The following is a 57,671-nucleotide window of genomic DNA, read 5'->3' on the forward strand; positions in this document are numbered from 1 at the left end:
GGAAACATCAGCATCTGCTGGTTTCCGCACGGCTGGTTCTGGTTCATTCCGCTGGCCGACGGCACCACCAGCGTGGGCGCGGTCTGCTGGCCCTATTACCTGAAGACGCGCGACAAGCCGCTGAAAGACTTTTTCTACGACACCATCGCGCTTTGCCCGGTGCTGGTCGATCGGCTGAAGAATGCCACGCTGGTGGACGACGCAGTGCACGCCACCGGCAACTTCTCGTATTCGAGCACCCATGCCACGGGCGACCGCTACCTGATGCTGGGCGATGCCTTCACCTTCATCGACCCGATGTTCTCGTCCGGCGTGTACCTGGCCATGCACAGCGCATTCGACGGTGCCGAACTCGTGGCCACGGCGCTGGACAAGCCGGCCGAGTTGGCGCCCGCGCGCAAAGATTTCGAAGCCATGATGCGCAAGGGACCGCGCGAGTATTCGTGGTTCATCTATCGGGTGACCAACCCGACGATCCGCGACATGTTCATGCACCCGGGCAACCCGTTCCGCGTGAAGGAAGGGCTGATGTCGCTGCTGGCAGGCGACATCTATCGCGACACGCCGATCTGGCGGGCGCTCGGCATGTTCAAGTTTCTGTACTACTTCATCTCGATCACCCACATGCGCCGCACGTGGGAGGGATGGAAGCGGCACCGCTTCAACACCCGCGACATGGGCGCGTTGAAGGGCGAGACGATTCTCAAATCGGAGTAGTGAAGGTAGCGGGCCCCGCCAGAGCTGTGGCCTGCGCAGCCCATGCCGTGCGCGAAGCGCGCAGCGTTGCCACAGCATGCGCAACGCCAGGCGCCGGACTTGCGAGCACCTCGATGCCGAGGTCGGCCAGTCGGCGCGCCACGGGGGCCATGGAGGCCTGCGCCAGGACCACGGCGTCGGCTGCCCCAGCGGCGGTGCGAATTGCCTTGGCCAGGGTTTCGATATAGCGCACGGTGTCGCCAGCCTCGAAGTACGGCCAGGCTTCTTCCACCCACAGCACACTCGGCCTCACGCCGGCGCCGGCCTGCGCCGCAGTTGAAAGAATGAGCGCGGTCGTCGGCTCCAGGGTGCTTTCGAGCGCAGCCGCAATCAGCACGCGCGGACCGGCGCGCACGGCCCGCTCGGCCATTGCCCGGTCGATGCGCTGGGCGGTAAAGGCACCTCCCGTCGCGGTTTTTTCGGCAATGCCGCCGATGGTGGAGCAGGTGCATGCAACCACCGCGGCGCCGTCGGATGCGGCCTCGCGCATGGCGTCATGCACGCGCGCGGCGAGCTTGGGGCTATCGATGCCGTTGGCACGGGCTTCCTGCAGCAACTCTTCCCTGACCAGATGACGCACCTCCAGCTCGGGAGCAATCTCGCGGGTGAGTTGCTCGAAGGTCGGCACATGCACCTGCGCGGTGTGGAGAAACGCGATGGCGTCAGTCATCGGGAAACCCTCGTCAAGTGGCTTGGCGGGCGCGTTGCGCCTCGTAGGCTTTCAGGTGGACGTAGGCGATGCGCAGCACCGAAGGTATTGCCGAACGGCCAACGGGCGCACGGCCCAGCAAGTCTCCGACGATGTGGTCGGCCTCGACCGCCGCACCGCGCACGATGTCCTTGTACATGGATGCGGTCATCGGCGAGCCCGGTGCGGTCATGATGGCGCGGCCGCGCTCGATGGCTGCGGGGCGGGGCGCGAAGCCGTTGTGCGCGGCAATGGCACAGCATTCATCGAAGATTGCGAGCGCCACGTCCTGGCCGCCCGCGCTCGCGATGTCGCCGATAGATGCGCGCATGAGGCTGGTGAGGCCGGCGGCCGAAGCGATGAAGACCCATTTCTCCCACATGTCCTGCGAAATGGTCTCGCTTGCGGTGGCGCTGAACTTTGCGCCGTCGAACTGCGCCGCAATGGCGTCGACACGCGCCGAGCGCCCGCCGGCGCGTTCGCCGTAGCTCAGGCCGTGCATGTCGTTGAGGTGCAGCACGCGGCCTTCGTCGTCCAGCGTGGCCGAGATCATGCAAAGGCCGCCCAGCACACGTTCGTCGCCGAAGCGCTCCACCAGGCGCTCGATGTGACCCATGCCGTTGAGCAAGGGGAGAATGACCGTGTTGGGGCCCACCGCCGGTGCGAACGAATCCATGGTCGAGTCGAGATCGTAGGCCTTGCTTCCGACCACGATCACATCGAAAGGGGCCTTGATGTCTTCGGCAAGCACATGCGGCGGCGAGGGCAGTTGCAAGTTGCCGAACGGGCTTTGGACGACCAGCCCTGTTTTCGCGATTTGCGCCGCGCGCCGGGGGCGCAGCAGAAAAGTCACGTCGCGTCCCGCCTCCAGCAGTCGGCCGCCGAAATAACCGCCGAGCGCGCCGGCACCCACCATCAAGAATCTCATCGCGAATTGCTCCTGGATCGAAAGAACCCGGACGATGATGCCCGCGATCGGGCCAGGCTGCTTGCGGTGCCGAAAAGGCGGTCGGAAGGGAAGAGCTTTTCTGGAAAAGGTCTTGGGCGCTTCGCATAATGGTTTTCGCCACCTTTCACATTCCTCTTACTCAACCCAAAGGAGCTTCATTCATGAGCCAGACCCGAATTGCCGTGATCGTCGGCAGCCTTCGCAAGGATTCCTACAACCAGAAGCTCGCCCTTGCGCTGGCGCATCTCGCACCGTCGGACTTCACCTTCGAGCATTTGCGCATTGATGACTTGCCCCTGTACAACCAGGACGACGACGGCAACCAGGCACCTTCGGTGAAACGGCTCAAGACGGAGATCGCCGCGGCCGATGGCTTGTTGTTCGTGACGCCCGAGTACAACCGCTCGTTTCCCGGCCTGCTGAAGAACGCAATCGACCACGCTTCGCGTCCATATGGCCAGAGTGCCTGGGCGGGCAAGCCGGCGGCGGTGGTCGGAATTTCGGTGGGCGCCACCGGCACCGCGCTGGCGCAGCAGCACTTGCGCAACGTGCTGGCGTACCTCGACGTTCCGACGTTGGGCGCACCTGAAATATTCCTGCAGTTCAAGGATGGCCTGTTCGACGACAAGGGCCACATCGGCAATGAAGGAACGAAGAAGTTCCTGCAGGGGTGGATGGACAAGTACGTTGGCTGGATCAAGACGCACTCGGGCGCCTGACGCGCCGGCCAGCCATCGGGCAACCCGGCCTGATCGGGCAGGCGTGAAAAAGCCGCTCCTGGGAGCGGCTTTTTTCTTGGGAGCGAGCGAAGCTCAGGCGGCTTGAGCCACGTCCTTCTGGTTGGCGGCTTCTGCCGTTGCCGTGAGGATGTCTGCACGCGCGGCAGCCAGTGCGGCGGCCTTGGGTGCGTCGCCCATGGCAAGGCCTTCGGCGCGCACGTACCGCACGTCGGTAATGCCGAAGAAGCCGAAGATTGCCTTCAGGTAGCTCTCTTGATGTTCCAGGGCACGGCCGCCTTCGGAGGTCGAGTAGATGCCGCCGCGGCTCGAAGCCACGATCACGGTCTTGCCGCCGGCCAGGCCCACGGGGCCCTTGTCGGTGTACTTGAACGTGCGGCCGATCTGGGCGAGGCGGTCGATCCAGGCCTTGAGCTGGGTCGGGATCGAGAAGTTGTACAGCGGCGCGCCCACAACGATGACGTCCGAGGCGAGGAACTGGCTCACGAGCTTTTCGGAGAGCTCGTTTTCGCGCTGCTGGGCTTCGGTCGGCTGGGCCTGCACGCCCGTCTTGATGCCCAGGGCATCGGCGCTGAAGTGGGGCGGCGTGTTCACCGCGAGGTCGAGGTATTCGACCGTGGTGTCCGGATGCGCGGCTTTCCACGCGGCCACGATCTCGGCTGTGAGGAGGCGGGAGGTCGAGTTGGAACTCAGGATGCTGGAATCGACGTGGAGCAGTTTCATGGTGAATCGCTTTCGTGTGAGGGTCGACGCTCAAAAGTGGCCGACGATGTGAGAATTCTATTTTTGGTGCGAGTCTTCGATAAGTAGGCAAAATTTGCCTACATCGTTCTGTTTGCAGGACAATCGACTCATGCAAGACCTTAACGACATGGTTTTCTTCGCTGAAGTGGCGGAGCGGGGTGGCTTTGCCGCGGCAAGCCGCGCGCTCGGGGTTCCCAAGTCGCGGCTGTCGCGCCGCGTGGCCGATCTCGAGGAGCGGCTGGGCGTGCAACTCATGCAGCGCAGCACCAGGCGGCTTTCGCTCACGCCGGCGGGCGAAATCTACTTGAGGCATTCGGCAGCCATGCGCGACGCAGCACAGGCCGCGGCCGAGGCCGTGGCGCAGGTGCAGACGGAGCCAAGCGGCATGGTGCGGCTGAGCTGCCCCATTTCCATTGCACACAGCGGGTTGGGCCGGTTGCTGCCCCAGTTCATGGAGCGCTACCCGGGTGTGCGTGTCGATCTGCGGGTGATGAACAGGCCGGTCGACCTGATCGAGGAGGGCATCGACATCGCCTTGCGTGTGCGGCCGGCCATCGAGGACAGCACTACGCTGGTGGCCAAGGTGCTGGGAACGAGCCGCGCGGTGCTGGTGATGAGGCCGGACCTGCTGAAGCGCCAGGGCCCGGTGAAAACGCCCGCCGACCTTGCGCGGCTCCAGACCGCGGCCATGTCGGCCAACAGCGAAGGGCGCAGCGAATGGCGGCTCGAAGGCCCCAATGGCGAGACTTATACGCACATTCATACGCCCCGCTACGTGGCAGACGATCTCGCGACGTTGCAACTCGCCGTGCTCGAGGGCGCGGGTGCAACCCTGCTGCCCGGCTACATGTGCCGTGAAGATGTGGAGGCCGGCCGGCTCGCGAGAGTTCTGCCCGAGTGGGGGCCGCCGGCCGTCATTGCGCACATGGTTTTTCCATCCCGGCGAGCGCTGGTGCCGGCGGTGCGGCGGTTGATCGATTTCCTGGCCGAGCACTTGCACGGGAGCGAAACCGGCATGTACTAGCGTCTTGCCAATTCAGCGCCGGGCGTTCGTTATGCGAAAAACGCCATAACCAAACAAGTAGATATTCGTTTGGCATTGAAGCAGGCGTTCGCACAATCCCAGGTCCCATCCAATCCAAGGAGCGACCATGGCGACCCTGCGACTCGGCGACACAGCCCCCAATTTCACCCAGGATTCCAGCGAAGGCCCCCTCGACTTCTATCAGTGGGCCGGCGATTCGTGGGTCGTGTTCTTCTCGCACCCCGCCGATTTCACGCCTGTTTGCACCACGGAGCTCGGCAAGACCGCGGCGCTGTCGGGCGAGTTTGCCAAGCGCGGCGTAAAGCCCATTGCGCTGAGCGTCGACCCGGCCACCAAGCACAAGGAGTGGATCGGCGACATCAACGAGACGCAGAACACCACGGTGAACTTCCCGATCGTGGCCGACCACGATCGCAAGGTGGCCGACCTGTACGACCTGATTCACCCCAACGCATCGGCCACGGCCACGGTGCGCAGCGTGTTCATCATCGATCCGAAGAAGGTGATTCGCGCGACCATCACGTACCCGGCCTCCACGGGCCGCAATTTCGACGAGATCCTGCGCGTGATCGACTCGCTGCAGCTCACCGACAGCCACAAGGTGGCTACCCCCGTGAACTGGAAGGACGGCGACGACGTGGTCATCGTTCCGAGCATCCAGGACCCGGCTGAACTGGCAGAGCGCTTTCCCAAGGGCTTCAAGGCCGTCAAGCCCTACCTGCGCATCACGCCGCAGCCCAACAAGTAAGCAGGCAGGGCAGCGCCGCCATGCAGACTTCGGTGATCATCGTGCCCGGCTGGCGCGACTCCGGGCCCGGCCATTGGCAGAGCCTGTGGGAGCAGCGCATTCCGGGCGCGGCGCGGGTGGTGCAGGACGACTGGGCGTCGCCCAAGCGCGAGGCCTGGGTGGCCGCGCTGGCCAGGCTGGTGCTCGAAAGCCCCGGCCCGGTGGTGATTGCCGCGCACAGCCTGGGCTGCATTGCAACGGCGCACCTGCCGGCCGAGGCTGCCGCGCGCATCCGGGGTGCGCTCCTGGTGGCGCCGGCCGACCCCGAGCGCCGGGCCGTTCTGTCCGACTTTGCGCCCGTGCCGTATGCGGCCCTGCCGTATCGCAGCATCGTGGTGGCAAGCAGCAACGATCCGTATTGCCCGATCCGCCTGGCCGGCGCATATTCCCGCGCCTGGGGCAGTGAGTTTGTCCGCATGCAGAATGCGGGGCATATCAATATCGATTCGGGGCATGGAGACTGGCCGCTCGGCCTGGCCTTGCTCCAGTCGTTGACCGACGAGCCCGCCGCATGGCCGGCGGGCCGTGAATTTTCAGAAAACTTGGCAACCACATGACTTCCAGACTCAAGATCTTCGCCGCCGTGCTCGCGTTGGCGTCCTCCGCATTCGCAGGCAGCAGCGCCTTTGCCCAGGGCACCACGCTGCTGAACGCCTCGTACGATGTGGCGCGCGAGTTCTACAAGGACTACAACGCGGCGTTCGTGGCCCACTACAAGAAGGCCACGGGCAAGGACGTGAAGATCGACCAGTCGCATGGCGGCTCCAGTGCGCAAGCGCGCGCCGTGGCCGACGGCCTCGACGCCGACGTGGTGACCATGAACACCTCGACCGACATCGACTTTCTGGCCAACACGGGCGTGGTCGCCAAGGACTGGAACAAGCAGTTTCCCGAGAACGCATCGCCGACCACGTCGACCATGCTGTTCCTCGTGCGCAACGGCAACCCCAAGGGCATCAAGGACTGGGAAGACCTGGTCAAGCCAGGCGTGCAGGTGGTCATCGTCAACCCCAAGACCGGCGGCAACGGGCGCTATGCCTACCTTGCGGCCTGGGGCTACGTGAAGAAGAAGGGCGGCACCGATGCCCAGGCGGCCGAGTTCGTCGGCAAGCTGTTCAAGAACGTGCCGGTGCTGGCGCGCGGCGGCCGCGACGCGACAACGGCCTTCCTGCAGCGCAACATCGGCGATGCGCTCATCACCTTCGAATCCGAAGTGGTGTCGATCGACCGCGAGTTCGGCACGGGCAAGGTCGACTCGGTCTACCCGTCGATCAGCATCGTGGCCGAGAACCCGGTGGCGCTGGTCGAACGCACGACCAAGAAGAAGGGCACCGGCGAGCTCGCCAAGGCTTATCTCGACTGGCTCTATTCCGAAGAAGCGCAGGAAATTGCGGCCAAGCATGCGCTGCGCCCGCGCTCGCAGGCGGTGCTGAAGAAGCACGCCGCCACGTTCAAGCCGCTGCAGCTGTTCACGGTGCAGGAGCTTTTTGGCAGCCTTGGCGATGCACAGAAGGTGCACTTCAACGACGGCGGCCAGTTCGACAAGCTGTACACACCCGGCGCAAAGTAAATGAGCGGCGCTGTTTCTTCGGCGCTCCCGTCCGCGGGAGCGCCGCTTTCGCATGTGAACCGGGCAGGGGGCTCCAGGCGGGTGCTGCCGGGCTTTCACATCACGCTCGGCTTCTCGATCTTCTATCTATGCCTGATCGTCCTGATCCCGCTGTCGGCGCTGGTCTTCAAGACCTTCACGCTCAGCTGGGAGCAGTTCTGGGTGGCGGTGACCGCACCGCGGGTGATGGCCTCCTACCGGCTCACGTTCGGCGCATCGCTGCTCGCGGCGATGGTAAATGCGGTGTTCGGCCTGCTGGTGGCCTGGGTGCTGGTGCGCTACAAGTTTCCGGGCAAGCGAATCGTCGATGCGTTGGTTGACCTGCCTTTTGCCTTGCCCACGGCAGTGGCCGGCATTTCGCTCACCGCGCTGCTTGCGGGCAATGGCTGGATCGGGCAGTTGCTCGAACCGCATGGCATCAAGCTGGCTTTCACGCCGGCGGGCATTGTCATCGCGCTGATCTTCATCGGCCTGCCGTTCGTGGTGCGCACCGTGCAGCCGGTGCTCGAAGACGCCGAAAAAGAGCTTGAAGAAGCCGCTACGTCGCTCGGCGCCACGCGCCTGCAGACCTTCACCAAGGTAATCTTCCCGTCGATTGCGCCCGCATTGCTCACCGGCTTTGCAATGGCTTTTGCAAGGGCTATCGGCGAATACGGCTCGGTGATTTTCATTGCCGGCAACATGCCGATGATTTCGGAAATCACGCCGCTCATCATCATCGGCAAGCTAGAGCAATACGACTTTGCCGGCGCCACCGCAGTCGCCCTCGTGATGCTGGTGATCTCGTTCATCCTGCTGCTCGTCATCAACGGCTTGCAAGCCTGGCAGCGCCGACGCGCAGGAGCATGAGATGAGCGCACCTTCCAAAGTCATTCGCCGCGCGCAGGCCGGCACCACCGAATCGCCCTGGGTACGCTGGCTGCTGATCGGCATTGCGCTCGCGTTCATGTTCCTGTTTCTGGTGCTGCCGCTGGCGGCGGTGGCAACCGAGGCCTTGCGCAAGGGCGTGGGCGCCTATGTCGAGGCGCTGAAAGAGCCCGACGCCTGGAGCGCGATTCGCCTCACGCTCATTACGGCGGCCATATCGGTGCCGCTGAACCTGGTGTTCGGCGTTGCTGCAGCATGGGCCATTGCCAAGTTCGAATTCCGCGGCAAGGCTTTTCTGACCACCCTGGTCGACCTGCCGTTTGCGGTGTCGCCGGTGGTGGCGGGCCTGATCTACGTGCTGGTGTTCGGTGCGCAGGGCTGGCTGGGCCCATGGCTTGCCGAGCATGACATCAAGATCATCTTCGCTGTACCGGGCATCGTGCTTGCAACGGTGTTCGTGACCTTTCCGTTCATTGCGCGCGAGCTCGTACCGCTGATGCAGGCGCAAGGCACCGACGAAGAGCAGGCCGCCATCGTCCTGGGCGCGACCGGTTGGCAGACCTTCTGGCGCGTGACGCTGCCCAACATCAAGTGGGGTTTGCTGTACGGGGTGATTCTTTGCAACGCGCGCGCCATGGGCGAGTTTGGCGCGGTGTCGGTGGTGTCCGGCCATATTCGGGGGCAGACCAACACGATGCCGCTGCATGTGGAAGTGCTCTACAACGAGTACCAGTCAGTGGCCGCGTTTGCCGTGGCGTCGCTGCTGGCCATCCTTGCGCTGGTTACGCTGGTGATCAAGACGGTCATCGAATGGCGCCACGAGCGCGAGATGAAAGCCATTGCCGAACTGCCGCCGGAACGTCCGCCCGAGCCCACGGTGGCCTGAGAGAGAAAGAACAAGATCATGAGCATCGAAATCCGCAACATCAGCAAGCAGTTCGGCGACTTCCGCGCATTGAACAACGTCAACCTCGACGTCGAATCGGGCGAGCTTGTCGCGCTGCTCGGCCCCTCGGGCTGCGGCAAGACCACGCTGCTGCGCATCATCGCGGGGCTGGAAACGGCCGATACCGGCAGCATTCTCTTTTCGGGCGAAGACACCACCGACGTGCATGTGCGCGAGCGGCAGGTGGGCTTTGTGTTTCAGCACTACGCGCTGTTTCGCCACATGACCGTGTTCGAGAACGTCGCTTTCGGCCTGCGCGTGAAGCCGCGCAAGGAGCGCCCGAGCGACGCGCAGATCAAGCAGAAGGTAACCGACCTGCTCAAGCTGGTGCAGCTCGACTGGCTGGCCGATCGCTACCCGTCGCAGCTCTCGGGTGGCCAGCGACAGCGCATTGCGCTCGCCCGTGCGCTCGCTGTCGAACCCAAGGTGCTGCTGCTCGACGAACCCTTCGGCGCGCTCGACGCCAAGGTGCGCAAAGAGCTGCGCCGCTGGTTGCGCCGCCTGCACGACGAGCTGCATGTCACGTCGATCTTTGTCACGCACGACCAGGAAGAAGCGCTCGAAGTGGCCGACCGCGTGGTGGTCATCAACAAGGGCCGCATCGAGCAGGTCGGTTCGCCGCAAGAAGTGTGGGACCAGCCCGCGAGCCCGTTTGTCTACGGTTTTCTGGGCGATGTGAACCTGTTTCATGGCCGGGCCGACAACGGCGCGGTACAGCTGGACGGCATGCGCCTGGACTCGCCCGAACACAGCGGTGCGCGCGACGCCAAGGCAATGGCCTATGTGCGCCCGCATGACCTCACCGTCGAGCGCTATACCGCCGGTGCGACCGGCATCGTGGCCACACTGTCGCGCGCCATCGTGGTCGGCCCGATCGCGCGTCTGGAACTTGAGCCCACCGAAACGAATCCAGATAATCCGGGCTCCGGAACCATCATCGAAGCGCAAATCCCTGCGCAACAGTTCCGTGAACTGGGCTTGAACGAGGGCGACACAGTGGTTGCCACGCCTCGCAAGGCCCGGGTGTTCGTAGAAGAAGATTGGGTTTCCCCTTGATCGATTGGTACTTCGGCGCGCCGCGCCGTGCGTATGGGCTGATTTGCCTGGCCTGTGTTCTCATGCTGGCCTTCGGGCTTTATCTTCAGCACGTGGTGGGCCTGGAGCCGTGCCCGATGTGCATCGTGCAGCGGTATGCACTGGTGCTGGTGGCGGTCTTCACCGGGCTGGCAGGCATGTTCCGCAGCCGCGGCCTGCAGGTAACCGGCGGCGTCCTGGCGCTGGTGTCGGCTGTCGGCGGTGCCTACACGGCCGCCGCACAGAGCTGGCTGCAGTGGTATCCGCCCGAGGTTGTCTCGTGCGGGCGCGACCTGTACGGAATGATCGAGACCTTTCCGCTCAAGCGCGCGTTGCCGATGATCTTTCGCGGTGGCGGCGATTGCTCGAAGGTCGACTGGACGCTGTTTGGCCTGACGCTGGCGAACTGGGCGTTCGTCGCCTTCTTCGTTCTCGCGGTTTTGCTGCTGGTGCTGATCTTCCGCAAGCGCCCGGCGGCGCGCTGAACGCGCTGAACCCGCCAGTTTAGAGCGGCAGGGTGTCGAAGGCCGCGTAGGCGGTTGCCAGCCAGGACTTCACGCGCTGGCGCTCCAGCAAGCCCAGTGCGTGTGGCCCTTCGCGGTCGTTCACGGCCTTCCAGAAACTGGTGTTCTGCGCATCGATCTTGCGCATGCTCGCCTCGTGCAGGCGAGGCAGCGTGATCACGCGGGCACCGTTTGCCGTGGCCTTGGAGAGGGACTGCGACGCGAGCAGCATGCCAAAGTCGCTGCCGCGGCCGTAGTTCTGAACCACGATGTAGTTGGGGCGGTTGCCGAAGGTGTCGATCAGCGTGCCGAGCAGGTCGGTGGAGTCTTTGCCGTCGTCCAGCACATGCCAGAAGTTGACCGCCACGCCCAGTTCGACAAACACGTCGAAGAGATCCGACTCCTTGATCCAGCGCGAAAGCGGTGCCAGTGTTTGCGCGGCAAGATCGACGATGACGCTTTGCTGCGGATTGGTTTCGAAGCCGTTCACCACGGTGTCCAGGCCTTCGAAGCTGTCGACCACGATGGGCGAAGCAAAGCCTTCATAGAAACGCGTGAACGAACTGTGGGAGCGGTCGGTGTCGAAGCCCGTGAAAGGCCGGCTGTGGTCGATGAAGTACTGCGCCAGCACGCGCGCCGTAACCGACTTGCCGACACCGCCTTTTTCGCCGCCGATGAAATTGATGGAGCTCATGAGTTGCTGCTGCCTCGAATGGGTTGAGGGGTGAAGGTCCGGATCATTCTAGGGGCCGCTTTTCTTTTGTTATTTGCCGCGCTTGGCCATGCCTTGCAGCAAGGGGTGTGCCTGCAAGCGCTGCTGCAGCCGTTTTTTCCACGGCGCGGGCAGCGTCGATGCATCGATCATCGCGGGCCACTGGCCGCGCGCGAGCCGCGCCGTATCTGCAATGACGCGCCGGACCAGCGGTTCATGCAGCCCGGTAGAGAAGCAGAAGGCGCGCACATTGGCGGGCGTGAACAGGGCTGTGCGTTTGGGAGCAGCGCCTCCGCCCGGTGCGGGCAGAAGCGGAAGAGCATGTCCGTCGACGCCCTGGAGCGCGGCATACGCCACGATGTCGTACGCCGGCGCAAGCCGTGGCGCAATGCCGTCCGGATAGATCACGCCGAAGTTCTTCAGGTGTGCGTCGGGGTTGCCGAGCAGGTCGTTCACCGCCAGGCGTCGCACGAGTTCGAGCACGGCTTCTTCGCCCAGCGACGGAAAGGCGCGCATGGCAAGCGCCATGTCGAGGTAGCTGGCGCTGTACTTGTGCATCGGGTCGACCGCGAGCACTTGCGCAAAATCTTCGAAATGAATGCGGCGGGCGCCTTCGCGGTCGAAGCGTGTGACGGCAAGAAAATCCGGCTCGTCGGGCAGCGCATAGCTGTGCTCGGCGGCAATGGCAGAAAGCGGTGCGAGTTCGGCATGGCACACCTCTACACCCGCTGCGCCCGCCAGCTGAAGCGAAAGCATTTCCAGCTGGGGCATGTGCGGGCGGCCGGCCATGGGCAGCTTGGCGATCACGCGCGTGCTTGCGCCAGCGCGCGTTCGCGCCACGTAGCGGCCGCCCTGGCGGCGCAGGCCAAGCTTTGGCTGCACGCCCGACACCGAGATGCCCTGCGGCATGGGCAGTTCGACCACGGACATCTCGAGCGCGTCCTGGTCTTGCGTAATGAGCCGTTGCAACGTGCCGCGGTCCACCGAAACTGGACGTGCGCTCACCGCGCCAGGAAGGTCGCCGCCGCATGCAGCCAGAAGCTCGAAATGATCGTTGTCGCGGCAGCCGCGCAATTGCGCGATATGGCTGCGCAGAACGCCTTCAGGCAAGAGGTTCTGGAAAAACCGCGGAAGCTGGCCGCCCTGTGCATTGAAGAGCGGGTTCTTCACGTCGCTCCACAGGGCCGACTGCGTGGCCGGGTCGCTCGCCACCATCGAGAGCGACAGCACTTCGGCCGGCGGCGCGGCAACCAGTTCGGGCTCGGCCACAAAGCGGCACAGGTCGGCGTACTGGAAGAGCTTGCCGAAGCGGCGCGATCCCAGCGAGATTTCCAGGATCTTGACGTTCATGGCGAGCGGCGCCGCTTGTCGATATAGGGCGGCGGAGAGGGTGCTTGCGCTATGGCATGGCCCACGCGCGTGGCGACGGGGCGATAGCCGGCATCTGTGGGCGCGCTTTCCCCAAAACCCTTGGGCGCAAGCTGCAGTTCGAGGCCGATGGCGTCGACCAGTGCCAGCAGTGACGACAGCTGCGGATTGCCCTTGAGGCTCAGCGCGTTGCGCACCGAGCGCTCTGTGAGGCCGGAGCGTTGTGCGATTTCCGTATTAGAAAGGCCGGCGGCGTCACGCCGAGCCATGAGAGCGTTGATGAGTTCCTGCTTGATCACGGAAAGATATTACCGCAAACCGCAATTTGGGAAATATGTTTCCGGGAGGCAACCCTTGTCTTACCGGGGAATCAGGGTGAAAAAGGGCATGACGACACCCATGATCCAGTTTTGCCCGAAGTCGAGCGCGGCGCGGCGGTATTTTTCGTCGGCCTGGGCGGCCAGCAGGTCGAGCCGGGCCACCACCTTCGACAGCTCACGGTCGGCCACGAGGTTGCGGCCTCGCTCGCTGATTTCGGTGGCCAGCAGCAGGGGCTGCCCGTCCGGGCCGGTCTTGGAGGAGATCAGCCACAGCGATATTTCGAAATTGCGGGCGGCGCGGTAGCTGTTTTCGGCATTGACGCCATCCAGCATGGTCTGGTCCCAAGTGTCGCCATTGGCCTGCTTGAGCATTGAAGCCCAGCCGACCACCAGTGCCGCAACGCGGTCGCCCTGGTAACCCTGCGCACTGGTGTCGAAGGCCAGCCGGATGGCATCGATGCCGGTGGCGCCGCGCAGCTCGGGCAAGGCGGGGCCCGTCAACACCGCGTCCCAGGCGCGTTGGGCGGCGGCTTCGATGCTTGCCGCCGATTTGCGCCATTCGCGGGGATTGCGACGGTACAGCGTGGTTTGCACGCGCCGGATCGACTGAAGGTTGTCCCGCAGCGAAAGGTTGGCAATGCGGTTGGCGCTGGATTGCAACCATTCCTGGTTGGCATAAGGCTCGGCGCGCTCGGTGGAACGGGTGGCGGCGCAACCGCCAAGGCCCACCAGCGCAGCCGCGCCGGCAAGCAGGTAGCCACGGCGGGCAGTGAAGGGTGAAACCAGGGAATCGCTCATGCCCTGACGTTATCATTCACAGCTGGGGCGGCGGCCTGCTTCAAGCGGCGGGCCCGTGCAATTTTCCTTACAAATCAATACCTTGGCGCTATGCCAAGGCAGGCCGACAAGTCGTGCGTCTTAATTCCATCAAGCTTTCGGGCTTCAAGTCGTTCGCCGAACCCACCAACTTCCTGTTGCCAGGCCAACTGGTCGGCGTTGTCGGGCCCAATGGTTGCGGCAAGTCGAACATCATGGATGCGGTGCGCTGGGTGCTGGGCGAGTCGCGCGCGTCGGAACTGCGCGGCGAATCGATGCAGGACGTGATCTTCAACGGCACGACCACCCGCAAGCAGGCCAGCCGTTCGAGCGTGGAACTGGTGTTCGACAACGCCGACCACCGCGCCGGCGGCCAATGGAACCAGTTCGGCGAAATTGCCGTGCGGCGTGTGCTCACGCGCGATGGCACCAGCAGCTACTACATCAACAACCAGCCCGTGCGCCGGCGCGACGTGCAGGACGTGTTCCTGGGCACCGGCCTCGGCCCGCGCGCCTACGCCATCATCGGGCAGGGCACGATCAGCCGGATCATCGAATCCAAGCCCGAGGAACTGCGCCTGTTCCTGGAAGAAGCCGCAGGCGTTTCCAAGTACAAGGAGCGCCGCCGCGAAACCGAGAACCGCCTGGGCGACACGCGTGAGAACCTCACGCGCGTCGAAGACATTCTTCGCGAACTGAACGCGAACCTCGAAAAGCTCGAGAAGCAGGCCGAGGTGGCCGCGCGCTACAACACGCTGCAGGGCGAAGCCACGAAGAAGCAGCACCAGCTGTGGTTCCTGAAGCGCAGCGAAAGCGATGCCGACCAGGCCAAGATCAAGGCCGACTCCGAAAAAGCAATCAACGACCTGGAGTCGCGAACTGCCGATCTGCGCCGCATCGAATCCGAACTCGAAACCGTGCGCCAGGCGCATTACGCAGCGGGCGACCAGGTCAACCAGGCCCAGGGCAAGCTCTACGAAGCCAGCGCGGAAGTGGGCCGCCTTGAAGGCGAGATCCGCTTTGTGGTCGAGGGCCGCCAGCGCGTGGAGCAGCGGCTTGTTCAACTGCGCGAGCAAATGGGCCAATGGGGCCGCCGCCGCGAAGAGGCCGAAGCCGAGATCGAAACGCTGGCGGGCCAGGGTGTCGATGCCGAAGAGCAAGCCGTCATGCTGGCCGCGCAGCTCGAAGAGCACGACGCTCGCATGCCCGAGCTGGAAGAAGCGCAGCAGCGCGCCCAGGACGAGGCCAATTCGCAGCGCGCCGCAGTGGTGCAGATCCAGCAGCAGATCCAGGTGCTGGCCGCCGACCAGCGCAACATCGAAGACCAGAGCCGGCAGCTGACGCAGCGCGGCGAACGCCTGCGCGCCGACCAGAACGCCCTGGCCGCGCCCGACGAAGCCCGCCTGCAATCCATGCAGGAAGAGCACGCTGCCGCTCAGGAAGCCGCAAGCGAAGCCGAAGCCCGCCTGCATGAACTGCAGGAATCGGTGCCGCAGCTCGACGACGACCGCCGGGTGAAGCAGCAGGCCGTCAATACCGAGAGCGCCCGGCATGCCGAACTCTCGGCGCGGCTCGAAGCGCTACGCGCGCTGCAGGAAAAGGTCAAGACCGACGGCAAGCTCGCGCCCTGGCTCGCCAAGCACGGGCTCGAAGGCATGCAAGGCCTGTGGAGCCGCATCCATATTGAGCAGGGCTGGGAAAACGCGCTCGAAGCGGCGCTGCGCGAGCGCCTGGGCGCACTCGAAGTCAGCCGGCTCGACATGGTTCGCGCGTTCGGCAACGATGCGCCGCCCGCCAAGCTGGCGTTCTACAGCCCGCCCGATGCAGGCGTGCCGCAAGGTACGGCTGCGTTGCCCCGGTTGTCGAGCCTGTTGCGCCTGAACGATGCCGGCCTGCAAGCCCTGCTGACCGATTGGCTCCACGGCTGCTACACGGCCCAGAGTTTCGAAGAGGCCCTTGCACAGCGCGGCACGCTGCAGCCAGGCGAAGTCATCTACGTGCAGACCGGCCATGCCGTGTTCTCGCACAGCGTGAACTTCTATGCCCCGGATTCCGAGCAGGCCGGCCTGCTGGCACGCCAGCAGGAAATGGAAAACCTCGAACGCCAGCTGCGTGCGCAAACGCTCATCAGCGAAGAAGCACGCACCGCGCTGGTCCGCGCCGAAGCCGCCTACGCCGATGCCGCACAGCGCCTTGTAACGGCGCGCCGTGAAGCAGCCGAAACGCAATCGCGCGCACACGAACTGCAGGTTGAAACGCTGCGCATGACGCAGCTTGCCGAGCAGACGCGCGCGCGCAGCGAGCAACTGGCAGCCGACCTCGCCGAAGTCGATGCGCAACTTGAAGAACTGCAAGAAAAGCGCATGGCCGCCGAGGGCCGCTTCGAAGAACTCGACATGCAGCTGGCCGACAGCCAGGAGCGCCATGCGCAACTCGACGAGCGCGTGATCGAAGCCGGCCGCGCATTGGCCGCAAGCCGCGAACAGCACCGCAGCCTGGAGCGCCAGGCGCAAGAAGCCACTTTCTCGCAGCGCACGCTCGAAGCCCGCCGCGGCGAGCTGAGCCGGGCCATCGAAACCGCATCGCAGCAGGTGGTTGCACTTACCGACGAAGACGAGCGCGCCAGGACCGAACTTGGCCGCTTGTCCGATGCGGCAGCCCAAGCCGGCCTGCAGGACGCGCTGGCGCTCAAGCTCGAGCGCGAAGCCGCTCTGGGCGCAGCACGCAGCCAATACGACGACCTTACGCTGAAGCTGCGCGCCAGCGACGAACGCCGGCTGCAGCTGGAGCGGGAACTCGATCCGCTGCGCCAGCGCATTACCGAATTCCAGCTCAAGGAACAGGCCGCGCGCCTGGGTGTCGAGCAATACCAGCAACTGCTCGACGATGCGGGTGCCGACCTCGAAGCCGTTGCCCAGTCGATCGAAACCGACAAGGTGCGCCTCACAGGCCTGCAAAGTGAAATCGATCGCCTGAACCGCGAAGTGGTTGCACTAGGTGCGGTCAACCTGGCGGCGCTGGACGAGCTTGCCATTGCCAGCGAGCGCAAGATCTTCCTCGATGCGCAGTCGGCCGACCTGAACGAAGCCATCGGCACGCTCGAAGACGCGATTCGCAAGATCGACGGAGAAACCCGCGAGCTTCTTGGCGGCACCTTCAAGATCGTCAACGAGCACTTCAGCCGAATGTTCCCCGAGCTCTTCGGCGGCGGAAACGCCAGGCTGATGATGACGGGCGACGAAATCCTGGACTCGGGCGTGCAGGTAATGGCGCAGCCGCCGGGCAAGAAGAACCAGACCATCCACTTGCTCTCGGGCGGCGAAAAAGCGCTCACGGCTATCGCCCTGGTTTTTGCCATCTTCCAGCTCAACCCGGCGCCTTTCTGTCTGCTCGACGAGGTGGACGCGCCGCTGGACGACGCGAACACCGAACGCTATGCCAAACTCGTGACCGCCATGAGCCGCGAAACCCAGTTCCTCTTCATCAGCCACAACAAGATCGCCATGGAAATGGCCGAGCAGCTGATCGGCGTGACCATGCAGGAGCAGGGCGTGTCGCGCATCGTTGCGGTCGACATGGAGTCGGCGGTCTCGATGGTCGAAGCTGCTTAAGCCGAGCAGCGCACATGAGCAATCTCACTCTCGCCCTGGCCATCCTCGGCGGCCTCGTTCTCGCGGCCGTCGTGGCCTACAACACCGTCACCTCGCGCCGCAACGCGCCCCGCCAGCCCGACGCAGCCAGCGAAGATTTTTCTGATGCGGAACGCTCGCCGCGGCCCGCGGCCGACGGGGTGGAGCCGACGCTTCACACCGATCCGCACCAGATGCCGCCAGGACAGGAGCGGCACGAGCCCTTGTTCGATCCCGATCTGCCTGCGCCCGGTGCCAACCCGCTGCCTGCCGCTGAGCGGCGCGGCGGGCTCGATCCGCTCATCGACGTGATCGCACCTGTGTCGCTGGACGGACTTGCCTCGGGCGATGCGGCCATCGCGGCAATGCCGTCCACGCGCCGCGCCGGCAGCAAGCCCGTTGCCATCGAGGGGCTGAACGAGCACACCGGCCAATGGGAGCCGCCCGTGGCGGGCCAGCGCTACAGCGCGTTCCAGGTTGGCGTGCAGCTGGCCAATCGCACCGGTGCACTCAACGAAATCGAATACTCCGAGTTCGTGGTGAAGGCGCAGGCCTTTGCCGATGCGGTCAATGGCGCGCTCGAATTTCCCGAGATGCTCGACGAAGTGGCGCGCGCACGCGAGCTCGATCAGTTTGCCAGCGCGCACGACGCGCAACTGGGCTTTGTGCTGCGCGCGCTGCACGCGGCCTGGAGCCCCGGCTATGTGCAGCAGAACGCAGCCCGTTTGGGTTTTGTGGCGGGCATCATTCCCGGCCGCATGGTGCTGCCGACCAGTGAAGTCGGGCTGCCGCCGATCCTCGGACTTTCGTTCGACACCCAGGCCGCGCTGGCCGATGACCCGGCGCAGTCGGCCATCCGCGAGCTCAGCCTCAGCCTGGACGTGCCGCAAGTCGACCGCGCCGAGCAGCCGTTCCGCCGCATGCGCGAAGCCGCCGCCACGCTGGCACGCGAAATGGACGGCGTGGTAACCGACAGCGACGGACAGCTGCTGCGCGAGGAAACCATGGACGTGATCGGTGCCGACCTCGAGCAGCTCTACGACACGCTCGAATCGCGCGACCTGGCCGCCGGTTCGCCTTTGGCGCGACGCCTCTTCAGCTGATCCGACCTCTTCGGGAGACATTCATGACAACGCGCGACGAAGCGGCACGCGAAGCCGCCGCACTGAGCGAACAGCTCCACAAGCACGCCCACCTCTATTACGTGCTCGACGCGCCCGAGCTGCCCGATGCCGAATACGACAAGCTCTTCCAGCGGCTGCAGGCCATCGAGGCTGAGTTCCCTGATCTGAGAACGCCCGATTCCCCCACGCAGCGCGTCGGCGGCAAGGTGCTCGAAGGCTTCGTGAAGGTGCGCCACAAGGTGCCGATGCTTTCTATCCGCACCGAAACCGACATCTCTCCGGGCGGTGCGAGTGCCTTCGATGCGCGCGTGCGCAAGGAGCTCGGCCTGGCCGAAGACGGGCCGCAGGTCGAGTACGTGTGCGAGCTCAAGTTCGACGGCCTTGCCATGAACCTTCGCTACGAGAACGGCGTGCTCGTACAGGCGGCAACGCGCGGCGACGGCGAGGTAGGCGAGGAAGTAACGCAGAACATCCGCACGGTGCGCGATATTCCGCTGCGGCTCAACGGCAAGGCACCGCCCGTGGTGGAGGTGCGCGGCGAGGTCTACATGAAGCGCGCCGACTTCGATGCGCTCAATGAGCGCCAGCGGGAGAAGATTGCGGCCGGGCAAAAGAACGAGAAGGTGTTCGTCAACCCGCGCAATGCGGCAGCCGGTGCGGTGCGCCAGCTCGACCCGGCCATTGCTGCGGCGCGCCCGCTGAGCTTTTTTGCGTATGGCCTCGGCGAGGTTACGCCGGCCAGCGAAGGCGGCCCGGATTGTCCGACCCAATTCGATTGGCTGCAGCAGTTCCACGCCTGGGGATTCCCCGTGGCCAAACAGACTGCGCGTGCCAAGGGTGCCATCGAGCTCATTGCGTTCCACGAGAACATCGGACGCCAGCGCGATGCCTTGCCCTACGACATCGACGGTGTGGTCTACAAGGTCGACAACCTGGAACTGCAACGGCAGCTAGGCTTCGTTTCGCGCGAGCCGCGCTGGGCCGTGGCGCACAAGTATCCCGCGCAAGAACAAATCACCGAGGTGCTCGGCATCGAGGTGCAGGTGGGCCGCACCGGCAAGCTCACGCCGGTGGCCAAGCTCGCGCCGGTGTTCGTCGGCGGCGTGACCGTGACCAACGCTACGCTCCACAACGAGGACGAGGCGCGCCGTAAAGACGTGCGGGTGGGCGACCAGGTCATCGTGCGCCGCGCCGGCGACGTGATTCCCGAAGTGGTCGGTGTGGTGCCCGAGAGCCTGGCCAAGCCGGAAGGCGAGCGCGGCCCGCTGTTCACCATGCCGCGCCAGTGTCCCGTGTGCGGATCGGAAGCGTTGCGCGAAGAAGGCGAGGTCGACTACCGCTGTACGGGCGGCCTGTTCTGCGCAGCCCAGCGCAAGGAAGCCATCCTGCACTTTGCCGCACGCCGCGCGGTCGATATCGACGGGCTTGGCGACAAGCTGGTCGAGCAATTGGTCGATGCCAACCTCATCCGCACCTTGCCCGACCTGTACAGGCTCGGCTTCATCACCTTGGCGGGCCTGGACCGAATGGCCGAAAAGTCGGCCAGGAACCTCGTCGATGCGCTGGAGGCATCAAAGAAAACCACGCTGCCGCGCTTCCTGTTCGGGCTGGGTATCCGGCACGTGGGCGAGAGCACGGCAAAAGACCTGGCCAAGCATTTCGGCAAGCTGGACGCGATCATGGACGCGACCGAAGAGCAACTGCTCGAGGTCAACGACGTGGGGCCTGTGGTGGCGCAAAGCCTGCGCACATTCTTCGACCAGGCGCATAACCGCGAGGTGGTGGAGCAGTTGCGCGCCTGCGGCCTGACCTGGGAAGAGGGCGAACCCGCCGCTCGCGCGCCCAAGCCGTTGGCGGGACTGACCTTCGTGATAACCGGTACCCTTCCTACGCTCAGCAGGGACGAAGCAAAGGACAAACTGGAGGGGGCCGGTGCCAAGGTGGCCGGCTCCGTCAGCAAGAAGACCAACTACCTGGTTGCCGGCGAAGAGGCCGGCAGCAAGCTCGACAAGGCCCGTGAGCTCGGCGTGAACGTGATCGACGAGGCGGGTATGCTGGAGATACTCGCCAACGGCGTGCCGGGTTGAAAGCTGTGGAGGCGAGGTGTGCTTACCGCTGGTTACGCGGCTTCACACCCGAGCAGTCAACAGGGGCTACAAGCTGGCGTTGAAGACAAAAGGCCGACAAGGAGTCCCTTATGCAGAAAATTCGTGTTCTCGGTACCTGTGTCGCCATCGGCGGCTTCGCACTGCTTGGCGGTTGCGTTGCCGTTCCCGGCGATCCTTACTACAACGGGGGCTACTCGCAGCCGTATTACGACAACCCGGTGGTCGTTCAGCCAGCGCCTGTCTACATAGAGGGCGGCGCTTATTACGAAGGCCGCCGTCCCTACTATGGCGGACGCCCCTATTACGGCGATCGTCCGTACTACGGCCGGCCGGGTTATCCGGCGGTGCGTCCGAGCTATCCGGTGGCACCTGCGCGTCCGGGTTGGGGCGGCGGGCGCCCGGGGCCCGGTGTACAGCCAGGCGTAGCGCCCGACCAGACGCCGCGCGGCCGTGCACGGCTTTACACCTCGCCCGACTCGAAGACCCAGACGCCTCCCTGATCCCCTGATCGCGGAGCAGGCACCTGGCCCATCGCAGCGCATGGCTGTCGCGATAATCCCGCCATGGCCATACGCGAAATCCTGAAAATGGGCGACCCCCGGCTGCTGCGCGTTGCACAGCCGGTCGCCGCTTTCGACACCGACGAGCTGCACCTGCTGGTGCGCGACATGTTCGAGACGATGCTTGCGGTTAACGGCGCCGGGCTGGCGGCACCGCAAATCGGCGTTGACCAGCAACTGGTGATCTTTGGCACCGACCTGGTCAATCCCCGCTACCCCGACGCGCCTCCGGTGCCTCGCACCGTGCTGCTGAATCCCGTCATCACGCCGATTGGCGACGAGGAAGAAGAGGGCTGGGAAGGATGCCTTTCGGTGCCGGGCCTGCGCGGCGTGGTGCCGCGCTTTTCGAACATACGCTATACCGGCTTCGACCCTTACGGCGATCCAATCGACCGGACTGCCAGCGGCTTTCATGCACGCGTGGTGCAGCACGAGGTCGATCACCTGCTTGGCAAGCTCTACCCGATGCGGGTGCGCGATTTTTCGCGCTTCGGCTACACCGATGTCCTGTTTCCAGGGCTCGATGCCAACGACGACGATTAAGAGAAAGCGGCCGGTTGATCACCGGCCGCATGCGTTCAGTTGTACCTGCCGCCAAGGCCGAAGCGGCCACCGCCGAAGAGCGCGATGGCAAGTGCCGAGAACAGGAACATGCCCTGCAGTTCCAGCGCCCAGCCGCCCTGGCCATTGAGGGCGCCCAGGTCCTTCTGGTGCACAAGCCAGATCGCCACCACCATGTTGAGGGCAACGATCAGCGCTGCCGGGCGGGTGAACAGCCCCACGATCAGCAGCACCGGTGCCAAGATTTCTCCCACGTAGACCAGGTACGCCATGGCCGCCGGCAGGCCGTGGGACACGAGCATGCCGCCGATGCCGTCGACGCCCTTGCCGACCTTCGCAATGCCGTGCAGCAGGATAAGGATGCCGAGTGCAACGCGCAGAACGAGCTTGCCGGTGTCATCGGATTTGGTCATGAGCAGATTCCTGGTGAGAGTGATTGAAGGGCCATATGTTAGTGAATGTGCCACCGGCAAGAAAAGCAGCGGCTGGCGGCCGAAACGGCATATGCATCCAACCGTCCGTTCTTTGGCAGAGTAGCGCCCGGCCCCGTACACTGCCTTTTGCTTGTTGTTGAGGAGAACACACCAATGAAGAATCGATTCCGTCCCGTGCTGGCCCTTGCCGCGTCCGTTGTTGCGCTGGCAGCCGCAGCGCCAGCTTTTGCCGGCAAGACCCTCGATGCGGTCAAGCAGCGCGGCACCGTCAAATGCGGCGTGACGAACGGCGTGGCCGGCTTTTCGGCGCCCGATACGCAGGGCAACTGGTCGGGCCTGGACGTCGACACCTGCCGCGCCATTGCCGCGGCGGTGCTGGGCGACGCTAAAAAGGTCGACTTTGTCCCGCTCAATTCCCAGCAGCGTTTCTCGGCCCTGCAGGCCGGCGAAATCGACATTCTTGCCCGCAACACCACCTGGACGCTGACGCGCGACGCTTCGCTGGGCTTCAACTTCACCACCATCACGTACTACGACGGCCAGGGCTTCCTGGTGCCGAAGAAGCTCAAGGTGACCAGCGCCAAGCAACTCAAGAACGCGACCATCTGCACGCAATCGGGCACCACCAACGAAAAGAACGTCTCCGACTACTTCCGTGCGCAGAACATCCCGGTCAAGACGGTGGTGTTCGAGAGCTTCGAGGCTTCGTTCAAGGCCTTCTTCTCGGGCCGGTGCCAGGCTTTCACAACCGACGCCTCGGCGCTTGCGGGCCTGCGCAACAAGGAGGCGCCCCACCCCGACGACTACATCATCCTGCCCGAGCTCATCTCCAAGGAGCCGCTCGCACCGCTGGTGCGACGTGGCGACGACGAATGGTTTGCCATTGCCAAGTGGGTGCCCAATGCGCTCATCGAGGCGGAGGAGTTCGGCGTGACGCAGGCCAATGCGGACGATCTCAAGGCCAACAGCAAGGATCCGGCGCAGCAGCGCCTGGTCGGCACAGGCGAAGACCTGGGCAAGCTGCTCGGCCTCGACAAGGAATGGTCGTTCCGCGCGATCAAGGCCGTGGGTAACTACGGCGAGATGTTCGAGCGCAACGTCGGGCCGAAATCGGTGCTCAAGCTGCCGCGCGGCTCGAACAATCTCTGGAACAAGGGCGGCCTGATCTACGCACCACCGGTTCGATGAGCCGGCAAGCCTCGCGCCGCGGCGCCTGGCTGGCGTGGGTTGTCCAGGCGCTGCTGGTGCTGGCCGTGCTGGCCGGCGCCGTTTGGGTAGTGAACCACGCGCTCGACGTGCTGCGCTCGCGCGGGGTGCGGTCGGGGTTCGACTTTCTCACTGAGCCGGCGGGCTTTTCCATCAGCGAAGGCTGGCTCGACTTCGATGCCAGCCAGCCGTTCTGGTGCGCCTTTTTGGCGGGGTTGATCAACACCGTGCGGGCGGCATTGCCTGCTGCTGTTTTCGCGGTTGTGCTCGGCACCTTGATCGGCATCGGCCGGCTCGCGCCGCACGTGTTGCTGCGCGGCATTTGCACTGCGTATGTCGAACTGCTGCGCAATGTGCCGCTGCTGGTGCAATTGCTGATGCTGGCCTTTGCCATGGCCAACCTGCTGCCCGATCCGACCGAGCCGGTGCGCCTGTTGCCCGGGGTGTGGCTCAGCAAGGGTGGCTTGAGCGTGCCCTGGCCCATGTCGGGCGAAGGCGGCTGGTGGCCAACACACTTCGAGTGGCCCGAGAAGGGCGACTTTGGGGTGAGCGGCGGCGCGGCACTGAGCCCGGAATACGTGACCATCGTCGCGGGCCTGTCGTTTTATTCGGCGGCTTTCGTGGCGGAAATCGTGCGCGCCGGCATTCTTTCGGTTTCGCAGGGACAGGTGCTGGCCGGGCAGGCGCTGGGCCTGACATCGGGGCAGCAATTGCGCATCGTGATCCTGCCGCAGGCGCTGCGTGTGATCGTGCCCTCGCTCACCAACCAACTGCTCAGCCTCACCAAGAATTCATCGCTGGCGGTGGCCGTGGGCTATCCGGAACTGGTGTCGGTGGCCAACACCACCATCGGCTCGAACGGGCGGGCGTTCGAGTGCATTGCGATCATCATGGCGGTGTACCTGCTGCTGTCGCTCCTGATCTCCTTCGGCATGAACCGCTACAACGCACGCGTTGCGCTGAGAGGCTGGCAATGAGAAACGTTGCCCAGGGCCCTGTTGCGTGGCGCAGCGAGCTCTGGGGTTCGCCGCTGCGCGCACTGGCCACGGTGCTGCTGCTCGCGCTGCTTGCGTGGGGCGGGTTCCATGCCTTGGAATGGGGCGTGCTGAACGCGGTGTTCCGGCCCGATGCCGAAGCCTGCCGCGCGGTACAGCACGGCGCCTGCTGGGGCGTGGTGGCCGAGAAGTGGCGGCCAATGCTGTTTGGCCGCTTTCCTTATGAGGAGCAATGGCGTCCCGCCATAGCCGTGGTCGTGTTGTCGGCGGTTACCGTGCTCAGCGCCTGGCCGCGCAGCTGGCGCTGGTGGCTGGTGCCGCTCTGGCTCGTTGCGCTGTTGCTCTTTGTGCTGCTGATGCGCGGCGGCGTGGCGGGCCTGGTCCATGTGCCAACCAGCCGCTGGGGCGGCTTGCCGCTCACCATCGGCCTTGCAGTGGTGGGCCTGGCGCTGGCCTTTCCGCTGGCGCTGTTGCTTGCCTTGGGGCGCCGCTCGGGCTGGCCCGTGGTTCGGACGCTGAGCGCTAGCTATATCGAGCTGGTTCGCGGGGTGCCGCTCATTTCGGTGCTCTTCATGGCCTCTTTCCTGCTGCCGCTCTTGTGGCCCGCTGGGTGGCAGCCGGATGTGCTGGTGCGCGTGCTGGCCGGACTCACGCTGTTCGTGGCGGCTTACCTGGCCGAGATCATCCGCGGAGGCCTGCAGGCCGTGCCGCGCGGGCAGACTGAAGTGGCGATGGCGCTCGGCTTCGGACGTTGGCCGGTACAGCGCGACATCGTGCTGCCGCAGGCCCTCCGGCTTGTGGTGCCCGCGCTGACCAACAGCGTGGTCGGCACGCTGAAAGACACTTCGCTGGTCACCGTGGTCGGCTTGTTCGAACTGACCGGCGCGCTGGGCCTGGCGTTGGGCGGCGACCCGACCTGGCGGCCGTTCTACCTCGAGGGCTACCTCTTCATTGCGGCGGTGTACTGGGTGCTGTGCTTCGGCCTGTCGCGCTACAGCGTGTGGCTCGAGCGGCGGTTGGCAGAGGGCACGCGCTGAGGCGGCGTGCCCGCCTTCATCAGCCTGCCGACAGCGCCTTGTCCACCAGCTGCTGCGCCTCCTCGAGGATGCGCGCGAGGTGCTCGGTACCGAGAAAGCTCTCGCCGTAGATCTTGTAGATGTTCTCGGTGCCCGAGGGCCGGGCGGCGAACCAGCCGTTTTCAGTGACCACCTTCACGCCGCCGATGGCCGCTCCATTGCCGGGCGCATGGCTCAAGACGTTCTGGATTTTCTCGCCCGCAAGTTCCGTCGACAGCACCTGCTGCGGCGACAAATTCGAAAGCTTCTTCTTCTGCTCGACGGTGGCCGCTGCATCCACGCGGTTTGACACCGGCTTGCCTAGCGCTTCTGCCAGTTCGGCAAAACGCTCGCCGGGGTCGCGGCCCGTGCGTGCGGCAATCTCCGCCGAGAGCAGGGCAGGGACCATGCCGTCCTTGTCGGTGGTCCATGCCGAGCCGTCGCGCCGCAAGAAGGTGGCGCCCGCGCTTTCTTCACCGCCGAAGCCCAGCGATGAATCCACCAGCCCTTCGACAAACCACTTGAAACCCACCGGCACCTCGTAGAGCTTGCGCCCCAGGTTTGCAGCCACGCGGTCGATCATCTGGCTGCTGACCGCCGTCTTGCCCACGGCCGCATGCGGCGCCCACTGCGGACGGTGCGTGAAGAGGTAGTCGACCATTACCGCCAGGTAGTTGTTCGGCGGCAGCAGCCCCGTACTGCGCGTGACGACGCCATGCCGGTCGTGGTCGGTGTCGCATGCAAAGGCAATGCCGAAGCGGTCCTTGAGGCCAATGAGTTGGTGCATCGCATCGGGCGACGATGGGTCCATGCGAATGCGGCCATCCCAGTCGAGCGACATGAAGCGGAAGGTCGGGTCGACCTCCTGGCTGAGCACCTCGAGCCGGTCGAGCTTGTAGCGCTCGGCAATGGCGGGCCAGTAGCGCACCCCGGCGCCGCCCAGCGGGTCGACGCCCAGATCGATAGGCACGCCGCGTATCGCGTCCATGTCGAGCACCTGCGCCAGGTCTTCCACGTAAGTGTTCAGGTAGTCGTGGCGGTGCGTGGTCGAAGCGCGCAGCGCCTGTGCGAGCGGCAGGCGCTTCACGCCCTTGAGCGCCGCAGCAAGATAGCCGTTGGCTGCAGCCTCCACGGCCGAGGTGATGTCGGTGCCCGCCGGCCCACCATTGGGCGGGTTGTACTTGAAGCCACCGCTTTCGGGCGGGTTGTGCGAAGGCGTGATGACGATTCCATCGGCCAGCCCCGTCGTGCGTCCGCGGTTGTAGACCAGGATGGCGTGCGAAACCGCGGGCGTCGGCGTGTACTCGTCGTCCTTCGACAGCATCAGCTCCACCCCGTTGGCTGCCAGCACTTCCACCGCGCTGTTGAAGGCGGGCGTGGAGAGCGCATGCGTGTCGATGCCCAAAAACAGCGGGCCGTCGATGCCTTTTTGCTTGCGGTAGTCGGCAATCGCCTGGCTCATTGCCAGCACGTGCCACTCGTTGAAAGCGTCGTCGAAGGAGGAGCCGCGGTGGCCCGATGTTCCAAAGGCCACGCGCTGTGCCGGCACCGATGGATCGGGCTGGCCCGTGTAGTAGGCCGATATGAGACGCGGGACGTTGACGAGCAGGTCCAGCGGTGCGGGCTGGCCCGCGAGAGGATGGGTCTTTTGGCTCATGTCGAGTGTTGCCGTTCGAGTTGAATCAAGTCGACAACATCATGCCGCAGGATGCGCCTGCGAACGAAACAAGCGGAAAGCTCCTCAGGAGGCCAGCGCCTCCATCAACTCGGTCTCGATGGCCAGTTGCGTCTTTTGTCCCTGCAGCTCGGGTCCGCTGATCAGGAAGGTGTCTTCCACCCGTTCGCCGAGCGTCGTGACCTTGGCAAGCTGCAGGTTGAGGTGGTGCCGTGCGAGCACGCGCGCCACCGAATACAGCAGGCCCGCACGGTCGCTGGCAGAGATGTTGAGCAGCCAGCGCTGCGCCTTGTCATCGGGCAGCAGGCTGATGCGCGGCTTGATGGGAAAGCTGCGCACACGGCGCGATACCCGACCCACGCTGGGTGCAGGCAGCGGCCCCGCTTCAGTCAGCGTTTGAGCGAGGCCCAGCTCGACCATGCTGATGAGATCGCGGTAGTGGTCGGGAAGGAAAGTAGTTACAACCTGGAAGGTGTCCAGACCGTAGCCGTTGCTGGTGGTGTGTACTTTCGCGTCAAGAATGCTGAACGACGACTGGTCGAAATAGCCGCAGATGCGCGCAAACAGGTCTGGCTGGTCGGGCGTGTACACCACCACCTGCATTCCTTCGCCCACCGGCGACAGGCGGGCCCGAACGATGGGCGGTGCCTTGGGGTCCACGGGCACGTTGGGCGGCGGCACAAAGCGCGAAAGCTGCTTGGCGTGCCAGGCAATCTCGCTGGCGTCGTGGCGCATGAAGTAGCCGACGTCCAGCGTTTCCCACAGTGCTTTGTGAGCCTCGAAACGTTGCGCATGCAGCGCAAGCTGCACCAGCGCCTCGCGCTTGCGCGACTCCACCTCAGCGTCCGGATCGGGCATGCGGCCGCCCAGCGCGCGAAGGGTGTAGCGATAAAGGTCTTCGAGCAGCTTGCCTTTCCAGGCGTTCCACACGCGCGGCGAGGTGCCGCGAATATCGGCAATGGTGAGCAGGTACAGGGCCGTGAGATAGCGCTCGTTGCCCACGCGCCTGGCAAAGGCGCCAATCACTTCGGGGTCGCTCAGGTCCTGCTTTTGCGCCACCTGGCTCATCACCAGGTGTTCGGCGACCAGAAATTCGATGAGCTTTGCGTCTTCGCGCGCAATGCCGTGCTGCTTGCAAAAGCGCTGCACGTCGCGTGCGCCGAGTGTGGAATGGTCGCCACCGCGGCCCTTGGCAATGTCGTGGAACAGCGCGGCCACGTAAAGAATCCAGGGCTTGTCCCAGCCGGCCGCAAGCTGCGAGCAGAACGGGTATTCGTGCGCATGCTCGGCAATGAAAAACCGCCGCACGTTGCGCAGCACCATCAGGATGTGCTGGTCCACCGTGTACACATGGAACAGGTCGTGCTGCATCTGCCCCACGATGCTGCGGAACACGCGCAGGTACCGCCCCAGCACCGAAGTCTGGTTCATGAGCCTGAACGCATGCGTGATGCCGTAGGGCTGCAGCAGGATGCGCATGAAGGTCTCGTGATTGGCCGGGTCGTTGCGGAACTTGCTGTCCATGACGTGGCGCGCGTTGTAGAGCGCGCGCAGCGTGCGTGCCGACAGGCCCTTTACGCCGATGGTCTTCTGGTAGAGCAGGAAGGTCTCCAGAATGGCTCGCGGCTCCCGCTCGTACAGGTCGTCGCTCGCAATCTCGATCAGCCCGGCGCGTTCGTAGAAGCGCTCGTTGATCGGCGTGTGCTGCTCGTCGCTTGGCTGCAGCCGCTCCGAAATGTTGAGCAGCAAAATCTGGTTGAGCTGCGTGACCGCCTTGGCTGCCCAGTAGTAGCGTCGCATGAGCGCTTCGCTCGACTTGCGCTGCGATTCACTCTCATAGCCAAAGCTCGCGGCCACGGCGGTCTGCAGGTCGAACACCAGCCGGTCTTCGCGTCGGTTTGCAATGACATGCAGGCGCGCGCGAATCAGCGAGAGCAACGCTTCGTTGCGTTTGATCTGCTGTGCCTCGAAGGGCGTGGCCAGGCCGTTCTTGGCCAGGTCGTCCCAGCGGCTGCCGTAGCCGGCGGCCTTGGTCATCCAGAGAATGGTCTGCAGGTCGCGCAAGCCGCCCGGCGATTCCTTGCAATTGGGTTCGAGCGCGTAGGGCGTGTTGTCGAACTTCTGGTGGCGGTGCCGCATTTCTTGCGACTTGGCGACAAAAAACGCCTGCGGATCGATGGCGCGGGTAAAGCGGCGGCGGAAGGCGACAAAGAGCTTCTTGTTGCCCGCAATCAGCCGTGCCTCAAGTAGCGACGTTTGAACGGTGACGTCTTTCTCGGCCTCGGCCAGGCACTCTTCGACTGTGCGCACGCTGGAGCCGATTTCAAGCCCCGCGTCCCAGCAATGTCCGATGAAGGCCTCGATGCGTGCCGGGTCGATCTCGCTGACATGGCCCTCGGGTGGCAGCAGCAGCAGCACGTCGACGTCGGAATACGGAAACAGCTCGCCGCGGCCAAAGCCGCCCACAGCAGCCAGGGTGAGCGAATCGCCGAAATCGGCCTCCCGCCAGAGCGCGCACAAGGTCTGGTCGGCCAATGCCGAGAGCTGGCGCAGCACCGTGTGCACGCTGCGCGTGGGCGCACGTGCAAACCGCAAGGTTTCGAAGAGTGCGAGCTTCTTTGCGCGATAGGCTTCGCGCAGCGTTGCCACGTCGATCTTGGCTGGTTCGATCACGGCTTTGTCCGGGGCCGTGCGCCGCTCGCGCGGCTCACGTTTTCGTTGAGGTGACGAAGGAGGGCAGGGGCGGGCTGCCTTCGGACAGCGTGAGCACCTCGTAGCCCGTTTCGGTGACCAGCACCGTGTGCTCCCATTGCGCCGAGAGCGAATGGTCGCGCGTGACGATGGTCCAGCCGTCGTACTGTCCGCCCTTGAAGTCTTCCTTCACCTCGCGCTTGCCGGCGTTGATCATCGGTTCGATGGTGAAGATCATGCCGGGCTTGAGTTCTTCGAGCGTGCCCGGGCGGCCGTAGTGCAGCACCTGGGGTTCTTCATGAAACCGTTGGCCCACGCCGTGGCCGCAGAACTCGCGCACGACCGAGAAACCGTGGCCTTCGGCAAATTTCTGGATTGCGTAGCCGATGTCGCCCAAATGCGCGCCCGGACGCACCTGCAGGATGCCGTGCCACATGGCTTCGAAGGTGATGCTGCACAGCCGCTTGGCTGCAATGGAAGCGTCGCCAATGATGTACATGCGGCTGTTGTCGCCGAACCAGCCGTCCTTCACCACGGTGACGTCGACGTTCATGATGTCGCCCTTTTTCAAGGGCTTGTCATTGGGAATACCGTGGCAGACCACGTGATTGACCGAGGTGCAGAGCGACTTCGGAAAGGGCACGCTGCTCGCGCCCATGTAGCCCACCGTGGCCGAGGTGGTGCCTTGCTTGACCATGTATTCGGCGGCGAGCCGGTCGATTTCGTTCGTGGTGATGCCTGGCTTGATGAACGGCGTGAGGTAGTCCAGCACCTCGGAGGCCAGGCGACAGGCGACGCGCATGGCTGCGATGCCCGCTGCGTCTTTGTAGGTAATGCTCATCCGGGAATTATCCCATTCAGCAAGCTAAAATTCCGGGTTAACGCGGATGACCCCAGTCAGCGGTCTTCCGCCTCGATTCTTTGATTCCCAACGCGGCCCCAAGGCCCCATCGACCGTGACGCAGCCCGCATCCCAAGCCCTTCCTGTCGTAACCATGTTCGAGGGCGGCAGCGCACTCAGCGATTTCCGTGCGCGGCAGCTGCTGCCGAAGCTGCAGGCGATCGAACCGCGCATCGAGGGTATTTCGGCCCGCTTCGTGCACCTGGTGGTCACAGACGCAGCCTTGAGCCCTGCCGAGCGCGATCGCTTTGCCGCGCTGCTGACCTATGGCGAGCCCTTCGAGGCGCCGGCCAAGTCGGGCACATCGGTGGTCGTTACGCCCCGACTCGGCACTGTGTCGCCGTGGGCTTCCAAGGCCACCGACATTGCCCACAACTGCGGCCTTGCGCTGCGCCGGGTGGAGCGCGTTACCCAGTACCACCTGAAGCTCAAAGCCCCGCTGATCGGCAAGGCGCCGGTGCTCGAGGGCGACCTGCTGGCCGCCGCGGCGGGCCCGCTGCACGACCGCATGACCGAATCGGTGCTTGCCACCGTCGAGCAGGCGGCGAGCCTCTTCAGCGAACTGCCGGCCCAGCCCATGGCGCTGGTCGATGTGCAAGGCGGCGGCCGCGCCGCGCTGGTGGCGGCCAATACCAGTTTTGGCCTGGCGCTCGCCGAGGACGAAATCGACTACCTGGTCGACGCCTTCACCCGGCTCGGGCGCAATCCGAGCGACGTCGAACTGATGATGTTCGCGCAGGCCAACAGCGAGCACTGCCGCCACAAGATCTTCAACGCCCAGTTCACCATCGACGGCAAGGCGCAGCCCCAAAGCCTGTTCTCGATGATTCGCCACACCGAAAAGCAGAACCCGCAGCACACGGTGGTCGCCTATGCGGACAACGCCTCGGTCATGGAGGGCTCCACAGTCGAGCGCTTCATTCCGGCGACGGACTCGCAGAGCTATCAAAAAGATAGCGCACTCAGCCATGTGTTGATGAAGGTTGAGACCCACAACCATCCGACAGCCATCTCTCCGTTCCCGGGCGCCTCCACCGGCGCAGGCGGCGAAATTCGCGATGAGGGCGCCACCGGCCGTGGCTCCAGGCCCAAGGCGGGCCTGACCGGCTTCACGGTGTCCAAGCTCTGGCCCGAAGAAGGCCACTACGGCAAGCCCGAGCACATTGCCAGCCCACTGCAGATCATGACCGAGGGCCCGTTGGGTGGTGCCGCGTTCAACAACGAATTCGGCCGGCCCAACCTGGTGGGCTACTTTCGCGAATACGAGCAAACGGTGGCGAGCGACATCGACACCGTGCAGCGCGGCTATCACAAGCCGATCATGATCGCGGGCGGCCTTGGCAGCATCGACGCCTCGCAAACCAAGAAAATCCAGTTTCCGGCCGGCTCGCTGCTCATTCAGCTTGGCGGGCCCGGCATGCGCATCGGCATGGGCGGCAGTGCTGCCAGCTCGATGGCAACCGGTGCCAATGCGGCCGAACTCGACTTCGACTCCGTGCAGCGCGGCAACCCCGAAATCGAACGCCGTGCGCAAGAGGTCATCAACCATTGCTGGCAGCAGGGCGCGGCCAACCCGATTCTCGCGATCCACGACGTGGGCGCGGGCGGCCTGAGCAACGCCTTTCCTGAGCTCACCAACGACGCCGGCCGAGGCGCGCGTTTCGACCTGCGCGCAGTGCCGCTCGAAGAGTCGGGCATGGCGCCAAAGGAAATCTGGTGCAACGAAAGCCAGGAGCGCTATGTGCTGGCCATTGCGCCGGAGTCGCTCGAACAGTTCAAGGCCTTCTGCGAGCGCGAGCGCTGCCCGTTTTCGGTGGTGGGCGTGGCAACGGAAGAGCGCCAACTGTTGGTGGCCGACGAGGGTGCCCAGGTACAGCCGGTGGACATGCCCATGGACGTGCTGCTCGGCAAGCCGCCCAAGATGCACCGCGACGTCAAGACCGTCGCCCGCAGCTTCAAGCCGGTCGACCTTACCGTCGTCGACCTGCAGAAGGCGGCCATCGACGTACTCTCGCACCCGACCGTTGCCTCCAAGCGATTCCTGATCACCATTGGCGACCGCACCGTGGGCGGCCTGAGCCACCGCGACCAGATGGTCGGCCCGTGGCAGGTGCCGGTGGCCGACTGCGCGGTGACGCTGGCCGACTACAAGGGCTTTGCGGGCGAAGCCATGAGCATGGGCGAGCGCACGCCGCTGGCCGCGCTCGATGCACCGGCATCGGGCCGCATGGCGGTGGCAGAAGCCATTACCAACCTGCTGGCCGCGCCCATCGAGCTTTCGCGCGTCAAGCTCTCGGCCAACTGGATGGCTGCTTGCGGCGAGCCGGGCGAAGACGCCGCGCTGTATGAAACAGTCAAGGCCGTGGGCCTGGAACTGTGCCCTGCGCTGGGCGTGTCCATTCCGGTCGGCAAGGATTCACTGTCCATGCGCACGCAGTGGAAAGACGATGGCGAAGCCAAGAAGGTCACGTCCCCCGTTAGCTTGATCGTGACCGCCTTCGCAACGTTGTCCGACGTGCGAGGCACCCTCACGCCGCAGCTCGACGCCGAAGAGGCCGACACCACGCTCGTGCTCGTGGACCTGGGCCAGGGCAAGCACCGCATGGCCGGCAGCATCCTGGCGCAGACGCTCGGCCAGAGCGGCGACACGGTGCCTGACCTCGACGACCCCGCGAAGCTCGTGGCGCTGGTCAATGCAGTCAACGCGTTGCGCGTCGACGGCAAGATCCTGGCCATGCACGACCGCAGCGACGGCGGCCTGTTTGCCACCGCATGCGAAATGGCCTTTGCCGGGCATGTGGGCGTGGCGCTCAATGTCGACATGCTGGTGACCGAAGGCGACGGCATTTCGGACAGCCGCATGGAAACCGGCGATGCCAAGAACTGGGCGCAACAGGTGAGCGCACGGCGCGAAGAACTTACGCTGAAGGCGCTCTTCAACGAAGAACTCGGCATGCTGCTGCAAGTGCGCACGGCCGAGCGCAACGACGTGATGCAGGTGCTGCGCGCCCATGGCCTCAGCGCCCACAGTCACTTCGTCGGCAAGACTCGCCCCGCAAGCTCCACGATGGACGCCGGCAAGGGCAAGGTCGAAGTGTGGCGCGATGCAAAGTCGGTGTTCAGCGCCAGCCTGCATGACCTGCATCAGGTGTGGGACTCGGTCAGCTGGAAGATCGCCCGCGAGCGCGACAACCCCGCCTGCGCCGATGCGGAACACGCCGCTGCCGGCGATCCTTCGGACCCCGGCATGCACATCTTCCTACCTCTCCCGCTGGGAGAGGGCAGCAGCATCAACGCCCCGGCCATCCTTCAAAACAGACCCAAGGTCGCGATCCTGCGCGAGCAGGGCGTCAATTCGCACGTCGAAATGGCCTACGCCTTCACCGAAGCGGGCTTCGAGGCCTTCGACGTTCACATGACCGACCTGCAGACGGGCAGGGCGGACCTGGCCAACTTCAAGGGCGTGGTCGCCTGCGGCGGCTTCAGCTACGGCGACACGCTCGGCGCGGGCATCGGCTGGGCGCGCAGCATCACCTTCAACCCGAAGCTCGCCGAGCAGTTCAAGGCCTTCTTCGGCCGCGAAGACACGTTCGGCCTGGGCGTGTGCAACGGCTGCCAGATGTTCGCCGAACTGGCCGACATCATTCCCGGCGCTGAAGCCTGGCCGCGCTTCACGACCAACCAGAGCGAGCGCTTCGAGGCGCGCCTGTCGATGGTCGAGGTGCTCGAATCGCCCAGCATCTTCTTCTCCGGCATGGCCGGTAGCCGCCTGCCGATTGCGGTGGCGCACGGCGAGGGCTATGCCAACTTCAAGCACCGCGGCGATGCGGCCAAGGCCATTGGGGCCATGCGCTTCGTGGACAACCATGGCAAGCCTACCGAGCAGTACCCGTTCAACCCCAACGGCAGCGCCGGTGGCCTGACCTCCGTCACCACGCCGGACGGCCGCTTTACGGCGGTGATGCCGCACCCCGAACGCGTGTTCCGCAACATCCAGATGAGCTGGACCTCGGGCGACAAGAGCGAGCTCAGCCCCTGGATGCAGATCTGGCGCAACGCGCGCCGTTGGGTGGGTTGAGAAAAAGCGCCCCAAACAAAAAAGCGGCCTGAAGGCCGCTTTTTTTTGGAGGAGAGGACGAGGGCAGCGCCAAGGCTGCCCGACCTTCACTCTTACTCGACCTTGGCCTTCGCGCGCAGTTCTTCCTGGTACTTCTGCAGGCGTTGCTGCTGCAGTTGCTGCGTGATTTGCGGCTGCACTTCTTCCATCTTCGGCAGTTGTGCCTGGCGAATGTCGTCGACGCGGATGATGTGGTAGCCGAACTGCGTCTTGACGGGCGTTGCCGTGGTTTCGCCCTTCTTGAGCTTGATCATCGCTTCGGAGAACTCGGGCACGAAGCTGGACGGGTTGGCCCAATCGAGGTCGCCGCCGTTGGCGCCCGAACCCGGGTCCTTGCTCTGCTTCTTGGCGATGTCTTCGAACTTGGCGCCCTTCTTCAGGTCGGCCATGATCTTCTTGGCCTGGTCTTCCGTCTCGACCAGGATGTGGCGGGCCTTGAATTCCTTGCCGCCATTGGCTGCCACGAACTTGTCGTACTCGGCCTTGACGTCGGCTTCCGACACGGCGTTGGTCTTGCGGTAGTTTTCGAACAGCGCACGGATCAGGATGGCCTGGCGTGCCAGCTCGAGCTGGTTGCGGTAGTCGTCGGTCGCGTCCAGGCCCTGCTTCTGCGCTTCCTGCATGAACACTTCGCGCGCGACGATTTCCTCGCGCAGCTGGCCCTGCATTTCCGGGGTGACCGGCCGGCCGGCTGCGGCCAGTTGCTGCGCCAGCACGTCCATGCGCGCCTTGGGCACGGGCTTGCCGTTGACGATGGCTGCGTTCTGCGCCACTGCCGCCAGGGGAATCGCACCGAGCAGCGCTGCGGCCGCAACGGCCGTCAAGATTTGTTTTTTCATGGAATGAATATCAGGCTGGAGGGGAAATGCGCATATGAAAAAGCGCGTTGAGAAAGCGGAAGGACGAAGAACGAAGAGAAAAACGGACGGAGGGCGGAGCCGCCGCAGCGAAAGCCGCGTGGCATTGACCGGTCATTTGACCGCTCGAACGACTCAAAGCACCTCGATGGCGATGGCGTGCAGACCCTGCGCGATAAAAACTTGGAGGGCATCATACACAAGGCGATGACGCGCCACGCGGGGCTTCCCTTCGAACAGTGGGGAGGCAATGCGAACCCGAAAATGGGTGCCGTAGCCCTCGGCGTTGGCACCTGTATGCCCGGCGTGGGCACTGCTCTCGTCGATCACCTCGAGCGCGGTGGGTTGCAGTTGCTGGCGCAGCACCGCTTCGAGCGCGTCCGCCGTCGGCAGCGGGTGGGTTGCGGCGGTGCTCATGCGGTGGGCTCGTCGCTCTTGAGGTGCGGCGAGATATACAGGCCCTGCGCCACCAGGAAGACGATGGGGAACACGTAGCCCCAGAGCTTGAAGTTGACCCAGGCCTCGGTGGTGAAGTACGCCGCCACGTAGCCGTTGATGAGGGCCATGAAAAGGCAGTAGCCGATCCACGCCACGTTCAGGCGGCCCCAGATGCGGTCTGGCAGCTGGAGCTGCGAGCCGAGCAGCATCTTGAGGAAGTTCTTCTTCAGTACCCAGAGCGCCACGGCCAGCGCAACGGCCATTGCGCCATACAACACCGTGGGCTTCCACTTGATGAAGCGGTCGTCATGCAGCACCAGCGTGAGCGTGCCGAAGAGCAGGATCAGCACCAGCGTGGCTTTTTGCATGGCCTGCAGCTTGCGCTCGGTGGCATAGACGATGCCCATCTGCACCACGGTGGCGCCCATCAGCACGGCCGTGGCGGTGTAGATGTCGCCCAGCTTGTAGGCGCCGAAGAACAGCAGGATCGGAAAGAAGTCGAGGATCAGTTTCATGCGCTGGGCGGTAGCCTGTAGATGGTTTTTTGTACGGGTGCGGTCATGACGAGCAGCTGATTTCGATTGTGGAGGCCCAGTCGGGCGGAAAGCCGGCATACGCGTCGGCACCTGGGTGTTCGTCAAATGGGCTCTCGAGCAGGGTCAGCAAGGTTGCCACACCCGAGAAGTCTTTCTGCGCAGCAGCTTCGATGGCTTGCTGGCCCAGGTGGTTCCGCAGCACGAATTTTGGATTCGATCTGAGCATCAGGTTGGCAGCTTGCTCGCGTTGGCTCTTTGCATGCCGCTCCGAAAAAGATAGCAACCAGGTGTCGAAGCCGGCGCGGTCCAGGAAAAGGTCGCGCACCGGCTCGGCGTTGCCGTCTGCCATGTGCTGCGAAAGGCGGCGCCAGAAGATCGTGTAGTCGACCTTTTCGGCGGCCATGAGCTTCAGCACGCCCTCGATGAGCGCCCGGTCGCCCTCGGCCGAATCGGCGAGCCCGAGCTTGGCACGCATGCGGCCCTCGAACTCGCGTGGGAACACCGTCTTGTAAGACTCCAGCGCCGCCACGGCCACCTCCTGGTCGCCAATGAGCGGCAGCAGCGCCTGCGCCAGGCAGAACAGGTCCCAGTAGGCCACGTTGGGCTGCTGGTTGAACGCGTAGCGTCCACTGGTGTCGCTGTGGTTGCAGATGTGGCGCGGATCGAAGCCATCCAGAAACTGGAACGGGCCGTAGTCGATGGTGAGCCCGAGGATGCTCATGTTGTCCGTGTTCATCACGCCGTGGCAAAAGCCGACGGCCTGCCACTGCGCCAGGAGGGCGGCGGTGCGTTCGCTCACGGCTTCCAGGAAAGCCGCATACGCGTTGCCGCCGAAGCGGTCGGTCGTGCGGCAGGCCGGGTAGTAACGGTCGAGCACGTAGTCGGCCAAGGCGCGCAATTCGGCATCGCGCTGATTGGCCGCAAAGTGCTCGAAGTGGCCAAAGCGAATGAAGCTGGGCGCCACGCGGGTCACGACGGCGGCGGTTTCCGGTTCCTCGCGGTACACGCGGGCGTCGGAGCCTGTGACGCACAAGGCCCGAGTGGTTGGAATGCCAAGGCCGTGCATGGCCTCGCTGCAAAGAAATTCGCGGATGCTGGAGCGCAGCACGGCGCGCCCGTCGCCACCGCGCGAGTAGGGCGTGCGGCCCGCGCCCTTGAGCTGCACCTCGAAGCCGCCCTCGGTTTCGCCCAGCATGATCGCGCGGCCGTCGCCAAGCTGCCCGGCCCACACGCCGAATTGGTGGCCGCTGTACACAGTGGCAAAGGGCTGGGTGCCGGCAATGGGCAGGCTGCCGGTCAGCGCCGCCAGTGTGCTGTCCGATTGCCGCCAATCGGCCGGCAATCCAAGCAAGCCGGCCACCGCATCGCTGTGGCCGACCCAATAGGGATCGGGCAGGGGCGTCGGGCGCAGTTCGGTAAGAAAGGCGGGGCCCAGTGTCCGGAACCCGGGCTTCCAGCGCACCCCCAGGTCGGCGGCGGCCGTGTCTTCAGCAAGAAAGCTCATGCCCCGATTGTCCGGCAGAGCATGAGACCCCTTGCGGCACGGGCCATCGGGGAAGCCGCACCCCGCCGGGCCTGTTCAGTGGGCAAGCGCCGGCGTGTCCCAGATGCGCGCCCGGTACTGCGCAGGCGGCAGGCCGAACCAGCGCTTGCAGGCGCGAAAGAAGTTGCTGCTGTCGACAAAGCCGAGCATCTCCGCCACGTCGGTGAGCGTGTGGCGGTCTTCGGCCAGGTACTGCCGAGCCAGTTCGCGGCGGGTGCGGTCGAGCAGCGACTGGAAAGACACCGATTCTTCTTGCAGCCGCCGCTGCAGCGTGCGCTCGGCCAGCCCAAGGCCTGCCGCCACGTCTTGCCGGCGCGGCTCGCCATGGGGCAGGCGGCGCGCGATTTCGGCGCACACCAGGGTGCTGGTGGTGGTCTGGCCCAACAGGTTCAGCTGCTCGTCCAGCAGGTGCTCCTGCATTTCGCCAAGGGTGGGGTGGTAGGTGGGCAGCGGCATGGCCAGGTCTGCCGTTGACAGTAGCAGGCGGTTGGCCGGCGCGTTGTAGCCGATCGGGCAGCCGAAGGCCTCGCGGTGCAGCCGGTCGTCGGCAGGCGGCGGGTAGACAAATTCAAGTGCCAGCGGCTGCAACTCGCGCCGGGTAAGCCATTGGCACTGCATGAATACGGTGAGCAGCGCGTACTCGACGCGCTGGCGTGGAATGGGCAGGCTGCCGCCGGTGTGCTCCATCACCATCCACGAACCGCGCGCGTCGGGCTGCATCGAGAAGGCGGTTGCATCGGAGATGACGGCCATGTAGCGCGCGAGCCGGTCGAGCGCCTCCCTCAAATCGGCGCTGCACGACATGGCATGCCCCACCGTGCCGAGCTTGCTGTGCGTTGCGGCCAGGTCGCGGTGCAGCCCCAGCGTGGGCTTGCCGGCGCGCGCCACGGCCAGTTGCCACAACACAGAGATCTCGTCGACCGGAATGCGCGCGTTCTGCCGGTGCAGCGAATCGGGATCGAAGCCGGCTTCGCGCAGCAGCGAGACCACGTCCAGGCCTTCGGCCGAAAACATCGAGAGCACGCCCTCGAGCCACGCGGCCGAGCTGGTTCGAAGTTCCGGCTGCTGTGCGCAGCCCGGCCGGCGTTGCGGGCGGCGCTGGGCAGGCGGCATGGAGGCTCCTGAAGTCATTGAATTGGCTCGCTTGCGATAGCGGGGGAAACGCAGCCGGTTCCTAGAATTTTCTGGCGGATCCAGCCCGGCGGAGTATGGCGGGCTGGCACCGATGGAGTCATTCCGATTAACCCGGTGTGGAGACAAGCAATGAACACGGCAGAGACAACGGAAATCCAGTCCCCGACGCTGCAGACGGCACGCAGAACCGTGGCGCAGGCGGTGGCGGTGGCGGTGGCATTAACGGCGTGCATGGCGCTTTCCGCCTGCGGGGGCGGCTCCGGCTCCGGCTTTTCATTCCCCCCGGCTGCGCCCCCGCCGCCCGCCGCAGATGGGCCCATGGTGCGCACGACGACCGCCGGCAAGATCGAAGGCGTGGACGACAGCGCCCGAACGGGCACCTGGTCCTGGAAGGGTGTTCCGTTCGCCAAGCCGCCCGTGGGCGCGTTGCGCTGGCGCGCGCCGGTCGACCCCGAGGCCTGGACCGGCATTCGGCCGGCCGCCAGGTTCGGCAACTCGTGCCTGCAGATCGGTCGGCTTTTCAGCCCCGGCACCAACAACACCTTCGACGCCACCATTGGCACCAACCTGGGCAAGCCCGTCGGCAGCGAAGACTGCCTGTTCGTCAACATCTGGCGTCCGTCGACAGAAGAAAAGAACCTGCCCGTGCTGCTGTTCATCCATGGGGGCAGCAATATCTCGGGCTATACGGCGGACCCGCTCTACGACGGCGCGGCGCTGGCCAAGGCCGCCAACGCGGTGGTCATTACCGCCAGCTACCGCCTGGGCATCCTGGGCTTCATCAACATGCCGCAACTGCGCCCGGGCGGCTCGGCGGGCGACGACTCGGGCAACTTTGCGCTGCTGGACATCATGGCCGCGCTTCGCTTCATCAAGGCCAACGCTGCCAGCTTTGGCGGCGATGCGGGCAACGTCACGCTCTCGGGCGAGTCGGCCGGCGCCACCAACCTGCTGGCGGTAATGACCTCGCCGATGGCCAAAGGCCTGTTCCACAAGGCCTTCGAAATGAGCGGCGGCATCTCGCTTGCGAGCAACCTGCCGCCCGCTACGCTCCCCACGCTGGCCCCGGCATCGGCTTCGCTCGCGCAGGGCCAGGCCATCCTGGAAAGACTGCTCATTGCCGGCGGCACCGCGGCCGATGCCGCCGCTGCCAAGGCCTACATCGCCAGCCGCACACCGGAACAAATCGCGGACTACATGCGGGCGCAGGAGGGCGGAGCGCTGCTCACCAGGGTGGTTGCCGCCGGACTGGGTTCGGTCGCGCCTATTCCCGACGGCACGGTGCTGCCACTCGATCCGATCGGCGCCATTGCGGCCGACCAGTACAACAAGGTGCCCATGCTTGCGGGCAACACGCGCGACGAGGGCAAGCTCTTCGCCTCGCTGCTGGGCACCATCGGTTTTCCGAAGCCGGGCTGGATCGTGACCGACGCGCAGCGCTTTTCGATGATGTTCAATTTCGACCCCGATGCGCCCTCCGTCCTCACCGTGGCAAACATCGTCGATGCGTCCTACCTTCCGGTAGACAAACCGGGTGCCGGCTACAACGCGGCCACCGACGTCATCACGCAAGGGCTTTTCGGCGCCAGCCGCGACAACCTGCTCAACACGATGAAGACGCGCCAGTCGAACATCTGGCACTACCGGCTCGACTGGGCGCAGGAGGCGCCGCCGTGGAATGACGTGTACGGCGCGGCGCACGCGTTCGACCTGCCGTTCGTCTTTGGCAACTTCAACGGTTCGCTCCTCAGCAACGTGATGGGCGGCAAGGCCAACCAGCCAGGCCGCCTCGCGCTTTCCGCCGCCATGATGGCGAGCGTGGGCGCCTTCATGCGCAAGGGCGATCCCAACACGCCCCAACTCGGGGTCGCCTGGGGGACATGGCCCTCGCAGCTGTTGCTCGACGCAACGCCAACGGCCGCCAGAATCACGGCCGCGAGCGCACCTTGATGAGCCGCTTCGTTCCATTCAGCAGTGCGGGTTTGTGTCATTGTGGAAGCGGCCGAAGCTTGCGTGAATCTGTGCTTTGCAAGCTTTCATGAAGTCATTTCCTTTAGGAGTCCGTAGATGCTGGGTTTGATGCAAGACCAACCGCTTTTGATCTCGTCGCTGATCGAGTTTGCCGAGCGCCACAACGGCGACGGTGAAATCGTCTCGCGCCGGGTCGAGGGCGATATCCACCGCACCACGTGGGGCGGCATCGCATCGCGTGCCCGGCAGGTTGCCAACGCGCTGGACGGCGAGCAGTTGCTGTTCAGCGACCGCATTGCCACGCTGGCCTGGAACGGCTACCGCCACCTGGAGCTCTACTACGGCGTGAGCGGCAGCGGCCGCGTGCTGCACACCATCAACCCCCGCCTGCACCCCGACCAGATCGCCTGGATTGCCAACCATGCCGAAGACCAGATCCTGTGCTTCGACCTGAGCTTTCTGCCGCTGGTGCAGGCGGTGCACGCCAAGTGCCCCACCATCCGGAAATGGATTGCACTTTGTGATGCCGACAAGGTTCCTGCCGACAGCGGCGTTCCAAACCTCGTGAGCTACGAGGCCTGGATGGGCTCGCAACCGACCGGGTACGAATGGCCGACCTTCGACGAAAACTCGGCCTCGAGCATGTGCTACACGAGCGGCACCACAGGCAACCCCAAGGCCGCGCTCTACAGCCACCGCTCGACCATGCTGCACGCCTACGCCGCGGCGCTGCCCGACGTGATGCGCCTTTCGGCACAAGACTCGGTGCTGCCGGTGGTGCCCATGTTCCACGTCAACGCCTGGGGTATTCCTTACTCGGCGGCGCTGGTGGGCTGCAAGGTGGTGTTCCCCGGCCCGGCACTCGACGGCAAATCGGTGTTCGAGCTGATCGAATCCGAAGGCGTCACCTTTGCGGCCGGCGTGCCCACCGTGTGGCAGATGATGCTCGGCCACATGCAGGCCAACAGCCTGAAGTTCAGCAAGCTCAACCGCACCGTCATCGGCGGCTCCGCCTGCCCGCCGGCCATGATCACGGCGTTCCAGGAGAAGTACAACGTCGAGGTGCTGCATGCCTGGGGCATGACCGAGATGAGCCCGCTCGGCACGCTGTGCACGCTCAAGAACAAGCACCTGTCGCTGCCGCCCGATGCGCAACTGCAAATCCGCATGAAGCAGGGCCGCGCCATCTTCGGTGTGGACATGAAGATCGTCGACGGCAACGGCAAGGAACTGCCCTGGGATGGCAAGGCCTTTGGCGACCTGCTGGTCAAGGGGCCGTGGATCGTCAAGGAATACTTCAAGGGCGAGGGCGGCGATCCGCTCATTCGCGACGAGCAGGGCCGCGGCTGGTTTCCCACCGGCGACGTTGCCACCATCGACGCCGAGGGCTACCTGCAGATTACCGACCGCAGCAAGGACGTGATCAAGTCCGGCGGCGAGTGGATCAGCTCCATCGAGATCGAGAACATCGCCGTTGCGCATCCGGCCGTGGCCATGGCTGCCTGCATCGGCGTGTACCACCCCAAGTGGGACGAGCGGCCGATCATCGCGGTCGTGAAGAAGCCCAACGCGGAAGTTGCACGCGAAGAACTGCTGAAGTTCTACGAAGGCAAGACTGCCAAGTGGCAAGTGCCAGACGACGTGGTGTTCGTCGATGCCATTCCAATCGGTGCGACCGGAAAGATCCTCAAGACCCGGCTGCGCGAAATGCTGAAGGACTACAAGCTGCCGACCGCCTGACGCATCGTCCGAGCCCCGCCGCACTGTCGCGCACGCGATAGCAAGGCCGCTTCGGCGGCCTTCCTTCCGGGCAATCCCTGTGCGGCGGAGAAAAGGGCGCTTGTACGCTGGCATCCCCCTTCATACCCGCCATTCATCCAGGAGACTCTTCATGCAATTTGCCGTCAAGTCCGTAGCAGCTTGTGCCATGCTGGTGAGCGCCGCCGGCGCGTTTGCGCAGAAGGGCGAAACGGTCAAGATCGCCTGGCTTGATCCTCTGTCGGGGCTGATGGCCGCGGTTGGCACCAACCAGCTCAAGACCACGCAGTTTCTGGCTGAAGAGTTCAACAAGAAGAATGCCTCGGGCGTGAAGTTCGAGATCATTGCAATCGACAACAAGCTCAGCCCGCAAGAGACCACCGCTGCGTTGCGCTCGGCGCAAGACCAGGGTGCGCGTTACATCACCCAGGGCAACGGCTCCGGCCCCGCGCTCGCAATCATCGACGCCGTCGAAAAGAACAACGCGCGCAATCCAGGCAAGGAACTGCTCTACCTGAACTATGCGGCGGTCGACCCCGACCTCACCAACAGCAAGTGCAGCTACTGGCACTTTCGCCTGGATGCCGACACCTCCATGAAGATGGAGGCACTGACCACCTGGATGAAGGACCAGGCCGACATCAAGAAGGTCTACATCCTCGGGCAGAACTACGCGCACGGGGTGCAGGTGTCCAAGTTCGCCAAGGAGAACCTCAAGACCAAGCGCCCCGACATCCAGATCGTGGGCGACGACCTGCACCCGCTTGCCCAGGTACGCGACTTCTCGCCCTACATTGCCAAGATCAAGGCATCGGGCGCCGACACCGTCATTACCGGCAACTGGGGCTCCGACCTGTCGCTGCTCATCAAGGCGGCCAACGACTCGGGCCTGGACGTCAAGTTCCTCACTTACTACGCACCCGGCGCCGGCACGCCCACGGCCATGGGAGCCACGTCGGCCGGCAAGGTCTACACCGTGGCCTATGCCCACTACAACATGGGCGGCGAGATCCAGAAGCTGCTCGCCGGCTACAAGAAGAAGATGAACGACGACCTCACGCAGTCGTCGATCTATCACACGTTCGCGCTGCTCGATGCCGCCTTCGTGCAGACCAAGTCGACCGACCCCGTCAAGGTTGCGGCCGCGCTCGAGGGCATGAAGATCAAGAGCTTCAACGGCGAGGTCGAGATGCGCAAGGCCGACCACCAGCTGCAGCAAGGCCTCTATATCTCGCGCTGGGAGAAAGCCAGCGCCAAGTACCCCTATGACGCCGAGAACACCGGCTACACCAACGTTCCCGTGAAGTACTTCGAGTCGTATGTGGCCAGCACGCCAACGACCTGCCAGATGAAGCGCCCCTGAGCGTCTTTGTAAACGCATTTCCTACTCGTGGGTAGAAGCGCTCTACCCGTGGGTAGCAATTGGAGAAATGCGCTGTCGCCTGCGCGATAGAAACGGGCCTTTGCGGCCACCCCCTCCGGGCATTCCCTGAGGGGAGGGGCAGTGAACGCTTGTACGCTCGTGCAAGGCTTTTTGATTCGGTTTGACCAGGAGATATAGATCGTGAAGTTCGCTCTGAAAATCGCTACCGCAGCCATCCTTGCCGCAAGTGCCACAGGCGCCCTGGCCCAGAAGGGTGAAACCGTCAAAATCGCGTGGCTCGACCCGCTCTCGGGCCTGATGGCCGCGGTGGGCACCAACCAGCTCAAGACCTTCCAGTTCCTGGCCGAAGAATTCAACAAGAAGAATGCGGCCGGCGTGAAGTTCGAAGTCATCGGCATCGACAACAAGCTCAGCCCGCAAGAAACCACCGCCGCACTGCGCTCCGCCATGGACCAGGGCGCCCGCTACGTGGTGCAGGGCAACGGCTCGGGCCCCGCGCTCGCCATCATCGACGCGCTCGAAAAGCACAACGCCCGCAACCCGGGCAAGGAAGTGCTGTACATCAACTATGCGGCGGTCGACCCCGACCTTACCAACAGCAAGTGCAGCTACTGGCACTTCCGCCTCGATGCCGACACCTCCATGAAGATGGAAGCGCTGACCACCTTCATGAAGGACCAGCCGGACATCAAGAAGGTCTACCTCATCAACCAGAACTACTCGCACGGCCAGCAGGTGTCCAAGTTCGCAAAGGACAACCTCAAGGCCAAGCGCCCCGACGTCGAAGTGGTAGGCGACGACCTGCACCCGCTCGCTCAGGTGCGCGACTTCGCGCCGTACATCGCCAAGATCAAGGCTTCGGGCGCCGACACCGTCATTACCGGCAACTGGGGTTCCGACCTGGCGCTGCTCATCAAGTCGGCCAACGACTCGGGCCTGAACGTCAAGTTCTACACCTACTACGCCGTCACCAACGGCACGCCAACCGCCATGGGCGCGGCCTCCGACGGCAAGGTGTACCAGGTGGGCTACAGCCACTACAACGCCCCGGGCCCGGTCCAGCCGCTCATGGGCGAGTTCAAGAAGCGCTTCAACGACGACATGTACACCACCGACATCTACACGGTGTACGCCATGCTGAGCGAAGCCTTCGTGCGCACCAAGTCGACCGAGCCTGTCAAGGTTGCGGCCGCCATGGAAGGCATGAAGTTCAAGAGCTTCAACGGCGACGTCGAAATGCGCAAGGCCGACCACCAGCTGCAGCAGGGCCTCTGGATCACGCGCTGGCAGAAGGCCGACGCCAAGAACCCGTACAGCCCCGAGAACACCGGCTACACGCTGGCACCGGTCAAGTACTACGAGGCGTATGTCTCGAGCACGCCCACGTCGTGCCAGATGAAGCGGCCCGGCAGCGCCTCTTGACCGCTTCGGTCGCCTGACCGGTCGAGGCCCGACTTCAACACTCGGGCCTCTTTCTTTTTCACGCACCCGAAAGACCGATGAACGTCGAATTCTTCGTCATCTCGCTGCTCAACGGCGTGAGCTACGGCTTGCTGCTGTTCATGCTGAGCTCTGGCCTAACGCTGATCTTCAGCATGATGGGCGTGCTCAACTTTGCGCACGCCAGCTTCTACATGCTCGGCGCCTACATTGCCTACACGCTGTCGGGCATCATCGGCTTCTGGCCGGCGCTGTTCATTGCGCCGCTGCTGGTGGGCCTCCTGGGCGCCGCGTTCGAGCGCTACAGCCTGCGCCGGGTCCACAAGTTCGGCCACGTGCCCGAACTGCTCGTGACCTTCGGCCTGTCTTATCTCATCCTTGAAGTGGTGCAGCTTGCCTGGGGCCGCTCCACCGTGCCCTATGGCCTGCCGCCGCAACTGCAGGGGCCGCTTTTCTCGCTGTACGGCACGCAGTTTCCGAAGTCCCGCTCGTTCATCATGCTGGTGGCCGTGCTCATGCTCATCTCGGTGTGGCTGTTGCTCACGCGCACGCGCATCGGCCTGGTCATCCAGGCGGCGCTCAAGCACCCCGACATGGTCGAGGCTCTGGGCCACAACGTGCCGCGCGTGTTCATGCTGGTGTTTGGCGGCGGCGCTGCGCTGGCAGGCCTTGCGGGTGTGGTGGGCGGCAACACCTACGTGACCGAGCCTGCAATGGCGGCCTCGGTAGGCTCCATCATCTTCGTGGTGGTGGTGGTCGGCGGCATGGGGTCGCTGGCGGGAGCGTTTCTGGCGTCGCTGCTCATCGGCATCATCCAGACCTTTGCGGTTGCCATGGACCAGTCGCTGGCCACGGGGCTGCGCGCCATCGGCATGACCGTGACAGACCAGACCTTCGGCTACGAGCTGCTCAAGCTCACGATCTCGCAGGTTGCGCCGATCCTGCCGTACCTGTTCCTGGTGCTGATCCTCATCTTCAGGCCCAAGGGTCTTCTTGGAACCCGGGAGGACTGACGCCATGACCACAGCAACTTCTACACAGTACTACCGCTTCAAGCCCTGGAACATCGGGCGCTACCTGGTCTGGACGCTCTTCGCCATTGTGCTGATCGTCTCGCCGCTCTTGTTCAAGAGCAGCCTGGCGCTCACCATGCTCTCGCAGATGGGCTATCTCATCATCATCTGCCTGAGCTACAACATCCTGCTGGGGCAGGGCGGCATGCTGAGCTTCGGCCATGCGGTGTATGTGGGCCTTGGTTCGTTCCTGGCCATTCATGCAATGAACATGGGTGCAAAGGGCGGCCTGCAGATTCCGCTGGTGCTCATTCCGCTGGTGGGCGGACTGTCCGGCATGTTCTTCGCAGTGATCTTCGGCTTTGTGACCACCAAGAAGTCGGGCACCACCTTCGCGATGATCACCATGGGCATCGGCGAGCTGGTGGCCTCCATGGCGCTCATGTTCCCGAGCTTCTTCGGCGGCGAAGGCGGCATTACCACCGACCGCGTGTACGGGCCGACCTTCTTCGGCTTCAACTTTGGCCCGCAGATCCAGGTGTATTACCTGATCGCCGCGTACTGCTTCGTTTGCACCGCGCTGATGTACGCCTTTACCGGCACGCCGCTCGGCCGCATGCTGAACGCGGTGCGCGACAACCCCGAGCGCGTGGAGTTCATCGGCTACAACACGCAGCGCGTGCGCTACTTCGCGTTCATCATCGCGGGCTTCTTCGCCGGCATTGGCGGCGGGCTTGCCTCGATCAACTTCGAGATCGTGAACGCGGCCGACAGCCTCAACGCCATCCGCTCGGGCGGCTACCTGCTGTTCACCTTCCTTGGCGGCGCGGTGTTCTTCTTCGGGCCGATCATCGGTGCGGTGCTGCTGGTGTTCGCGTCGATCCTGCTGTCCGAGCTGTCGAAGGCCTGGCAGCTGTACTTCGGCCTGGTTTTCGTCTTCATGGTGATGTTCGCGCCCGGCGGCATCGCAAGCCTGGTAATGATGAACCTGCGCGTTGCCAAGTTCGGCAAGTTCGACCGCTTCTGGCTGCTGTACCTTGCACTTGCAGTGGCGCTGGTGCCGGTGGTCATTGGCGCGGCTGCGCTCATCGAAATGATCTACCACATCCAGCTGAACGCAGCGATGGGGCCGACGCTGAACTTCTTCGGCGTGGCGCTCGACACCGCGGGCGTGGGCAGCTGGCTCGGCGCCGTGGCCATCCTGGCCGTGGGCCTGGGTGCGCTCGAGGTGGCGCGACGCCGCTTCGTGCGCGTGTGGGGCCAGGCGCAAGAAGAAATCGAAGCAGAAATCAAACGTCGGGAGGCGGCGTAAATGAGCGCGCAACATGCACTGGAACTGAAAGCGCTGCGCAAGAATTTCGGCAAGACCGAGATCATTCGCGGCGTCGACCTCGCGGTGAATGCCGGCGAGCGCGTGGCCATCATCGGCCCCAATGGGGCGGGCAAGTCGACGCTCTTCAACCTCATCAGCGGGCGCCTCGCGCCCACCAGCGGCGAGGTGCTCTTGAACGGCGAGCGCATCGACGGCAAGAAACCGTATGAGATCAACCGTCTGGGCCTTTCGCGCAGCTTCCAGATCACCAACATCTTCCCCAAGCTGAGCGTGTTCGAAAACCTGCGCTGCGGCGTGCTGTGGAGCCTTGGCTACAAGTACACCTTTCTGCGTTTTCTTTCCAACCTGGACGATGCGAATGCGCGCACCGAACAGCTCATCAAGCAGATCGGCCTGGAGCGCAAGCGCGACGTGCAGGCGGTGAACCTCACCTATGCCGAACAGCGCGCGCTCGAAATTGGCGTAACCATTGCGGGCGGCGCCAACGTCATCTTGCTGGACGAGCCCACGGCGGGCATGAGCAAGACCGAGACCTCGCATTTCATTTCGCTCATCAAGCACGTCACCGTCGGCAAGACGCTGCTGACCGTGGAGCACGACATGGGGGTTGTCTTTGGCCTTGCCGACAAGATTGCGGTGGTGGTGTATGGCGAAGTGATTGCCTTCGATACCCCGGCCGCGGTGCGTGCGAATGCGCGCGTGCAGGAGGCCTACCTGGGCTCTTCGGTAGCCGATGCTCAAGGCCAGGGACACTGACATGCTGAAGCTTCACGACATTCACGCCTACTACGGCAAGAGCCATGTGCTGCATGGTGTTTCCTTCGAGGTTGGCGCCGGCGAGATCGTTGCGCTCCTGGGCCGCAACGGCTCGGGCCGCTCGACCACCGCCAAGGCCATCATGGGCCTGGTGCATGCCGAAGGCACGCTGCGCTGGAAAGACCAGGACATTCTTCGCAAGAAGGCCTACGAAATTGCGCACCTCGGCATTGGCTACGTGCCCGAGAACCGCGACATCTTTCCCAAGCTCACCGTGCACCAGAACCTGCTGCTCGGGCAAAAGGGTTCGGGCAAGGGCAGCCGATGGTCCTTCGACGACATGTACGGCATGTTCCCGCGCCTGAAGGAACGCCAGCACACCGAGGCTGGCGTGCTCTCGGGCGGCGAGCAGCAGATGCTCACGCTGTGCCGCACGCTCATGGGCGACCCCGACCTCATCATCATCGACGAGCCGACCGAAGGCCTCGCGCCGAAGATCGTCGAACTGGTGGGGCAGTACCTGAAGACGCTCAAGGACAAGGGCATTTCGGTACTGCTGATCGAGCAGAAGCTCACTATTGCCATGCAGATCTCCGACCGTGCGCTGGTCATGGGCCACGGCAGCATCGTGTTCGACGGCACACCCGACAGCCTGCGCGCCGACGCCACCACCCGCAAAGAGTGGCTGGAGGTCTGAAGAAGCCCTCCGAGGATCCGGGCCGCGCCCCGGATCCTCTTGTCCCAACAGCGACTGCGTGCCATTGTTGAGCCACGCGAAAAGCCTAGAATCCCCGAAAAAGAACACTCGTGCTTTTTCTTCTTTTTCTTCATACACCAAGGAACGCAGCATGACGGCTGAATACAAAGTGCTCGGCGATGTCGCCGTGATCACACTGACCAACCCGCCGGTCAACGGTCTCGGTTTCTCGACCCGCATCGGCATTACCGATGGCCTGTCGAAGGCCAATGCCGACGACGCCGTCAAGGCCATCGTCATCACCGGCGCCGGCAAGGCGTTCTCTGGCGGCGCAGACATCAAGGAGTTCGGCACGCCCAAGGCACTGCAAGAGCCCAACCTGCTGAGCGTGATCTTGGCGCTCGAAGCTTCGCCCAAGCCCATCGTCGCGGCCATCCATTCGGTGTGCATGGGCGGTGGCCTCGAGCTTGCGCTGGGTTGCCACTACCGCGTGGCGGCTCCGGGCACCAGCATTGCGCTGCCTGAAGTCAAGCTGGGCCTTATTCCGGGTGCCGGCGGCACGCAGCGCCTGCCGCGCGTGCTGGGTGTGGAAACCGCGCTCAACATGATCGTGAGCGGCGAGCCCGTCAAGAGCGAACTGCTCGCCGGCCTGCCGGGCCAGAAACTGTTCGACAGGCTCGCGGCCTCGCCCGAATCGGTCTTCGAAGAAGCAGTGGCTTTTGCGAAGAGCGTGGCCGGCAAGACGGGCGACGCACTGCCGCTGGTGCGCAACCTGCCGTGCAAGCATCCGCAGGGCGATGCGTACTTCCAGTTCGCCAAGAACATGGTCGGCGGCATGTCGAAGAACTACCCCGCGCCGCTGCAATGCGTTGAGGCCGTGCAGGCTGCCACCAAGATGAAGTTCGACGCCGGCATGGCCGAAGAACGCCGCATCTTCACTTCGCTGATGTTCACGCCCGAGTCGCTCGCGCTGCGCCACCTGTTCATGGCCGAGCGCGCCGCCTCCAAGATTCCCGACGTGGCCGACGACACGCCCAAGCGAGAGATCAAGTCGGTCGGTGTGATTGGTGCGGGCACCATGGGCGGCGGCATTTCGATGAACTTCCTGAACGCGGGCATCCCCGTCAAGATTCTCGAGATGAAGCAGGAAGCGCTCGACCGCGGTGTTGCCACCATCAAGAAGAACTACGAGTCGCAGATCAAGAAGGGCAAGCTCAAGCAGGACAAGTACGAGCAGCGCATGGCGCTCCTGAGCACCACGCTGAGCTACGACGACCTGAAGGACGCCGACCTGATCATCGAAGCCGTGTTCGAGGAACTCGGCGTGAAAGAGAAAGTGTTCAAGGAGCTCGACCGCGTTGCCAAGAAGGGCGCCATCCTGGCTTCGAACACCTCCACGCTCGACGTCGACAAGATCGCATCGTTCACCGAGCGTCCGCAGGACGTGGTCGGCATGCACTTCTTCAGCCCTGCCAACGTGATGAAGCTGCTCGAAGTGGTGCGCGGCAAGCAAACGGGCAAGGAGATTCTGGCCACTGTCATGGACATCGGCAAGAAGATCAAGAAGACGGCCGTGGTCTCGGGCGTGTGCGACGGCTTCATCGGCAACCGCATGATCGAGCAGTACTCGCGTCAGGCGGGCTTTTTGCTCGATGAAGGCGCCACGCCGCAGCAGGTCGACAAGGCCATCGAGAAGTTCGGCTTTGCCATGGGTCCGTTCCGCATGGGCGACCTGGCCGGCAACGACATCGGCTGGGCCATTCGCAAGCGCCGTGCAGTGGAGCATCCGAACATGAAGTACAGCCGCACTGCCGACAAGCTGTGCGAACTGGGCCGCTTCGGCCAGAAGACCGGGGCAGGGTGGTACGACTACCAGGCCGGCAAGCGCGATGCGATTCCTTCGGATCTCGTCAACAAGATGATCGAAGACCACCGCAAAGAGCTGGGCATTGCGCCGCGCAAGATTTCCGACGAAGAAATCGTGCAGCGCCTGGTGTATGCGCTGGTCAACGAAGGCGCGCACATCCTGGAAGACGGCATTGCCTCGAAGGCGGGCGACATCGACATGGTGTACCTCACCGGCTACGGCTTTCCGATCTGGCGCGGCGGCCCGATGCACTACGCATCGCAAGTCGGCCTCTACAACGTGGCCGAAACCATGAAGCGCTTTGCCAAGAACCCGCGTGACGACGCCGAGTTCTGGCAGCCCGCGCCGCTCATCCAGAAGCTGGTGGCCGAAGGCAAGTCTTTCAGCTGATACACGGGAACGCCGACCGCCCATGTTGAAACGCATCTTTCTCGGCTTGCTGCTGGTACTTGTTGTGCTGGTGGCGGCCGTGGCGGTCAATACCTGGCGCACACCGTCGCAGCAACTGGCGGTAGCGCCCGCTCCCAAGCTCGAGATCGACGTGCAGGCCGCCGCCAGGCGGCTGGCCGGCGCAATTCCGATCCGCACTGTTTCCAGCCTTGACGATCCGGCCGCCAACCTGGCCGAGTTCGACAAGCTGCACGCCTACCTGGAGCAGCAGTTCCCCAAGGTCCACGCCACCCTCAAGAAGGAAGTGGTGGGCCAGAAGGCGCTGCTCTACACATGGGCCGGCACCGACGCGGCAGCCAGGCCCATCGCGCTCATGGCGCACCAGGACATGGTGCCCATTGCACCCGGCACCGAAAAGGCCTGGTCGGTCGACCCCTTCGCCGGCGAAGTCAAGGACGGTTTCGTCTGGGGCCGCGGCACGCTCGACAACAAGAGCAACCTGTTCGCGCAGATGGAAGCCATCGAGCTGCTGATCGGCAGTGGCTTCAAGCCCAGGCAGACCGTTTATCTTGTGATGGGCGACGACGAAGAGGTGAGCGGCCTGCGCGGTGCGCTGCCCATTGCAGAGCTGCTCAAGTCGCGCAACGTGCGCCTCGATTGGGTGCTCGACGAGGGCCTGCTCATTCTCGACGGCGTGCTGCCCGGCCTTTCGAAGCCGGCCGCACTCATCGGCCTGGCCGAGAAGGGCTACGGCACCTTCTTTCTTTCGCTCGACACCGCGCCCGGCCATTCGTCGATGCCGCCGCAGCGCAGCGCCATCGGCAGCATGAGCGCAGCGCTCGCGCGGCTCGAGGCCAACCCGATGCCCGGCGGCATCAAAGGCGTGGCCGCCCAGATGTTCGGCGCACTCGCGCCCGAGATGAGCGGCGTCAACCGCGTGATGCTTTCGAACCTGTGGCTCACCGAGCCGCTGGTGCGCAGCCAGCTGCAAAAGAGCCCGAGCAGCAATGCCATGCTGCGCACGACCACCGCGCTCACCATCGTTCGCGCCGGCAACAAGGACAACGTGCTGCCCGGCCGTGCCGAGGCGGCGGTCAACTTCCGTATCTTGCCGGGCGACACCATCGACAGCGTTGAGGCGCACCTGCGCAAGGCGCTCGGCAACGACGAGATCAAGATCAAGCGCTATCCCGGCAACTCCGAGCCTTCGCCCGTGTCGCCGACCGACAGCAACGGCTACCGCGCCATCCAGCAGGCGGTGCGCCAGTCGTTTCCTGATGTGGTGGTGGCGCCCGGCCTCATGACCGCCGCCACCGATTCGCGCCACTTCAGCCTGGTGAGCGACGCCGTCTACCGCTTTTCGCCGTTCCGCATGAAGAGCGAAGACCTGGCGCGCTTCCACGGCAACAACGAACGCCTGGCCATCTCCAACTACGGCGAGATGATCGGCTTCTATCACCAGCTCCTGCGCAACACCAACGCTGCGCCGGCGCAATGACGACAACGACCTCTTTTCCCTTCCATCTTCAAAGGACCTCACCATGACCAGCGCCGTCATCGTTTCCACTGCCCGCACGCCGCTCGCCAAGAGCTGGAAGGGTGCCTTCAACATGACGCACGGCGCCACGCTCGGCGGGCACGCGGTGCAGCACGCCATCTCGCGCGCCGGCATCGAAGCCGCCGAAGTCGACGACGTGATCATGGGCTGTGCAACGCCCGAAGGCGCCACCGGCTCCAACATTGCGCGCCAGATCGCGCTGCGCGCCGGCTGCCCCGTCACCACCTCGGGCATGACCATCAACCGCTTCTGCTCGTCGGGCCTGCAGACCATTGCCACCGCCGCCCAGCGCATCATTGCAGGCGAGGGCGAGGTTTACGTGGCCGGCGGCGTCGAGAGCATTTCGTGCGTGCAGAACGAAGCCAACAAGCACATGCTGGCCGACCCATGGCTGGTAAAGCACAAGCCCGAGATCTACTGGAACATGCTGCAAACGGCCGAGCAAGTCGCCAAGCGCTACAACATCGGCCGCGACGCCATGGACGAATACGGCGCCGCCAGCCAGCAGAAGGCCACCGCCGCACTCGAAGCCGGCCGCTTCAAGGACGAGATCGCCCCCATCACCGTGCTCGCCGGCGTGGCCGACCCCGTGATGGGCCTGCGCACCAAGGAAGTCACCGTCGAGAACGACGAAGGCATTCGCCCCGGCACCACCAAGGAAGGCATCAGCGGCATCCGCCCGGCACTGCCCGGCGGCCTCATTTCGGCTGGCAACGCCAGCCAGTTCTCCGACGGCGGCGGCGCCTGCGTGGTGGTCGACGAAAAGTACGCCCAGCAAAAGGGCCTCAAGCCGCTCGGCCGGTTCCTCGGCTTTGCCGTGGCGGGCTGCGAGCCCGACGAAATGGGCATCGGCCCGGTCTTTGCCATTCCGAAGGTGCTCAAGCGCCTGGGCCTCACGGTCAACGACATCGACCTGTGGGAGCTGAACGAAGCCTTTGCAGTGCAGGTGATCTACTGCCGCGACAAGCTGGGCATTCCGGGCGACCGCCTGAACGTGGACGGCGGCGCCATCGCCGTGGGCCACCCCTACGGCGTGAGCGGCCAGCGCCTCACGGGCCACGCGCTCATCGAAGGCAAGCGCCGCGGCGCGAAGAAGGTGCTGGTCACGATGTGCATCGGCGGCGGCATGGGCGCAGCAGGCGTCTTCGAAGTTCTCTGACTCTCCTCCGGCCGGCGGCGCATGGCGCGTCGCCGCCTTTGCCAATCTCCCGTTCTGGGGGCGACACCGGCGGGCCGGCTGAGCTGGTTCCGCGGTGTTCCTGGCACAGAACCCGCGATCCATTCACACCGAGATCCGATCATGAGCCTGCGTCCCACCCTCGACTTCCTGCTCTACGACTGGCTCGACGCGGAATCGCTGAGCCAGCGTGAGCGTTTTTCAGACCATTCGCGCGAAACCTTCGACGCGGTGCTCGACACCTGCGAGCGCATCGCACGCGAAAAGTACGCCCCGGCCAATCGCATCGTAGACACGCAGGAGCCGCATTTCGACGGCGAGAAAGTCGTGTTGCCGCGGGCAACCCACGATGCGCACAAGGCTTTTGTCGAATCCGGAATGATGAGCGCGGCGCAGGACTACGACATCGGCGGCATGCAGCTGCCCTACACGCTGCAGGCTGCAGCCAACAGCTTCTTTGCGATGGCGTCGGTGAGCATCGGCTCCAACATGCTGACGAGCGGCAACGCCAACCTGCTGATGGTGCACGGCACCGAGATGCAGAAAGAGGTGTTTGCCAAGAACGAATTTTCGGGGCGCTGGGCGGGCACCATGTGCCTCTCGGAGCCGCAGGCCGGTTCGTCGCTGAGCGACGTGGCCACGCGCGCCGTGCCCGATGGCGACAACTACCAGAACGATCCGCTCGGGCCACGCTTTCGGCTCACGGGCAACAAGATGTGGATCTCGGCGGGCGACCACGAGTTGACCGAGAACATCGTGCACATCGTGCTTGCCAAGATTCCGGATGCCAACGGCAAACTCGTGCCGGGCACGCGCGGCATCTCGCTGTTCATCGTTCCCAAGCGCATGGTGAACACAAAGGGCGAACTGACGGGCGAGCGCAACGACGTCGCCTTGGCCGGCCTCAACCACAAGCTCGGCTGGCGCGGCACCACCAACACGCTGCTGAACTTCGGCGAGGGCAAGTACCCGGTCGATGGCAAGGCGGGTGCGGTCGGTTACCTGGTCGGCGAGCCCGGCAAGGGCCTGCACTGCATGTTCCACATGATGAACGAGGCGCGTATCGGCGTCGGCACCGCGGCCACCATGCTCGGCATGGCCGGCTATTACGCCTCGCTCGAATATGCGAAGACCCGGCCGCAGGGCCGGCTCGTAAAAAAGGCGGAACAGCCCGGCACCGCAGTCGCAAAAGACTCGGCGAGCCCGCAGGTCCGCATCATCGAGCACGCTGACGTGCGCCGCATGCTGCTCGCACAGAAGGCGTACTGCGAAGGCGCCCTGGCGCTGGAGCTGTATTGCGCCCGCCTGGTCGACGAGCAGAAGACCGGTGGCGCACAGGCCGCCGACGACGCACGCCTGTTGCTCGAAGTGCTCACGCCCATTGCCAAGAGCTGGCCCAGCGAATGGTGCCTCGAGGCCAACTCGCTGGCCATTCAGGTGCATGGCGGCTACGGCTACACGCGCGACTTTCCGGTGGAGCAATACTGGCGCGACAACCGCCTGAACATGATCCACGAGGGCACCCACGGCATCCAGGCGGCCGACCTGCTGGGCCGCAAGGTGCTGATGGAAAAAGGCCGGGGCCTGCAGCTGCTGGCCGGCCGCATCACCGACACCATCAGCCGTGCGGCCGAGGTGCCGGCGCTTGCGGCGCACGCCCGGACATTGAAGGTGGCCCTGCAGCGCATCGGCACCGCAACCGAAGCCGCCTGGTCCACCGGCGACCCAGCCGATGCGCTGGCCAACGCGGTGCCCTACATGCAGGCGTTTGGCCACACCGTGCTGGCCTGGATCTGGCTGGACGTGGCACGGCGGGCACTCGAAATCGACGTGCAAAAGGCGAGGGCGGTAACAGCTGGCAAGATTGGAGCCACGGACTATTTCTTCCACTACGAGCTGCCGAAAATCGGTGCCTGGCTCAACGTGGTCGAAAGCCGCGATCCAACCTGTACAGCACTGCCAGAGGAAGCTTTTTGACAATGGCCAACGCCGCTCCCAACAACAACACCCCCACCCCCGCCAAGCCGCCCAAGCCGCACGCACGGCTCGAGAAGTGGATCTGGATCCTGATCTACGGCGGCCTGTTTGTCGTGATCCTGGGCATTGCCACCGGCCGCACCGAGCCGGCGCTCGGCTGGTCGATGGCCGTGCCCGGCGCGGTGGTCGCGCTCGTGGGCTTCGTGCTCATCTACGTGCGATCGCGGCTGGGCGACAAATAGCCGCCCCCACATCTGAACATCCTGAAAACCGGAGACACCCAATGACCCCTCGCACCACCAAGCAGCTGTTCGACCTTACCGGCAAGACCGCCCTCATTACCGGCGGCTCGCGCGGCCTTGGCCTGCAAATGGCGCATGCGCTGGGCGAGGCGGGCGCGAAGATCATGCTCAGCTCCCGCAAGGCCGAAGACCTGGAGCAAGCCGCGGCCGAGCTGCAATCGGCCGGCATCGACGCGCGCTGGATCGCCGCCGACTGCTCCAAGGAAGAAGACACGCGTCGCCTGGCCGATGAAACGCTGCAGCGCATGGGCGCCATCGACATCCTCGTGAACAACGCGGGTGCCAGCTGGGGCGCCCCGGCCGAGAGCCATCCGGTCGAGGCATGGGACAAGGTGATGAACCTCAACGTGCGCGGCTATTTCATCCTGTCGCAGCACGTGGCCAACGGCTACATGATCCCCAAGAAAACCGGCCGCATCATCAACATTGCATCCATTGCAGGCCTGAACGGCAACCCGCCCGAAATGCAGACGCTGGCCTACAACACCTCGAAGACGGCGGTGATCGGCTTCACGCGCACGCTGGCCGCCGAATGGGGCAAGTACAACATCAACGTGAACGCC

The 57,671-nt window shown here is 64.4% G+C and carries 49 protein-coding genes (1 of these 49 running past the window's edge); 33 read left to right on the top strand and 16 right to left on the bottom strand.

What is annotated here, in order from left to right; all coding sequences use genetic code 11:
* The coding region (locus tag J2X67_RS23475; protein WP_309957018.1) for a tryptophan 7-halogenase at window positions 1–717 on the top strand (717 nt) is incomplete at its 5' end.
* On the opposite strand, the gene J2X67_RS23480 is transcribed toward J2X67_RS23475, so the two are convergent.
* Both J2X67_RS23480 and panE read right to left on the bottom strand, forming a co-directional pair.
* Window positions 704–1,426, bottom strand: a complete 723-nt coding sequence (locus tag J2X67_RS23480) for an Asp/Glu/hydantoin racemase (RefSeq protein ID WP_309957020.1) — start codon at window positions 1,424–1,426, stop codon at window positions 704–706. The genes J2X67_RS23475 and J2X67_RS23480 overlap by 14 nt on opposite strands.
* 13 nt (window positions 1,427–1,439) lie before the next feature.
* The gene (gene panE, locus J2X67_RS23485) at window positions 1,440–2,372 is read right to left on the bottom strand and encodes a 2-dehydropantoate 2-reductase (RefSeq protein WP_309957022.1); all 933 of its coding nucleotides are present in this window, start codon (window positions 2,370–2,372) and stop codon (window positions 1,440–1,442) included.
* 182 nt (window positions 2,373–2,554) lie between these two features.
* On the opposite strand from panE, the gene J2X67_RS23490 reads away from it, so the two are divergent.
* A complete protein-coding gene (locus J2X67_RS23490; protein WP_309957023.1) occupies window positions 2,555–3,112 on the top strand; it encodes an NAD(P)H-dependent oxidoreductase in 558 nt (185 codons plus the stop codon).
* 93 nt (window positions 3,113–3,205) lie between these two features.
* Here J2X67_RS23490 and J2X67_RS23495 read toward each other — a convergent pair whose 3' ends face one another.
* Window positions 3,206–3,853 carry an FMN-dependent NADH-azoreductase gene (locus J2X67_RS23495; RefSeq protein ID WP_309957025.1) on the bottom strand — a complete coding sequence of 216 codons (648 nt, stop codon included), beginning with the start codon at window positions 3,851–3,853 and terminating at the stop codon, window positions 3,206–3,208.
* Between the two features lie 130 nt (window positions 3,854–3,983).
* Between J2X67_RS23495 and J2X67_RS23500 the strand changes: the two genes are divergently transcribed.
* From J2X67_RS23500 to J2X67_RS23535, 8 genes are all read left to right on the top strand, one after another.
* Window positions 3,984–4,898: a LysR family transcriptional regulator gene (locus J2X67_RS23500; protein WP_309957026.1), complete on the top strand. Its 915-nt coding sequence runs from the start codon at window positions 3,984–3,986 to the stop codon at window positions 4,896–4,898.
* A gap of 127 nt (window positions 4,899–5,025) precedes the next feature.
* Window positions 5,026–5,667, top strand: a complete 642-nt coding sequence (locus tag J2X67_RS23505; protein WP_157613757.1) for a peroxiredoxin — start codon at window positions 5,026–5,028, stop codon at window positions 5,665–5,667.
* A gap of 20 nt (window positions 5,668–5,687) precedes the next feature.
* Complete coding sequence (locus J2X67_RS23510; RefSeq protein ID WP_309957028.1) at window positions 5,688–6,263, top strand: alpha/beta hydrolase; 576 nt, start codon at window positions 5,688–5,690, stop codon at window positions 6,261–6,263.
* Window positions 6,260–7,276 (top strand): sulfate ABC transporter substrate-binding protein, encoded by a 1,017-nt coding sequence (locus tag J2X67_RS23515; RefSeq protein ID WP_309957030.1) that lies wholly within the window; start codon window positions 6,260–6,262, stop codon window positions 7,274–7,276. The genes J2X67_RS23510 and J2X67_RS23515 overlap by 4 nt, the downstream gene beginning before the upstream one ends.
* On the top strand, window positions 7,277–8,164 hold the full coding sequence (gene cysT / locus J2X67_RS23520; protein WP_258506059.1) for a sulfate ABC transporter permease subunit CysT: 888 nt from the start codon (window positions 7,277–7,279) through the stop codon (window positions 8,162–8,164). It abuts the gene before it with no gap.
* A gap of 1 nt (window position 8,165) precedes the next feature.
* Window positions 8,166–9,068, top strand: a complete 903-nt coding sequence (gene cysW / locus J2X67_RS23525; RefSeq protein ID WP_309957032.1) for a sulfate ABC transporter permease subunit CysW — start codon at window positions 8,166–8,168, stop codon at window positions 9,066–9,068.
* An 18-nt stretch (window positions 9,069–9,086) separates the two neighbouring features.
* Window positions 9,087–10,184: a sulfate/molybdate ABC transporter ATP-binding protein gene (locus tag J2X67_RS23530; protein ID WP_126746404.1), complete on the top strand. Its 1,098-nt coding sequence runs from the start codon at window positions 9,087–9,089 to the stop codon at window positions 10,182–10,184.
* Window positions 10,181–10,687: a disulfide bond formation protein B gene (locus tag J2X67_RS23535; RefSeq protein ID WP_309957035.1), complete on the top strand. Its 507-nt coding sequence runs from the start codon at window positions 10,181–10,183 to the stop codon at window positions 10,685–10,687. The genes J2X67_RS23530 and J2X67_RS23535 overlap by 4 nt, the downstream gene beginning before the upstream one ends.
* Before the next feature lie 19 nt (window positions 10,688–10,706).
* Here the strand turns inward: J2X67_RS23535 and J2X67_RS23540 are convergent, their stop codons facing one another.
* From J2X67_RS23540 to J2X67_RS23555, 4 genes are all read right to left on the bottom strand, one after another.
* Complete coding sequence (locus J2X67_RS23540) at window positions 10,707–11,399, bottom strand: mobilization protein (protein WP_126746403.1); 693 nt, start codon at window positions 11,397–11,399, stop codon at window positions 10,707–10,709.
* Between the two features lie 69 nt (window positions 11,400–11,468).
* Window positions 11,469–12,767, bottom strand: coding sequence for a type II toxin-antitoxin system HipA family toxin (locus tag J2X67_RS23545; RefSeq protein ID WP_309957037.1), 1,299 nt, complete (start codon window positions 12,765–12,767; stop codon window positions 11,469–11,471).
* Window positions 12,764–13,084 (bottom strand): helix-turn-helix domain-containing protein, encoded by a 321-nt coding sequence (locus J2X67_RS23550; protein ID WP_309957039.1) that lies wholly within the window; start codon window positions 13,082–13,084, stop codon window positions 12,764–12,766. The genes J2X67_RS23545 and J2X67_RS23550 overlap by 4 nt, the downstream gene beginning before the upstream one ends.
* Before the next feature lie 60 nt (window positions 13,085–13,144).
* Window positions 13,145–13,903, bottom strand: coding sequence for a hypothetical protein (locus tag J2X67_RS23555; protein ID WP_309957041.1), 759 nt, complete (start codon window positions 13,901–13,903; stop codon window positions 13,145–13,147).
* Window positions 13,904–14,016: 113 nt separating this feature from the next.
* On the opposite strand from J2X67_RS23555, the gene smc reads away from it, so the two are divergent.
* The 5 genes from smc (at window position 14,017) to def (ending at window position 21,885) form a co-directional block, all read left to right on the top strand.
* Window positions 14,017–17,532, top strand: a complete 3,516-nt coding sequence (gene smc / locus J2X67_RS23560; protein WP_309957043.1) for a chromosome segregation protein SMC — start codon at window positions 14,017–14,019, stop codon at window positions 17,530–17,532.
* A gap of 14 nt (window positions 17,533–17,546) precedes the next feature.
* Window positions 17,547–18,653, top strand: coding sequence for a cell division protein ZipA C-terminal FtsZ-binding domain-containing protein (locus J2X67_RS23565; RefSeq protein WP_309957044.1), 1,107 nt, complete (start codon window positions 17,547–17,549; stop codon window positions 18,651–18,653).
* 23 nt (window positions 18,654–18,676) lie between these two features.
* Window positions 18,677–20,761: an NAD-dependent DNA ligase LigA gene (ligA, locus tag J2X67_RS23570; protein WP_309957046.1), complete on the top strand. Its 2,085-nt coding sequence runs from the start codon at window positions 18,677–18,679 to the stop codon at window positions 20,759–20,761.
* 110 nt (window positions 20,762–20,871) lie between these two features.
* The gene (locus J2X67_RS23575) at window positions 20,872–21,282 is read left to right on the top strand and encodes a hypothetical protein (protein WP_309957047.1); all 411 of its coding nucleotides are present in this window, start codon (window positions 20,872–20,874) and stop codon (window positions 21,280–21,282) included.
* Between the two features lie 63 nt (window positions 21,283–21,345).
* Complete coding sequence (gene def, locus J2X67_RS23580) at window positions 21,346–21,885, top strand: peptide deformylase (protein WP_309957049.1); 540 nt, start codon at window positions 21,346–21,348, stop codon at window positions 21,883–21,885.
* A gap of 35 nt (window positions 21,886–21,920) precedes the next feature.
* Here the strand turns inward: def and J2X67_RS23585 are convergent, their stop codons facing one another.
* Window positions 21,921–22,316 carry a DoxX family protein gene (locus tag J2X67_RS23585; protein ID WP_309957051.1) on the bottom strand — a complete coding sequence of 132 codons (396 nt, stop codon included), beginning with the start codon at window positions 22,314–22,316 and terminating at the stop codon, window positions 21,921–21,923.
* A gap of 174 nt (window positions 22,317–22,490) precedes the next feature.
* Here J2X67_RS23585 and J2X67_RS23590 point away from each other — a divergent pair, with 174 nt between their 5' ends.
* The 3 genes from J2X67_RS23590 to J2X67_RS23600 are packed head-to-tail and all read left to right on the top strand — an operon-like array spanning window position 22,491 to window position 25,575.
* Complete coding sequence (locus J2X67_RS23590) at window positions 22,491–23,525, top strand: amino acid ABC transporter substrate-binding protein (protein ID WP_309957053.1); 1,035 nt, start codon at window positions 22,491–22,493, stop codon at window positions 23,523–23,525.
* Window positions 23,522–24,520, top strand: a complete 999-nt coding sequence (locus J2X67_RS23595; protein WP_309957055.1) for an ABC transporter permease subunit — start codon at window positions 23,522–23,524, stop codon at window positions 24,518–24,520. Before J2X67_RS23590 ends, J2X67_RS23595 begins: the two co-directional genes overlap by 4 nt.
* Window positions 24,517–25,575, top strand: a complete 1,059-nt coding sequence (locus J2X67_RS23600; RefSeq protein ID WP_309957057.1) for an amino acid ABC transporter permease — start codon at window positions 24,517–24,519, stop codon at window positions 25,573–25,575. The genes J2X67_RS23595 and J2X67_RS23600 overlap by 4 nt, the downstream gene beginning before the upstream one ends.
* Window positions 25,576–25,594: 19 nt before the next feature.
* On the opposite strand, the gene pgm is transcribed toward J2X67_RS23600, so the two are convergent.
* From pgm to map, 3 genes are all read right to left on the bottom strand, one after another.
* Window positions 25,595–27,250, bottom strand: coding sequence for a phosphoglucomutase (alpha-D-glucose-1,6-bisphosphate-dependent) (gene pgm / locus J2X67_RS23605; RefSeq protein WP_309957059.1), 1,656 nt, complete (start codon window positions 27,248–27,250; stop codon window positions 25,595–25,597).
* A gap of 84 nt (window positions 27,251–27,334) precedes the next feature.
* Complete coding sequence (locus tag J2X67_RS23610) at window positions 27,335–29,941, bottom strand: [protein-PII] uridylyltransferase (protein WP_309957060.1); 2,607 nt, start codon at window positions 29,939–29,941, stop codon at window positions 27,335–27,337.
* 34 nt (window positions 29,942–29,975) lie between these two features.
* On the bottom strand, window positions 29,976–30,800 hold the full coding sequence (map, locus tag J2X67_RS23615; protein ID WP_258506078.1) for a type I methionyl aminopeptidase: 825 nt from the start codon (window positions 30,798–30,800) through the stop codon (window positions 29,976–29,978).
* A 154-nt stretch (window positions 30,801–30,954) separates the two neighbouring features.
* Between map and purL the strand changes: the two genes are divergently transcribed.
* The gene (gene purL, locus J2X67_RS23620; protein WP_309957362.1) at window positions 30,955–34,938 is read left to right on the top strand and encodes a phosphoribosylformylglycinamidine synthase; all 3,984 of its coding nucleotides are present in this window, start codon (window positions 30,955–30,957) and stop codon (window positions 34,936–34,938) included.
* A gap of 92 nt (window positions 34,939–35,030) precedes the next feature.
* On the opposite strand, the gene J2X67_RS23625 is transcribed toward purL, so the two are convergent.
* The 5 genes from J2X67_RS23625 to J2X67_RS23645 form a co-directional block, all read right to left on the bottom strand.
* Entirely contained in the window at window positions 35,031–35,816 is a 786-nt protein-coding gene (locus J2X67_RS23625; RefSeq protein WP_309957064.1) for a peptidylprolyl isomerase, read from the bottom strand.
* A 153-nt stretch (window positions 35,817–35,969) separates the two neighbouring features.
* Complete coding sequence (locus J2X67_RS23630) at window positions 35,970–36,251, bottom strand: BolA family protein (protein WP_309957065.1); 282 nt, start codon at window positions 36,249–36,251, stop codon at window positions 35,970–35,972.
* A complete protein-coding gene (locus tag J2X67_RS23635; protein WP_309957067.1) occupies window positions 36,248–36,787 on the bottom strand; it encodes a septation protein A in 540 nt (179 codons plus the stop codon). Before J2X67_RS23635 ends, J2X67_RS23630 begins: the two co-directional genes overlap by 4 nt.
* Window positions 36,788–36,830: 43 nt before the next feature.
* Window positions 36,831–38,312: a protein adenylyltransferase SelO family protein gene (locus J2X67_RS23640; RefSeq protein WP_309957069.1), complete on the bottom strand. Its 1,482-nt coding sequence runs from the start codon at window positions 38,310–38,312 to the stop codon at window positions 36,831–36,833.
* 75 nt (window positions 38,313–38,387) lie between these two features.
* Window positions 38,388–39,464 carry an AraC family transcriptional regulator gene (locus tag J2X67_RS23645; RefSeq protein ID WP_309957071.1) on the bottom strand — a complete coding sequence of 359 codons (1,077 nt, stop codon included), beginning with the start codon at window positions 39,462–39,464 and terminating at the stop codon, window positions 38,388–38,390.
* 252 nt (window positions 39,465–39,716) lie between these two features.
* Here J2X67_RS23645 and J2X67_RS23650 point away from each other — a divergent pair, with 252 nt between their 5' ends.
* From J2X67_RS23650 to J2X67_RS23715, 14 genes are all read left to right on the top strand, one after another.
* Entirely contained in the window at window positions 39,717–41,435 is a 1,719-nt protein-coding gene (locus J2X67_RS23650) for a carboxylesterase family protein (RefSeq protein ID WP_309957364.1), read from the top strand.
* Window positions 41,436–41,552: 117 nt separating this feature from the next.
* Window positions 41,553–43,196 (top strand): 3-(methylthio)propionyl-CoA ligase, encoded by a 1,644-nt coding sequence (locus tag J2X67_RS23655; protein WP_309957074.1) that lies wholly within the window; start codon window positions 41,553–41,555, stop codon window positions 43,194–43,196.
* 151 nt (window positions 43,197–43,347) lie between these two features.
* Window positions 43,348–44,577, top strand: coding sequence for a branched-chain amino acid ABC transporter substrate-binding protein (locus J2X67_RS23660; RefSeq protein ID WP_309957076.1), 1,230 nt, complete (start codon window positions 43,348–43,350; stop codon window positions 44,575–44,577).
* Between the two features lie 201 nt (window positions 44,578–44,778).
* Window positions 44,779–46,020 carry a branched-chain amino acid ABC transporter substrate-binding protein gene (locus tag J2X67_RS23665; protein WP_309957078.1) on the top strand — a complete coding sequence of 414 codons (1,242 nt, stop codon included), beginning with the start codon at window positions 44,779–44,781 and terminating at the stop codon, window positions 46,018–46,020.
* 77 nt (window positions 46,021–46,097) lie between these two features.
* On the top strand, window positions 46,098–47,051 hold the full coding sequence (locus J2X67_RS23670) for a branched-chain amino acid ABC transporter permease (RefSeq protein WP_281150758.1): 954 nt from the start codon (window positions 46,098–46,100) through the stop codon (window positions 47,049–47,051).
* Window positions 47,052–47,055: 4 nt separating this feature from the next.
* A complete protein-coding gene (locus J2X67_RS23675; protein ID WP_309957080.1) occupies window positions 47,056–48,363 on the top strand; it encodes a branched-chain amino acid ABC transporter permease in 1,308 nt (435 codons plus the stop codon).
* Window positions 48,364–49,140, top strand: coding sequence for an ABC transporter ATP-binding protein (locus J2X67_RS23680; RefSeq protein ID WP_309957082.1), 777 nt, complete (start codon window positions 48,364–48,366; stop codon window positions 49,138–49,140).
* Window position 49,141: 1 nt separating this feature from the next.
* On the top strand, window positions 49,142–49,837 hold the full coding sequence (locus J2X67_RS23685; protein ID WP_309957084.1) for an ABC transporter ATP-binding protein: 696 nt from the start codon (window positions 49,142–49,144) through the stop codon (window positions 49,835–49,837).
* 151 nt (window positions 49,838–49,988) lie between these two features.
* Complete coding sequence (locus J2X67_RS23690; protein WP_309957086.1) at window positions 49,989–52,094, top strand: 3-hydroxyacyl-CoA dehydrogenase NAD-binding domain-containing protein; 2,106 nt, start codon at window positions 49,989–49,991, stop codon at window positions 52,092–52,094.
* Window positions 52,095–52,116: 22 nt separating this feature from the next.
* A complete protein-coding gene (locus J2X67_RS23695; protein WP_309957088.1) occupies window positions 52,117–53,592 on the top strand; it encodes a M20 family peptidase in 1,476 nt (491 codons plus the stop codon).
* Between the two features lie 43 nt (window positions 53,593–53,635).
* Window positions 53,636–54,811: an acetyl-CoA C-acyltransferase gene (locus J2X67_RS23700; protein WP_309957090.1), complete on the top strand. Its 1,176-nt coding sequence runs from the start codon at window positions 53,636–53,638 to the stop codon at window positions 54,809–54,811.
* 141 nt (window positions 54,812–54,952) lie between these two features.
* Window positions 54,953–56,806 carry an acyl-CoA dehydrogenase gene (locus J2X67_RS23705; RefSeq protein WP_309957092.1) on the top strand — a complete coding sequence of 618 codons (1,854 nt, stop codon included), beginning with the start codon at window positions 54,953–54,955 and terminating at the stop codon, window positions 56,804–56,806.
* Between the two features lie 2 nt (window positions 56,807–56,808).
* Window positions 56,809–57,048, top strand: a complete 240-nt coding sequence (locus J2X67_RS23710) for a hypothetical protein (protein WP_309957094.1) — start codon at window positions 56,809–56,811, stop codon at window positions 57,046–57,048.
* A gap of 41 nt (window positions 57,049–57,089) precedes the next feature.
* A protein-coding gene (locus tag J2X67_RS23715) for an SDR family oxidoreductase (protein WP_309957095.1) crosses the window boundary here: on the top strand, window positions 57,090–57,671 show its 5' portion. It continues 213 nt past the right edge of the window; 582 of the gene's 795 nt are visible here — the first part of the coding sequence; it begins with the start codon at window positions 57,090–57,092; its stop codon lies off the right edge, out of view.

The sequence above is a fragment of the Variovorax sp. 3319 genome, assembly GCF_031456585.1.
In the GTDB taxonomy this organism is placed as follows: domain Bacteria; phylum Pseudomonadota; class Gammaproteobacteria; order Burkholderiales; family Burkholderiaceae_C; genus Variovorax; species Variovorax paradoxus_P.

Coding starts and splice junctions, on each gene's coding strand:
- cysW (WP_309957032.1), top strand. CDS start 8,166: ATGAGCGCACCTTCCAAAGTCATTCGCCGCGCGCAGGCCGGCACCACC.
- J2X67_RS23645 (WP_309957071.1), bottom strand. CDS start 39,464: ATGCCGCCTGCCCAGCGCCGCCCGCAACGCCGGCCGGGCTGCGCACAG.
- J2X67_RS23640 (WP_309957069.1), bottom strand. CDS start 38,312: ATGAGCTTTCTTGCTGAAGACACGGCCGCCGCCGACCTGGGGGTGCGC.
- purL (WP_309957362.1), top strand. CDS start 30,955: ATGTTCGAGGGCGGCAGCGCACTCAGCGATTTCCGTGCGCGGCAGCTG.
- J2X67_RS23630 (WP_309957065.1), bottom strand. CDS start 36,251: ATGAGCACCGCCGCAACCCACCCGCTGCCGACGGCGGACGCGCTCGAA.
- J2X67_RS23655 (WP_309957074.1), top strand. CDS start 41,553: ATGCTGGGTTTGATGCAAGACCAACCGCTTTTGATCTCGTCGCTGATC.
- J2X67_RS23590 (WP_309957053.1), top strand. CDS start 22,491: ATGAAGAATCGATTCCGTCCCGTGCTGGCCCTTGCCGCGTCCGTTGTT.
- J2X67_RS23635 (WP_309957067.1), bottom strand. CDS start 36,787: ATGAAACTGATCCTCGACTTCTTTCCGATCCTGCTGTTCTTCGGCGCC.
- J2X67_RS23505 (WP_157613757.1), top strand. CDS start 5,026: ATGGCGACCCTGCGACTCGGCGACACAGCCCCCAATTTCACCCAGGAT.
- J2X67_RS23495 (WP_309957025.1), bottom strand. CDS start 3,853: ATGAAACTGCTCCACGTCGATTCCAGCATCCTGAGTTCCAACTCGACC.
- J2X67_RS23675 (WP_309957080.1), top strand. CDS start 47,056: ATGACCACAGCAACTTCTACACAGTACTACCGCTTCAAGCCCTGGAAC.
- J2X67_RS23710 (WP_309957094.1), top strand. CDS start 56,809: ATGGCCAACGCCGCTCCCAACAACAACACCCCCACCCCCGCCAAGCCG.
- J2X67_RS23540 (WP_126746403.1), bottom strand. CDS start 11,399: ATGAGCTCCATCAATTTCATCGGCGGCGAAAAAGGCGGTGTCGGCAAG.
- J2X67_RS23690 (WP_309957086.1), top strand. CDS start 49,989: ATGACGGCTGAATACAAAGTGCTCGGCGATGTCGCCGTGATCACACTG.
- J2X67_RS23705 (WP_309957092.1), top strand. CDS start 54,953: ATGAGCCTGCGTCCCACCCTCGACTTCCTGCTCTACGACTGGCTCGAC.
- J2X67_RS23600 (WP_309957057.1), top strand. CDS start 24,517: ATGAGAAACGTTGCCCAGGGCCCTGTTGCGTGGCGCAGCGAGCTCTGG.
- J2X67_RS23575 (WP_309957047.1), top strand. CDS start 20,872: ATGCAGAAAATTCGTGTTCTCGGTACCTGTGTCGCCATCGGCGGCTTC.
- panE (WP_309957022.1), bottom strand. CDS start 2,372: ATGAGATTCTTGATGGTGGGTGCCGGCGCGCTCGGCGGTTATTTCGGC.
- J2X67_RS23490 (WP_309957023.1), top strand. CDS start 2,555: ATGAGCCAGACCCGAATTGCCGTGATCGTCGGCAGCCTTCGCAAGGAT.
- map (WP_258506078.1), bottom strand. CDS start 30,800: ATGAGCATTACCTACAAAGACGCAGCGGGCATCGCAGCCATGCGCGTC.
- J2X67_RS23680 (WP_309957082.1), top strand. CDS start 48,364: ATGAGCGCGCAACATGCACTGGAACTGAAAGCGCTGCGCAAGAATTTC.
- J2X67_RS23545 (WP_309957037.1), bottom strand. CDS start 12,767: ATGAACGTCAAGATCCTGGAAATCTCGCTGGGATCGCGCCGCTTCGGC.
- J2X67_RS23700 (WP_309957090.1), top strand. CDS start 53,636: ATGACCAGCGCCGTCATCGTTTCCACTGCCCGCACGCCGCTCGCCAAG.
- J2X67_RS23660 (WP_309957076.1), top strand. CDS start 43,348: ATGCAATTTGCCGTCAAGTCCGTAGCAGCTTGTGCCATGCTGGTGAGC.
- def (WP_309957049.1), top strand. CDS start 21,346: ATGGCCATACGCGAAATCCTGAAAATGGGCGACCCCCGGCTGCTGCGC.
- J2X67_RS23555 (WP_309957041.1), bottom strand. CDS start 13,903: ATGAGCGATTCCCTGGTTTCACCCTTCACTGCCCGCCGTGGCTACCTG.
- J2X67_RS23595 (WP_309957055.1), top strand. CDS start 23,522: ATGAGCCGGCAAGCCTCGCGCCGCGGCGCCTGGCTGGCGTGGGTTGTC.
- J2X67_RS23480 (WP_309957020.1), bottom strand. CDS start 1,426: ATGACTGACGCCATCGCGTTTCTCCACACCGCGCAGGTGCATGTGCCG.
- J2X67_RS23585 (WP_309957051.1), bottom strand. CDS start 22,316: ATGACCAAATCCGATGACACCGGCAAGCTCGTTCTGCGCGTTGCACTC.
- J2X67_RS23510 (WP_309957028.1), top strand. CDS start 5,688: ATGCAGACTTCGGTGATCATCGTGCCCGGCTGGCGCGACTCCGGGCCC.
- J2X67_RS23685 (WP_309957084.1), top strand. CDS start 49,142: ATGCTGAAGCTTCACGACATTCACGCCTACTACGGCAAGAGCCATGTG.
- J2X67_RS23695 (WP_309957088.1), top strand. CDS start 52,117: ATGTTGAAACGCATCTTTCTCGGCTTGCTGCTGGTACTTGTTGTGCTG.
- pgm (WP_309957059.1), bottom strand. CDS start 27,250: ATGAGCCAAAAGACCCATCCTCTCGCGGGCCAGCCCGCACCGCTGGAC.
- J2X67_RS23500 (WP_309957026.1), top strand. CDS start 3,984: ATGCAAGACCTTAACGACATGGTTTTCTTCGCTGAAGTGGCGGAGCGG.
- ligA (WP_309957046.1), top strand. CDS start 18,677: ATGACAACGCGCGACGAAGCGGCACGCGAAGCCGCCGCACTGAGCGAA.
- J2X67_RS23565 (WP_309957044.1), top strand. CDS start 17,547: ATGAGCAATCTCACTCTCGCCCTGGCCATCCTCGGCGGCCTCGTTCTC.
- J2X67_RS23650 (WP_309957364.1), top strand. CDS start 39,717: ATGGCGCTTTCCGCCTGCGGGGGCGGCTCCGGCTCCGGCTTTTCATTC.
- J2X67_RS23625 (WP_309957064.1), bottom strand. CDS start 35,816: ATGAAAAAACAAATCTTGACGGCCGTTGCGGCCGCAGCGCTGCTCGGT.
- J2X67_RS23670 (WP_281150758.1), top strand. CDS start 46,098: ATGAACGTCGAATTCTTCGTCATCTCGCTGCTCAACGGCGTGAGCTAC.
- cysT (WP_258506059.1), top strand. CDS start 7,277: ATGAGCGGCGCTGTTTCTTCGGCGCTCCCGTCCGCGGGAGCGCCGCTT.
- J2X67_RS23530 (WP_126746404.1), top strand. CDS start 9,087: ATGAGCATCGAAATCCGCAACATCAGCAAGCAGTTCGGCGACTTCCGC.
- J2X67_RS23515 (WP_309957030.1), top strand. CDS start 6,260: ATGACTTCCAGACTCAAGATCTTCGCCGCCGTGCTCGCGTTGGCGTCC.